This is a genomic window from Microbacterium imperiale (assembly GCF_017876655.1).
Taxonomy (GTDB): Bacteria; Actinomycetota; Actinomycetes; order Actinomycetales; family Microbacteriaceae; genus Microbacterium; species Microbacterium imperiale.
Genome location: NZ_JAGIOK010000001.1, coordinates 1863196 through 1918771 on the forward strand (window position 1 = coordinate 1863196; position 55576 = coordinate 1918771).

The window sequence follows — 55576 nt, forward strand, 5'->3', positions numbered from 1 at the left end:
GCGCTCTCGCCAGCGGGCACCACGGTGGGTGGTGCTCACGATTCGTCGAGGTCGTCTTCCTCGTGACCGATCGACTTCGCCTCGAGGAAGGCGCAGAGCTCGGCGGCAACCGTGAACTCGGCGGCGAGCGCGTGCATCTGGAAGCTGCTGAGGATGGTGAAGTCCGGCTGCGGCTCGATCGTGATACGCCACCGCGCATCGCCGATCTCGATCGGCTCCATGAAGACCGAGACGGAGGAATTCGCGAGCGGCACGACGACCAGACCGGTGTCGGAACCCGCGGAACCGTCCTGGATGAGAACTCTGATCAGGTCGCCCGATCCGCGCTGCGCATGGAACTCGTCCACCCAGTGCTCGAGCGTTTCTTTACTGCGGAACGGCATCGGGCTCCAGACAGGCCGAGGGCGGATGCGCGAAAACCGCGCACTGGATCATAACGGCCGACGGCTGACCGCTCAGTCCATCCCCACGGCCATGTCCGTGAAGCGTGAGAAGTGTCCCTGGAACGCCACCGTCACGGTGTCGGTGGGACCGTTACGGTGCTTCGCGACGATCAGGTCGGCTTCGCCCGCGCGGGGGCTGTCCTTCTCGTAGGCCGCCTCACGGTGCAGCAGGATGACGATGTCAGCATCCTGCTCGATCGAGCCCGATTCACGCAGGTCGCTGATCGCCGGCTTCTTGTCGGCGCGCTGCTCGGCGCCACGGTTCAGCTGCGACAGCGCGATGACGGGCACCTGCAGCTCCTTCGCGAGCAGCTTCAGGGCACGCGAGAACTCCGAGACCTCCTGCTGACGCGACTCGACCCGCTTGCCGCTCGTCATCAGCTGCAGGTAGTCGATGACGACCATCTTGAGCCCGACGCGCTGCTTCAGCCGCCGGCACTTCGCGCGGATCTCGACGAGCGTCATGTTCGGGCTGTCGTCGATGTAGAGCGGTGCATCGTTGATGCGGCCGCGCGTTGCGGCGACGGTGGTCCAGTCGCGTGAGTCGAGCGTTCCCTTGCGCATCGACTGCAGCGGCACGGCGCCCTCGGCGCTCATGAGGCGCATCGCGATCTCGCTGCGCCCCATCTCGAGGGAGAAGAAGATCGTCGGTGCGTCGTTCTTGATCGCGGCCGCACGCGCGAAGTCGAGCGCGAGCGTCGACTTACCCATCGCGGGTCGCGCCGCGACCACGATCATCTGACCGGGGTGCAGGCCGTTCGTCAGCTGGTCGAGACCCGAGAAGCCCGTCGGGATGCCGGTCATCTGACCGTCTCGCCCGCGCGCGGCCTCGATGTCGTCGATGGCGGCGGTGACGGCGACCTCGAGGGGGACGTAGTCTTCGGCCTTCTCGGCGCCGGTGACGGAGTAGATCTCGGCCTGCGCGTTGTTGACGAGGTCGACCGCGTCGCCCTGGCCGTTGTAGCCCATCTGCACGATGCGCGTGCCGGCCTCGACCAGACGACGCAGCAGCGCGCGCTCGTTGACGATCGACGCGTAGTAGCCGGCGTTCGCCGCGGTCGGCACGATCGAGGTCAGCGTGTGCAGGTAGTCCGCACCGCCGGCGCGCTGCAGCTCGCCGTTCTTGATCAGCTCGTCGGTGACGGCGACGACGTCGGTCGGCTCGCCGTGCGAGTACAGCGACAGCAGCGCCTCGTAGATGAGCTCGTGCTTGGGGACGTAGAAGTCGGTGCCGCGCAGCGTCTCGATGACGTCGGCGACGGCATCCTTCGACAGCAGCATTCCGCCCAGCGTGCTCTGCTCGGCGAGGAGGTCGTGCGGTGGGGTCCGGTCGGGCTCTCGTCGCCCGCCGAGCCTGTCGTCAGCGATATCCGCGATCGACATCCGCACCCCCGCATCCTGGCCTGCCTCCGAGCCGCAGTACACGGTATGGATGGCCACCGACAGCCGCAAACTTGCCTGTGGATAACTCTGTGGACAGGATGCGGGAAACGCCGCCCGCGTTGTGTACAAGTCCTGTGGAAAACGCCGGAATCTCTGCGAGGTTCACACTTTTTTTAGCCCTCTGATCGGCTATTTCAGTTTCCCCAGCCTGTGGATGAAGATCGTGTTTGAACCATCGCTTGAAGGTTGTTCATCTGGGGACTCACTTGTGTAAAACAGCGGTGTTGTCAAGTCGAGTCCGCAGCCTCTCGCGCGGCGGGAGATCCGATGCGCGAAGCACTGTGCCGAAGGCCCGTAGACAGCCCCGGGGGACGGGAGTATGGTTCTGCGCCAAGCAGTACCCGCAGGCACGGGACTCACTCCGTGCGAACGACGACGACGCTTTCGGGGAGGTGAACGTCGGTCATGAACAAGCGCACGCGAACGCGCCGTTGGGTGCCCGTTCTCGGCACCGGCGTCGGCCTCGCCTTCGCCTGGACCGCCCTCTCCCTCGCGCTCGCGCCGGCCAGTCACGCAGCCGAGGGCATCCCGGGGCCCCTCGACGGGATCGTCTCGCCCGTGACCGATACGGTCGAACACGTCGTCGAGGCCGTCGCCCCCACCGTGCAGACGACCGTTCAGCGGGCGGCACCGCCCGTCCAGCACGTGGCTGAGCCCGTCGTCCAGCACGTGGCCGAGCCCGTCGTCCAGCCGGCCGCGCCCGTCGCGGCCCCCGTGGTCGAACGGGTCGTCGAGCACGTCGCCGAGCCGGTCGTCCAGCACGTCGCCCCGGTGGCCGAAACCGTCGCCGAAGTCGCCGCTCCGCTCGCCACGCCCGCCGCGGAGGCGGTCGCTCCGGTCACGCAAGCGGTCGTCCCGCTCACTCGTGCGCTCACCCCCGCAACGGATGCCGCAGGGCCCGCTCTCGCTCCGGTTCTTGGCGTCATCGGCGGCGCCGTCGCCCCGATCGGCTCGGTGCTCACCCCGATCACCGACGCCCTGTCGCCCGTCATCGCCCCGATCACGGATGCCGTTGTCCCCGGCGTCACGGTTCCCGCGATCCCCGGCCTGCCGATCGAGCTGCCCGCCGCCGCCGGTATCACGCTTCCGGGAACCGCCGTCGTTGCGGACGGTGACGCCCTCGGATCCACCGCGGCGGGCCTCGCACGGCAGGCCACTGCTGCTCCTGTCGACGCGCTCGCACCCGTCTTCGCCGCCGCCAGCGCCAGCCTGCCCATTGCCGTGTTCTCCTCCCTCACCGAGGCACTCCCCTCGGTGGGGTCCGCGGTCGTGCAGAACGCGCTTCTGCCAGGCTCTGCCGCGTCCTCGGGACTGCCGGCATCGGGCGGCCCCGGATCGTCTTCCGCGGGCGCCGCTGGCGCAGCGGGCGGCATCGCCGGCGCGCTCTTCGCCCTCGCGGGTGGGGCGTTCCTGGTCGCCGGTCGCAGCGGCCGCCTGACGAACGCGACGGGCCCGATCTCGCCCGTCTTCCCCACCGACGTCTCTCCCGACTGACGGATGGTCGGCCGCGCACGCGCGGCATGACCCCCGGCGCTCAGCGCCATTCATTCGTCATTCTCAAGGAGAGAACAATCATGAACACCACCGTCTCGCGTGCCGTCTGGGGCACGCTCCTCGCCGGGGGGATCACGATCCTCGGCGCATCGGTCGCCCACGCGGCCGACACCACCGGAGAGGACGGGCTGCTCTCGGGCACCCAAGGCATCGTCTCCGTCGATGCTCCCGTCACCGTCGAGGGAACCTCGATCGCCGTGATCGGCGATGCCGACAGCTCGACCTCGGGCTCCAGCGCACCGGCTCCCGCGCCGGCGCAGAGCGGCTCCACCAGCGGCGCCGACGGCGTCGGTTCGGGCTCGCAAGCGATCATCGACGTGTCGGTGCCCGTCACCGTCTCGGGGACCTCGGTCTCGGTCATCGGCGACAGCAACTCGTCGACCGACAGCGCGCCCGCCCCGGCACCCGCGCAGCCTGCACCGGCACCGGCACACGCCGCTCCGGCGACGGACGGCTCGGACGGTGTCGTCTCGGGCACGCAGGTCGTCGCTCCGGTGACGGCACCGATCGACCTCGACGGCACCGCCGTCTCCGTGATGGGTGACGCCAACAGCGACACCACCATCGGCGGCAACACCAGCACCGACACCACGGGCGGCACCACCGCACCAACGACTAACGGCAACGACGGACTCCTGTCCGGCACGCAGGTCGTCGCTCCGGTGACGGCACCGATCGACCTCGACGGCACCGCCGTCTCGGTCATCGGCGACGCCAACAGCGACACCACCACCGGCGGCACCAGCACCGGCACCGGCAGCACGGGCAGCACCGGCGGCACCACCGCACCGACGACCGACGGCACCGATGGCATCAGCAGCGGGACCCAGGTCATCGCACCCGTGACGGCCCCGATCGACCTCAGCGGCACCGCCGTCTCCGTGATCGGTGACGCCAACAGCGACACCACCACCGGCGGCAACACCACCACCGGCACCACGGGCGGCACCACCGCACCGACGACCGACGGCACCGACGGCATCGGATCCGGCACCCAGGTCATCGCACCCATCACGGCACCGATCAACCTCGACGGCACCGCCGTATCGGTCATCGGCGACGCCAACAGCGACACCACCACCGGCGGCAACACCACCACCGGCAGCACGGGCGGCACCACCGCACCGACGACCGGCGGCGCCGACGGCATTGGCAGCGGGACCCAGGTCATCGCACCCGTGACGGCACCGATCGACCTCAGCGGCACCGCCGTCTCCGTGATCGGCGACGCCAACAGCGACACCACCACCGGGGGCAACACCACCACCGGCAGCACGGGCGGCACCACCGCACCGACGACCGACGGCACCGATGGCATTGGCAGCGGGACCCAGGTCATCGCACCGGTGACGGCCCCGATCGACGTGAGCGGCACCGCCGTCTCCGTGATCGGTGACGCCACCAGCGACACCACCACCGGCGGCAACACCGGCAGCACGGGCGGCAACACCGGCGCACCGACGACTGACGGCAACGACGGCATTGGCAGCGGGACCCAGGTCATCGCACCCGTGACCGCACCGATCGACCTCAGCGGCACCGCCGTCTCGGTCATCGGCGACGCCAACAGCGACACCACCACCGGCGGCAACACCACCACCGGCAGCACGGGCGGCACCACCGACGCACCGACCACCGACGGCACCGACGGCATCGGATCCGGCACCCAGGTCATCGCACCCATCACGGCACCGATCAACCTCGACGGCACCGCCGTCTCCATCATCGGCGACGCCACCAGCGACACCACCACCGCCGGCAACACCGGTAACACCGGCACCACGGGCGGCACCACGGCCCCGGTGACCGGCGGCTCGGGCGGTATCGGCAGCGGCACCCAGATCGTGCTCCCCATCACGGCGCCGATCTCGGTGGGCGGCACGGCCGTCACCGTCATCGGCGACGCCAACACCGGGACCACCCCCGGCACGACGCCCGGGACCAACCCCGGCACCACTCCGGGCACGAACCCCGGCACCAACCCCGGCACGAACCCCGGAACCAACCCGGGCACGAACCCCGGCACCACACCGGGCACCAACCCCGGCACCAACCCCGGCACCACGCCGGCGACGAGCACGCCGGGCACCACGCCGGCCGTCTCGACGGGCAACCCCGCAGCGACCGCCGTCCGCGGCGACATTGCGAGCGTCGTCGCGGCCCCGGCCGCCGGCTCGACGGACCGACCGCTGATGCTCGCCAAGACCGGCGGTGAGCTGTCGACGGCTCTCGGCCTCGGCGCGCTGGCCCTGGTGCTCAGCGGCATGGTCCTCGTGGCACTCCGCCGCCGCACGACGGTTTGAACCGAGGGGCATCGCCAACCGGAATCGCGGATGTCGCAGGCCCTCGGGTCTGCGGCATCCGCTCCGGCCTGCCCGCTGGTCACGCACCCGCACCACCCAGAAACGACGGATGCCGCGAACCCGAAGGTCCGCGGCATCCGTACTCGTGCGCCAGGTATTACTTGGCGGCGACCACCTGCAGGGTGATCACGGCGGTGAGGTCGTCACGCAGGCGAATGGTCGCCTCGTGCTCGCCCACGGCCTTGATCGGCGAGGTGATGTGGATCTTGCGCTTGTCGAGGTCGCCCAGACCAGCAGTCTTGACGGCGTCAGCCACGTCGGCGGGCTTGACCGCACCGAACAGACGGCCTTCGGCGCCGGCCTTGACCGACAGCTTGACCTTGTTCGACTCGAGGTTGTTCTTGAGCGCCACAGCCTCTTCGTGGTCGTGGATCGCGCGGGCGTCACGAGCGGCGCGGATGGACGCCACCTGCTTCTCGCCACCGCGGGTCCAGGCCACAGCGAAGCCCTGGGGGATGAGGTAGTTGCGGGCGTACCCGTTCTTGACCTCGATGACGTCACCGGCGCTTCCGAGCCCGGCGACCTCGTTCGTGAGAATCAGCTTTGCCATGTCGGTGCTCCTTACCGGCCAGCGCCGGCGTAAGGCAGGAGCGCCATTTCGCGCGCGTTCTTGATCGCCTTGGCGATCAGACGCTGCTCCTGCACCGAGACACCGGTGATACGACGGGCGCGGATCTTCCCACGCTCCGAGATGAACTTGCGGAGCGTCGAAACGTCCTTGTAGTCGATGACGCCGACGCGGATCGCCTTCGCGGGGGCCGCGTTCTTCGCGCCCTTCCGCGGCTTGCGGCGGTCGCCGGTTGCCTTTCCAGCCATTGTTTTTCCTTACGAGAGTGATGATCGGATGCCGCTGCGAGCAGCACCCGGAATCCGATTCAGAACGGGGTGTCGTCGCCGTAGGAGGCGCCGCCGGTTCCCGGTGCGCTCCACGCATCCGGTGCGGAAGAACCCGGGGTCGCCCACGGCTCCTCCTGCACCTGCTGCTGCGGGCGCGACTGCTGACCGCCGCCGAAGTTGCCGCCGCCACCGCCACCGGAGCCGGATGCCGCGCGCGTGACCTGTGCGGTCGCGTAGCGCAGCGAGGGGCCGATCTCGTCGACCTCCAGCTCGATCGCGGTGCGGTTCTGGCCCTCACGGTCCTGGTAGGAGCGCTGACGCAGGCGGCCGGTCGCGACGACCCGCATGCCCTTGGTCAGCGAACCCGCCACGTGCTCGGCGAAGTCGCGCCACACGGACGCGCGGAGGAACAGCGCTTCGCCGTCCTTCCACTCGTTCGCCTGGCGGTCGAAGGTGCGAGGAGTCGAGGCGATCGTGAAGTTCGCCACCGGCAGGCCGTTCTGCGTGTAACGCAGCTCGGGGTCTGCCGTGAGGTTGCCCACGACGGTGATGACGGTCTCGCCGGCCATGTGCCTTAGGCCTTCGCAGCCTTCGCGGGGGCAGCAGCCTTGCGGGCGGCCTTCGCCTCGGAGCGCGCCTTCTCGGCGGCGACCTGTGCGATGGCCTCCTCGGCGCGCAGGACCTTGGTGCGCATGATCGACTCGCTCAGCTTGAGCTGGCGGTCGAGCTCCTGCGTGGTCTCGCTCGTCGCGGTGAAGTTGACGACGGCGTAGATGCCTTCGTTCTTCTTCTGGATCTCGTACGCCAGGCGGCGACGGCCCCAGATGTCGACGTTCTCGATGGTTCCGCCGTCATTCGTGATGACCTTGAGGAACTTGTCAAGGTTGGGAGCAACCTGACGCTCATCGATCTCGGGCTGGAGAATCACCATGAGCTCGTACTGGTACGTGTGCGTCACTGACCCACCTCCTTCGGACTAGAACGGCTCCCGGGCATTTCCCGGAAGCAGGAGGGTGTGTAGCACGTGCCCGACCGAGGTCGGACAACCACAACAGCTTACCTGATCGCACGTCCCCCCGCCGACCCGTCCCCGATAGCGTGGGCGCATGGAGTGGACGGCGGACGTCTCGGTCGGCGATTGGCTGCGTGAACGGGTCGACGACCCCTGGCGCGGGACGTTCCATGACGTGGTGCCGCGGGGGTTCGAGTCGTACGCGCGGATCCTGCATCCGGCATCCGTCCAGTCCCGCACGAGCGGCGCGCCGCTTCCCCCGTCCGACGAGTGGGTCGGGATGTCGTGGCAGCAGTCGCAGGAGCTGACGGCCGACCTCGTCACCGATCCCGCCACGTGGGCCGAGACCGCCGCCGCGTTCGGGACGACGCTCCATCCGCTTGCGCAGTGGGACGCGCTCGTGCGCTCGCCCGAATACGGCGCTAACCAGATGACCTCGCCCGACGGCCGCTGGTTCGGCGCTCCCATGGCGGGCGAACTCGATCCGCAGCTGCTGCCCTCCCTCGTCCGCGTGCTGAGCGAGAACACCTCGGCACCCGATGACGTGGTCGCCGGCCTGTGGGAGGGCCGGGGCGGTCTGCTCGGCCATCTCGGACGCCATCCCTCGCGGACCTTCTTCCAGGCAGGTGACCCCGCGGACGCCGACCTGGCTCGACACAACCGGATGCTCGGATCGTCGCTTTCCGACCGCTTCAACAACGTCTTCCGCAAGCCCGCCTGGCAGGAGGGCATCCTCTCGCGCGAGGTCTCCGAGGGTCCCCGCCTCGACTTCCCCGAGCGCGCGTTCGTGCTCTTCCGCGGCGACGTGGCCGAGTTCGCCGTCGACGACTGGCGGATGCGGATGCCGTGGCGCGACCACCCCGCCGAGGCGATGGGCTTCGCCCCATCGGCGCAGAGCCCGAGCCTGCTCTGGCCCGCCGATCGCGCCTGGGTGATGGTCTCGGAGGTCGACTTCGACTCCACCATCGTCGGCGGCTCGCGGCAGCTCGTCGACGCGATCTGCCGCTCCCCTGAGCTCGAAGCCCTGCCCCTGCCGGCCGACGCATGCCTGTCCTGGGGCGCAGACGAGGTCAATCGATGAGTGTTCCGTTCGATCCCCGCCCCCTCCTCGAGCCGGTGTCGCCCGCCACCGCGCGTGCGTTCCGGAAGCAGCTGGCCGACAGCGGCCGGCTCCCCGGCGGGTCGGGCACCGCCGGGGTGGTCATCGCGATCGTCGTCATCGTCTTCGTGGTGCTGGTGTTCGGGGGTGTCCTCACCGCAGTGATCGGCGGGATCGTCCTCGCCGCGGGGACCCGATCCGGAACCGGCGCCGTGCTGTCGCTGACGACCGTCCTCCCCCTCGTCATCCTCATTGCACTCGCCGCGCTCATCCCGTTCTTCGTCCGCCGGCAGCGCGCTGCGCAAGCCGCCGTCTGGTACCGGCTCGACCGGTTCGCGCGGGCCAACGGCATGAGCTTCGAGCCCCAGCGTCCGCAGCCGCCGTTGCCCGGCATGATCTTCTCGCAAGGCTCGAGCCGGATGGCATCCAACCTCGTCCGGGGCGACCGACCGCGCTTCGTCGAGTTCGCGAACTACCGGTACACGACCGGGTCGGGCAAGAACCAGCAGACGCACACGTGGGGCTACGTCGCGGTGCACCTGTCGACGCCGCTGCCCCACATCGTGCTGGATGCCGTCGGCAACAACGGCCTGTTCGGCTCGAACCTGCCGGTGGCGTTCGACCGCGACCAGCACCTGAGCCTCGAGGGCGACTTCGACCGCTACTTCCGCCTGTACTGCCCGCGCGGGTACGAGCGCGACGCGCTGTACCTGTTCACGCCCGACATCATGGCGCGCTTCGTCGACAACGCCGCCGCACTGGATGTCGAGATCGTCGACGACTGGCTCTTCTTCTACGGCAAGCGCGATTTCTCGACGCTCGACCCCGCGACCTGGTCGTGGCTGTTCGGTGCGGTCGGGGCGATGATCGACAAGCTCGCGCAGTGGGAGCGCTGGCGTGACGACCGACTCGGGGCACCGGCATCCGTGAACGCCTCGGCGCCGGCGGCGCCCGCCGCGCCCACGAGCCCCTCACCCGCTCTCCCGGTCGCGCCCCCGTCCGGCCCGCTGCGACCCCCGCCCGGCGTCGCGGCTCCCGGTCAGCGGCTGCGGCGCGGCATCCCGTGGCCGGCGATCGTGGTTGTGGCCGTCATCATCGGCGCGACGCTCATCGGACCGATCGTCGCGTTCATCGGCGGCCTCGTCGCGGCGATGCGCTGACGGGAGACGGCACCCCGTCAGTGCAGGAGCCGGCTCACGCCGCGCTGCACGAGGCCGGTCAGAAACATGACGAACAGGCCGAGGTAGCCGATCGCAGGAACGGTGATCGCGATGACGAGGGCGAGCGCGAACAGGACGATCATCGACACGTCGATCGACATGCCGACGCGCAGATCGGCCCGCGACGACGTGTGCAGCTCCGGATGCCGGACGAGATGGATGCGCGTGGCGAGCAGCATCGCCGTGGTGGCGATGAGGCTGCCGATATAGAGCACCTTCTGCAGCGGGTCGTCGTCGACCTGACCGGTGAGGGCGGTCACGACCGGCATCCACACGATCGTGAGCATCCACGCCACGGTGATCCACAGCAGCGCGATCGAGATGCGTTCGATCGCGACGAACAGGCGGTGGTGCAGCATCCAGAACATCGCGATGAGCACGAAGCTGATGAGAAAGCTCTGCAGCTGATCGCGCTGACCCACCAGCCACTCGGCGGTGGTGTGGTCGCGTGCGGCGCTGTCGCCGACGCTGTCCATCAGCGGCAGCACCAGCAGCGTCATCGCGATCGCGACGACGGCGTCGACGAACGTCTTGGTCCGCTCCGCGTTGAGCCCGCGGAATGCCGGCGCGGCGCCGGCGTCCTCACTCATGCCGAGGATGCTAGCGGGTGGTCGTGACGACCGGAGTCCGTGTCAGCGCCGCGCGCGACGCAGCACGTACCCCTCGGCCTGCTTCGACTCGTGCGCCACGCGGACGCCGTAGCGGTATGCGAGCTTGCCGCCGAGCCATCCCGAGAGGCTGAGGACCAGCAGGCTCACGGCGCTGAAGATGACACCGGTGATCGGGATGTCGTCGGTCGAGGTGCGCAGGAAGAGCTGGAACAGGTAGGCGCCGCACACGACGAAGTTCAGGCCCATGTGCATGGTCGCGGTGCTCGACGACCGCGTGCGATCCGGGATCTTCATGTAGTCGAGGATGCCGAGGCCGATCGCGAGCACGCTGCCGACCAGGCCGATGCCGATGAGCACACGCGATCCGACCGCGTACGGCGTCGGATCGGCGACGATCAGGCCGATGATGTCGAACACGAAGCTGGCGATCCACGCCCCGATGGGGATGGTGACCGCGATCGGGTGGAAGGGGTGTCCGTACGGACCCGCCAGCGGGGTGAGCGGCCGCTTGTCCGGTCGCGTCTCCTGGTCGGTCATCGTGTCTCCTTCGCGAGTCGTCATGGGGTTCGTGCGGAGCGGCGCGCGCTCAGGGCAGGGGCTCGAGGCCCTCGGCCTGGGTCGTCTCGGTCGCGACGCGCACCCCGTAGGTGTGGGCGAGCTTGCCGCCGAGCCATCCCGACACCGACAGCAGCGCGAGCCCGACGAAGCTGGCGATCATCGCGAGCGTGGGCACCACGTCGGTGTCGAGGCGCAGCACCAAGCTCCCGGTGTAGATCGCCATCGCGATGAAGTTCAGCACCATGTGGGTCGACCCGGTCGCGCGCGCCGCGGTCCCCTTCGGGATCGAGCTCCAGTCGATGAGACCGAGGATGGCAGCCACGACCGCGCCGAGCAGGCCGACGGCGACGAGGATGCGCGCGCCGAGGGCGAAGGCCGAGCCGTCGTCCGCGGCGAGGAAGAGCACGTCGAACACCGACGCCGACACCCAGGCCCCGATGGGCAGGATGATCGCGATCGCGTGGAACGGATGCCCATAGGGTCCGGCGATCAGCGACCGGGGGTATTTGGCCTTCGTGAGCGGCGCAGTCGCGTCCATGGCGTCTCCTCTCGTCCGACCGTTCGACCGTAGGCGTGACCGGGGGGCCCGGCAGTAGCGGCTTGACAAGGCAGCCGAGGCCTGGATCGTGATACCGCGATCACTCCTCGCGGCGCAGGCTCCGCTCCACGGCGTCGACGAGTGAGCGGAACCGCGGCGACTTCGCGAGGTCGTCGAGCAGCACCGCGCGCCGGTCCGAGTCCGCGAGGGGCACCTGCCAGTTCGGGTACTCGTCATCCGTTCCGGGCTGGTTCTGCACGCGCTTCTCGCCCACGGCGTCGACGAGCGACACGCCGAGCAGGCGCGAGGGTGAGGCTGCCAGGAACACGTGCAGCGCTTCGATGACCTCCTGCTCGCTCGCGTCGTCGTCGATCAAGCCTCGCGACCGCAGCACCCCGAGCATGCGATCGCGCTCGGCCTCGAAGTCGGCCCACTCGTCCTCGACCGAGCGCGTGAGCAGCTGCAGGCGCGCCCGCAGCGCGACGTGCTCGCCGTCGAGGTATCCGGCCGTCGGCGGCAGGTCGTGCGTATTCACCGTCGCGAGCACGTCGGTACGGTACCTCTCGGGCGGCAGCGGCCCGCCGTCCTCGTCCCGCTCGAACCACAGCACCGACGTACCGAGGATGCCGCGTTCGCCCAGGTAGTCGCGCACCCACGGCTCGACCAGCCCCAGGTCTTCGCCGATGATCACCGCGCCCGCGCGCTCGGCCTCCAGGGCCAGGACGCCGATCATGGCCTCGTGGTCGTACCGCACGTACGTCCCCTCCCCCGGCCCGCTGCCCTCGGGGATCCACCACAGCCGGAAGAAGCCCAGGATGTGGTCGATACGCAGCGCCCCGGCATGTCGCAGCAGCCCGCGCACCATGTCGCGCAGCGGGGCGTAGGCGGTCTCGGCGAGCGCACTCGGAAGCCACGGCGGCTGGTTCCACGACTGGCCCTGCTGGTTGTACATGTCGGGCGGCGCGCCCACGACGACGCCGGGAGCGTAGAGAGCCCGCATCGACCAGGCATCCGATCCTTCGGTCGACACCCCGACCGCGAGGTCGTGCATGATGCCGATCCGCATGCCGGCGGCGGCCGCCGCCCGCGCGGCATCGGCGAGCTGGTCGTCCACGTTCCACTGCAGCCAGCTGTGGAACTCGATCCGGTCGGCGAGGCGCTCCCGCAGTTCGGTGACGGCGGGGTCGTCGATCGCCGTACCCGCCGGAAGCGGGTCGTTGCCCGCAGCCTCGTGCTCGCGCAGGGCGCACCAGAGGGCGAAGTCGGCGAGCGCGCGCCCCTCGCGACGGACGAAAGCGTCGAACCCGGCCCGCCGCGCGGGCGTCGCTTCGACGGCGAAGAGCATCTCCAGCGCTTCGCGCTTGGCGGCCCAGACCGCGTCGCGATCGAGTCGGGATGCATTCGTATTGGATGCCGCGACCTCGGCGTGCAGCTGCTCGAAGCGCGTGCGGTCGGGGTCGGTCAGGTATGCCGCTTCCGGAATGAGCTCCGGACGCACGTACAACGGTGCGAGGAAGCGACGCGACGACGGCAGATAGGGCGAGGGCTCGATCGGCTCGGTGACCTCGGCCGCGTGCACCGGGTTGATGAGGAGGTAGTCCGCCCCCGACTCGCCCGCCACGGCGGCGAGGTCGGCGAGGTCGGCGAAATCGCCGAGGCCCCACGACCGCCGCGACCGCACCGAGTAGAGCTGCGCCATCAGTCCCCACGAGCGCTCGCCCGTCCCCGCCGGTGGAGGGGTGAGCCGCTGCGGGGTGACGATGAGCGCGCCGGTCTCGATGACGTCGTCGGTGGGCCCGGACTGCCGCGCGTTGACGGTATGCCAGCCCAGGGGCACGTCGCTCGGCACCGGCACCCGCACACGCCAACGGGTCGCGCCGTCGACCGTGCGGGCCACGGGCTGCTGCGCGGGGATGGCGACCGGCCGGATCGACCCGTCCTCGAGCACGATCACGACCTCGACGTCGTGACCGTCGGCGACGTGCAGCGCCAGCTCCCCCGATCCCGCTCGCACGACGGTCGAGGGCGGCACGATTCGCCGCCAAGGCGCTGCTTCGACCTCGCCGAGCGCGGTTTCGACGCTCTCGGCGTCGCCGGCCGCCACACCCATCGCGCTGAGGATCGTGCGAAGGGTCGTCGCGGGCACCGTCACCTGTTCGCCGAAGAACGAGTCGTACTCGGTCGCGATGCCGTGCGCTCGGGCAAGCTCCGTCAACGCGGACGAGGGGATGTCGTCAGTGCCGTCAGTCATCTCGGTGACCTCCATCGTCGATCGGGGCTCGTCGGGCGGTCACGATCCGGTGACTCGCTCGAACAGGCCGGGGTAACTCAACACGAATCCGTCGTCATCGACGGTGAGGGTCCGGCGGAACCCGTCGTCGAGCGACTCGTAGCAATAGGCACGCGGGCCGACGCGCGTGTAACGCTGGGCGTCGAGCCGCACGTCGAGCTCCGGCACCCGCACCCATGCGGTCTGGATGTCGGCATGTCCGCCGACGGGCAACCCCAGACGGCGGATCGGCAGGGTGTTGGTCGCGGGGGTCGCGCTGATATCGAGGTCGATGGCGCCCTCCAGATCGGCTCGCTCCTCACCGTCGACGCGCCAGCCCTCCGGGGTCCGCTCGATGACGAGTTCGCGGTCACCAGCGGTGATCGCGGCGTGGTGGAACCGGCCGTCCGCATCGAGCCGCAGAGCGTAGCGGCACGGATGCTCGCCACCGTCGACCTCGCCGATGATCCGGATGCCGTCTTCGGAATGTTCCACGGTGCAGCGCTCCACGGTTTCCATCGCGCCGACGCTCGTCCACGAGATCCGTGCGGTTCTCATGCGCTGCCTCCCTCGGAATCGGGAGTTGCGGCGGCGATGGGTCATCGCGATGTTTCACGTGCAACATCCCGACGCCATCCTGTCAGCGGGTGCCCACGGGCGGAACGGTGGTTGTGGGGGGTTGCCGAGCGCCGCCCGGCGTGCGACCATGCCCGGCGCGTCTCAGCTGCGAGCCGCCCACCAGTCGCGCAGTCGCTGCTCAGCGGCATCCGGTCCGATCATGCCCTCGTCGAGCCGGATGTCGAGCAGGAACCGGTAGGCCTCGCCCACCTCGCGCCCCGGACCGATGCCCAGGATCTCCTGGATGCGGTTGCCGTCGAGTTCCGGACGCATGGCGCCCAGCTCTTCGGCGGCGGCGAGCTCGTCGATCCGGCGCTCGATGTCGTCGTACGCAGCCTTGAGGCGCGCCGCCTTGCGCTTGTTGCGGGTCGTGACGTCGGCGCGCGTGAGGATATGCAGCCGTTCGAGCTCGTCACCCGCGTCGCGGACGTAGCGACGGACGGCGGAATCGGTCCACGCACCCTCGGAGTACCCGAAGAACCGCAGGTGCAGCTCGACGAGCCGGCTCACCGAGGTGATCGTGTCGGAGTCGAACCGGAGCGCCTGCAGGCGCTTGCGCGTCATCCGCGCGCCCTTGATGTCGTGGTGATGGAAGCTCACGCCACCGCCGGGCTCGAGCTTGCGCGTGGCGGGCTTGCCGATGTCGTGCAGCAGCGCGGCCAAGCGCAGCACGACGTCGGGATCGGCTCCGGGATGCCGCTCGTGCTCGAGGTCGATCGCCTGACGCAGCACGGTCAGCGAGTGCTCGTAGACATCCTTGTGGTGGTGGTGCTCGTCGATCTCGAGACGCAGAGCCGGCACCTCGGGCAGCACGAGCTCCATGAGGCCGGTCTCGACGAGCAGACGGATGCCGCGAGCGGGATCGTCCGTGCGCAGCAGCTTGACGAGCTCCCCCTGCACCCGCTCGGGGCTCACGATCGCGAGGGTCTCGCGCAGCTCGCTCATCGCGCGCTCGGTCGCCGGGTCGAGCGAGAAGCCGAGCTGCGAGGCGAAGCGGGCCGCGCGCAGCATCCGCAGCGGGTCGTCGCCGAAGCTCACGCCCGGGTCGCTCGGGGTGCGCAGCGTCTCGGCCACGAGATCCTCGACGCCGCCGGTCGGGTCGACCAGCGCGGGACCGGGCACGCGCAGCGCCATCGCATTGACGGTGAAGTCCCGCCGGGCCAGGTCCTGGTCGAGCGTGTCGCCGAATTCGACGGTGGGCTTGCGGGTCACGCCGTCGTAGCTGTCGGCGCGGTAGGTCGTGATCTCGACCTGCTCGCCCCGCACCTTCGCCCCGATCGTCCCGAAGGCGCGGCCGATGTCCCACGTCGCCGTCGCGAGCGGCTCGACGACGCGGAGGATGTCGTCGGGACGGGCATCGGTCGTGAAGTCCAGGTCGTTCGTCACCCGCCCGAGCAGCGCATCGCGCACCGGCCCGCCGACGATCGCGAGTTCGAAGCCCGCCGCGGCGAAGGCGTCGGCGAGCACCGACACGACCGGGGATGCCGCCAGGGCGCCCAGGCGCGCGACACCCTCGGCCATGTTCAGCATGCCTCCGAGCCTACCTGCGCCCCGTCGAGAGCCCGAGTCGGCGCAGCCCGCCGCTGCCTCAGTCGGTGAAACCGAGGAATCCCGTGAACACCAGCTCGCGCACCCGCGGCAACAGGTCGGCGCGCAGCGCCGCGGCATCCACCTCGAGCAGGTCGGCGATGGCCCCGATCAGCACACCGTCCGGCAGATCGCCGTCGCACGCGCCGACGAGCGCGGCCAGAGCCGGATCGACGTCGAGCACCCGCGCGAAGCCGGCGCCCTGGCGCAGCTCGATGACCTGCGGTGCCTCGGCACCGGGCATGTGGTGGCGCGCCTCGGTGACGTCCGGCGCGACGCGGAGCACAGCGGCATCCACGTCGGCATCCGTCATCGGTGCCAGACGGCTCCAGGCGGCGAGCGCGGCGTCCACGTGCGGGCCGAGGGCGCCGGGAACGCTGCCCGTGACCCGCTCGTAGCGCGCGAGCGTAGGGATGAGGTGGGGGCGCTGCAGCGTGATGTATCCGAAGCCGACCGCCGTCACGCCGCGGTCGGCGAAGTCGTCGAGCCAGGCCTGCACGAGCGGCTCGTACGCGGGAGAGCCCGGAGCCGTGCCGCCGTCGCGCACCCACAGCTCGGCGTACGCGAGCGGGTCGAGCTGCTCGCGCTCGATCACCCACGCATCGAGGGGCACAGGCGAGGCCGCCACCCACGAGCGGACGCGGTCGAGTCCGTCCTCGCCGTCGCGGTACTCCCAGTTGCCGAGCAGCTGCGCCGTGCCGCCGGGTGCGAGCACCGCGCCCACACCGCGCACGAAGGCCGCGACGAGGTCGTCGCCCGCCATGCCGCCGTCGCGGTACTCATAGGCCGGAACTCCCTCGGTCCGCGGCGTGATGACGAACGGCGGGTTGGAGACGACCCGGTCGAACTCCTCGCCGGCCACGGGCTCGAAGAGACTGCCGGCACGCGTCTCGATGCCGTCGACGTCGTTGAGCAGCGCGTTCAACCGCGTGAAGGCGAGAGCCCGCTCGGAGACGTCGGTCGCCACGACGGCCTCCGCCGCGCGGCGCGCCCGAAGCGCCTGGATGCCGCAGCCCGTGCCGATGTCGAGCACGCGAGCCGCCGGCGTCGTCACCTGCAGACCCGCGAGCGTGAGCGACGCGCCGCCCACCCCCAGCACGTGCCCGGTCGGCAGGGGACCGCCGACGGCGGCCTCGTCGAGGTCGCTGGCGATCCACCAGTGCCCCTCCCCCGCCGCATCCGCGATGTCCTGCGGGCGCACGAGAGCGTCGGGCACGACGAGACCACCCTCGATGTGCGCGAGGCCCAGGTCGACGAGCCCGTCGACGCCGAGCGACGGCAGCGCCACCGCCACCGCGCTCTGCGGTGCGGGCGCGCCCAAGAAGAGCAGTCCCGCCACGACGGCCAGCGGATCGGTGCGCCCCGCGAGCACGCGTCGCGCCGGCTCGGTCAGACCGTGACCCACGGCACGGTCGACCATCCCGCCCCACAGCGCTCGTACGGCGTCGGCGCGGTAGCCGGCGGCATCCAGGTCGGCTCGGAGAGCCGCGCAACGGCCGGCGTCGGGATTCAAGGTCACCCGACCATTCAACCCCGTCGTCGGGCATCGGCGTCCCGCGAATAGCCGGCGGGCGCGGCCCGCCTCGGACGACGCACAGCAGCGCGCCCCTAGACTCTGTGCGACCCTGCGGTGGGTATCGCACCGGGTCGAGATTCCGCCATGACCGTGATTCCGCCTGCCCCCGCCCGCGCCCGTCGCGGCCGTCGTGGTGCGCGCGCCCTCGGGTGGATCGCCGCTCTCGCCATCGCGCTCGGACCGCTGCTGGCCCCCACCGCGGCCTCCGCGGACGAGCCGCCCACTCCGTCACCGACGCCCACCGCCGCGGGAACCACGGCGCTCATCGCCGCCCCCGCCGGCGCGGGACTCGTCGCCACAGGAGCGGATGCCGCCTTCTCGATCACCCAGCGCAACGACACCGAGCGCGCCGTCGCCGCGGGCACCGTCACGGTGTCGCTCTCGCGCAGCGCGCTGACCTCGCAGCAGGCCGTCGACGCCTGGCTGCAGCCCACCGACGCCACCGGCGACGTGCAGCAGCCGCCGCTCGACGAGGTCGCCCGCGCCGACGTTCCCGAGCTCGCGGCGGGCGCGGAGCAGAGCACAACCGTGACCGTGAGCGCCCCCGAGAACGACCTCGCCGGGCTCGCGCCCGGGGTGTACCCGGTCTCGGTCTCGGGTCCCGGCGGACGCTCGCACACCGTCATCACCGTGCCGCGTCAGGATGCCGGCCCCCGCCCCACCGCCGTGATTGTGCCGATCACCGCCGGGCCCCGCACCACCGGCATCATCCCCGCGAGCGAGCTCGCCGAGCTGACGGCCGAAGAAGGAGCTCTCACCGCGGCGCTCGAGGCCGTCACCGGCACGGCAGCGATCCTCGCCATCGACCCGGCCATCACGGCGTCGATCCGCGTCCTCGGTTCGCGTGCGCCCGCGTCGGCGACATCGTGGCTGACCGAGCTGACCGAGCTGCCGAACGAGCGGTTCGCGCTCCAGTTCGGCGATGCCGACCTCGCCACACAGGTACACGCCGGGGTGCCCGCTCCCCTGCAGCCGACCACACTCGACCCCTACGCCGACATCGACGACTTCACGGCATCCGGCCCCGCGACCTCGCCCACGATCCCCGACCTCACCGAGCTCACCGCCGTCGGCACCATGGGCAACACCGTGTCGCGCGTCCTCTGGCCCGCGAGCGGTACGGCGGGCGCGGATGTCGTCGCCGCCCTGGACGCCCAGGCCGAGGCGGATCCGACGGGCGGGGATGCCGCTGCCCTGACGCTCGTGCCGTCCGACACCGTCTCGGGGGCGCCGGGCGCCCCGCGGGCGGTCGCGGACGACGCGGATCTGCTGGTCTACGACGCGGCCTCGTCGTCCGAACTCGCCCGCGCCGCGGCATCCGACGACACGGCGGCACGGGCCGCGGCGATCGCCGGGGCTACGGCGAAGATGGCGCTCACGGGCGAGGGTCCGCTGGTCACGGCCATCGATCGCCCCGAGACCATCAGCCGCGCCAGCCTGCGCGCGGCGATCACGGCGGTGTCGGCACTGCCCGGGGCGACCCCGGTGTCACTCACCGATCTGATCGCCGCCGAGCCCGCCCCCGTGCAGGTCGCCGAGATCGCGGCATCCGACGACCGCGTCGCCGCGCTGCAGCGCTTCCTCGCCGACGAGGACCGGCTCGCGACCTTCGCGACCGCCCTCGTCGAGCCGGCGCAGCTCACCGCCCGCGAGCGCACGTCGATCCTGCAGCTGCTGGGCAACGCGTGGCTCGCCGACCCCGCGACATGGCAGACCGCTGTCGCCGCCCACGAGCAGGCGACGCTCGATACGTTCGACGCCGTCGGCATCGCCAACCCGGGCACCATCAACTTCCTCGCCACGAGTGCGCCCATCTCGGTGACGGTGCGCAACGACCTGCCCTGGCCCGTGTCGGTCGTGCTGTTCGCCGAGACCGGCGACCCCCGCCTGATCGTCCAGAAATCGACGCTCGTCGAGGCGGGCGCGCGGCAGAACACCCGGGTCGACGTTCCCGTCGAGGCTCGCGTCGGCAGCGGCGAGACGGCACTGAACCTGCAGTTGCGCAGTGCCTCGGCTGTGCCGATCGGGGCCCCCGAGACGATCGCGCTCACGGTCCGCGCCGAATGGGAGTCCGTCGGCATCACCGCGGTCATCGTGATCGTCGTGGTGCTGTTCGCCGGCGGCGTCGTGCGCACGGTGCTCAAGCTGCGCCGACGCCGTGACGGTGCCGACGAGCCCACGAAACAGGAGAACGAGTGAGCGGTATCGGCCGAGCCGGAGCAGTCGTCGCGGCGGGAACCCTCACTTCCCGCATCACCGGACTCGTCCGCAACATCGTGCTGGCGGCCGCGCTGCCCGTGATCGCGACGAGCGCCACCGGCGGAGCCGCAGACGCGTTCGCGATCGCAAACCAGCTGCCGAACAACATCTACGCGATCATCTCCTCCGGCCTGTTGGCCGGCGTGATCGTCCCGCAGATCATCCAGGCGGCGAAGCATCGCGACGGCGGCAGTGCCTTCGTCTCGAAGCTGCTGACGCTGGGAATCACGGCGCTGTTCGTCACCACCGTCATCGCGGTCGTGGCCGCGCCGCTGCTTGTCGTCGCGTTCGGCTCACGACTCGGACCCGAGGCGTCCGCGCTGACCCTCGCGTTCGCATACTGGTGCCTGCCCCAGCTGCTCTTCTACGGCATGTACGCGCTGCTCGGCGAGATCCTCAACGCTCGTGGCGTCTTCGGCCCGTTCGCCTGGTCGCCGATCGTCAACAACATCGTGTCGATCATCGGCTTCGTCGTCTTCATCTGGCTCTTCGGCGTTCAAGAGGATGTCGTCGGGTGGACGCCGACGATGGTGGCCGTCATCGCGGGCACAGCCACCGCCGGCATCATCGCGCAGGCGGGGGTGCTGCTGCTGTTCTGGCGCCGCGCCGGCCTGCACGTCCGACCCGACTTCCACTGGCGCGGCATCGGCCTGCGCCACATCGGGCGCCTGGCGGGATGGACCTTCCTGATGGTCGTGGTCGGCCAGCTTGCCGGGCTCGTGCAGACGACACTCGTCAGTGCGGCATCCAGCGCCGGCGCCTCCGTGGCCGCGATGTCGTACGCGTGGCTCGTTTTCATGCTGCCGTTCTCGGTCATCGTGCTGTCGATCGGGACGCCCTACTTCACCCGGCTGAGCGAACACGTCGCCACGGGCCGCCCCGACGCGCTCCGCGCCGACCTTGACGCCGCCACCCGAACCATCGGGATCTTCATGGTCGGCGCCCTGGCCGCGATCGTCGCTGCCATCCTGCCGATCTCACGCGTCTTCACGACCGGCCCGCAGACGGCCGCGACGTTCGCGTGGGTGCTCGCTGCGTACCTCGTCGCGCTGCTGCCCCTGTCGTTCCAGTTCGTGCTGCAGCGCACCTTCTACGCCCACCAGGACACCCGCACACCCTTCGTCTTCACCCTCGTGCAGGCGGTCCTCGTCGCGTCTACCGCCATCACGGCGTATCTCGTGCTTCCCGTCGAGTACCTCGCCGTCGGCATCGCGCTGGGCCAGTCCCTGGCGAACATCGTCCAGCTGATCCTCGCCGTCGTCCTTCTGCGGCGGAAGATCGGACCGCTCGGCCTGGGCGGGGCCGTCCGCGGCATCGTGCGCTTCGTGATCGCCGGCATCCCCGCCTGCGCCGCCGGCTGGGGCGTGTCCCTGCTCATGGCGCGTGTGTGGGGCTGGACCATCGAGACGGTCCCGGCAGCACTGCTCGGTGGCGCGATCATCGGTCTCGCGACGCTCGTCGTCTACGTCCTGCTCCTCGCGGTCCTGCGGGCCCCCGAGCTCGGCACGGCGGTCCGCGCCGTACGGCGCATTCTCGGCCGCTGACCACCGCCCGCGGGAATGCCCCGCGGCTAGCATGGGTTGGACGTGTCGGGGTCTCCGCGACGCGGATTCCAGACCCCAGAAAGGGATGTCGACGTGCGACAGGTCATCATCATCGGTTCCGGTCCGGCCGGCTACACGGCCGCGATCTACGCGGCCCGGGCCAACCTGAAGCCGCTCCTCATCGCGAGCTCCGTCGAGGCCGGCGGTGAGCTCATGAACACCACCGAGGTGGAGAACTTCCCCGGGTTCCCCGAGGGCATCATGGGCCCTGACCTCATGACGAAGATGCAGGAGCAGGCCGAGAAGTTCGGCACTGAGGTGCTCTACGACGACGTCGTCGAGCTCGACATCGCCGGCCCCGTCAAGAAGGTCACGCTCGGCAGCGGCGCGACGCACGAGGCCGACAGCCTGGTCTTCGCGACCGGCTCCGCTCCCCGCAAGATCGGCATCGAGGGCGAGAGCCGCCTGTCGGGCCGCGGTGTGTCGTACTGCGCCACCTGCGACGGCTTCTTCTTCCGCGAGCGCACGATCGCCGTCGTCGGCGGTGGCGACTCGGCCATGGAAGAGGCCACCTTCCTCACCAAGTTCGCGTCGAAGGTCTACGTGATCCACCGTCGCGACGAGCTGCGCGCGTCGAAGATCATGCAGAACCGCGCGATGAACAACGACAAGATCGAGTTCGTCTGGAACAGCGAGGTCGCCGACATCCTGGGTGAGGATGCCGTCACCGGCGTCGTCCTGCGTGACACGGTCGACGGGTCGACGCGTGAGCTCGCGCTCGACGGCATCTTCGTCGCGATCGGCTACGACCCGCGCACGCACCTCGTGCACGGCGCGCTCGATCTCACCGAGCACGGCACCGTGTGGGTGGACGGCCGCTCGTCGCGTACCTCGGTGCCCGGTGTCTTCGCCGCCGGCGACGTCATCGACCCCACGTACCGCCAGGCCGTCACGGCCGCCGGAAGCGGCACCGTCGCGGCGCTGGACGTCGAGCACTACCTCGCCGCTCTCGGCGAAGGCTCCGAGCCGGCGCCCGACGCGTCGCCCCTCCTCGGCCGCCCCGACGAGGGCCTCGAGTCGCTCGTCGCCGAGACCGAGACGGCGACCGGCGTCGCCTGAGCGGCGCACGGAACAATTTCCCCGCCCGCGTCGTTGACGTAGGCGACACCCTTTCGAAGGAGATCAACATGACCGCCAAGGCCACGACCGAGAGCACCTGGCAGCAGGACGTTCTCGACGCAGACGGACCCGTCCTCGTCGACTTCTGGGCCGCGTGGTGCGGTCCGTGTCGCATGGTCGGACCGATCCTCGACGAGATCGCGACCGAGCACCCCGAGAAGATCACGGTGCTGAAGCTCAACGTCGACGAGAACCCCAACCTCGCCATGCAGTACCAGATCACGTCGATCCCGGCGATGAAGGTCTTCAACAAGGGCGAGGTCGAGAAGACGATCATCGGCGCCAAGCCGAAGTTCGCGCTCGAGCAGGACCTCGCCAGCTACATCGGCTGACACACACGTCGGAAAGGCCCGATCGGATTCACCATCCGATCGGGCCTTTTCTTCCTTTGCAGGGGGCTGTCAGGACGCGTCGGCGCGCGTCGCGGCATCCCATCGGCGGTGCGGCTCGCTGCCCAGCAGACGCCACACCGCGCGCGTGAGTTCGGGGTGATCCATCGCGATCTGACGCAGCACACGGTAGTTCCGGGCCTCACTCGGACGCCCCCCGCCGTACGCCGCGATGTTCTCGGCGCGCAGCATCAGGACGACCAGCTCGTCGACGGAGGGAAGCTCCTCCATGAACTCCCAGGGGTCCTCCCCCGCGCGCACGCGCTCCTCGACGAGGACCGACAGTTCGTCGGCCGCCTCAGCGCGCAGCAGTTCGACGCTGGCCCGCTTCGGTGTCTGTTCCTCACTCACCGAACAAGCCTACGCCGCACCACCGACAGTGGCTCAGCGTGCGCCGTATGCGTCCTCACCGAGCTCCGCGAGAATGCGGTTGAGGTCCTGAATCGTGGCGAAGTCGACGACGATCTGCCCCTTGCGCGCGCCGAGCGAGATCTTGACCTTCGTGTCGAGGCGATCCCCCAGCCGACCGGCGACCTCATCGAGGTGCGCACGCACACCGCCCGCCTTCGGCGCCGGAGTGCGGGTGCCCGCCGTTTCGATCGTCTTCGCCGCGGCCTCCGCGGCACGCACCGAGAGATCCTCGTTGACGATCTTGTCGGCCAGGCGCTGCATGCCCTCGGGGCTCTCGACCGACAGAATGGCGCGCGCATGGCCGGCGCTCAACACACCGGCGGCGACACGCTGCTGCACGGGCACAGGCAGCCGCAGCAGACGGATGGTGTTGCTGATCTGCGGGCGCGACCGACCGATGCGCGTCGCGAGCTCCTCCTGCGTGATTCCGAAGTCCTCCAGCAGCTGCTGATAGGCCGAAGCCTCTTCCAGCGGGTTCAGCTGCGATCGGTGCAGGTTCTCGAGCAGCGCGTCGCGCAGGAGGTTCTCGTCGGACGTATCGCGCAGTACCGCGGGGATCGTCGCCAGGCCGGCCTCGCGGGCAGCGCGTGTCCGGCGCTCGCCCATGATCAGCTCGTACTTGCCGTCCTCGTTCGTCCGCACCACGACCGGCTGCAGCACGCCGAACTCACGGACACTGTGAACGAGCTCCGCGAGGTCATCGTTGTCGAAATGCGTGCGCGGCTGGCGAGGATTGGGGACGATGTCGTGAGGATCGACCTGAATGAGGGCCGTACCGGGCACGGCGACGAGGTCGGCGGCATCCGAAGCCGTGTCCGCGACCGCATCCTCGGCGCCGGCCGGCGTCGTGACCTTGGCTCCGGGGAAGAACACGTCGACAGGACGGGCCTCCGACTGCTCCGACGTGGGGATGAGTGCGCCGATGCCTCGGCCCAGTCCCGTGCGCTTGGCCATCAGGCTTCTCCCTTGTTCTCATGCGTCGCCGCGGACGCGCGCTGTGCGATCTCGACGGCAGCCTCGCGGTACGCGACCGCGCCGGCCGACTGACCATCGTATGCGATCACGGTCTGACCGAAGCTCGGCGCTTCCGACACGCGCACCGAGCGCGGGATGACGGTGCGGAGCACTTCGTTGGGAAAGTGCGAGCGCACCTCGTCCGCCACCTGCTGTGCGAGGCGCGTACGGCCGTCGTACATGGTGAGCAGGATCGTCGACAAGTGCAGGCGCTCGTTGAGGTGCTTCTGAATCATCGAGACGCTGCCGAGCAGCTGGCTCAGCCCCTCGAGCGCGTAGTACTCGCACTGGATCGGAATGAGCAGCTCATGCGCGGCGGTGAAGGCGTTGATGGTCAGCAATCCCAGCGAAGGGGGGCAGTCGATCAGCACGAAGTCGATGCGGTCGGCCGACGATGCCAGGTACTCCTCCACCGCCGTGCGAAGCCGGTGCTCCCGCGCGACCTGAGATACGAGCTCGATCTCCGCGCCCGCGAGGTGGATCGTGCTGGGTGCGCATAGGAGGTTCGGCGACTCAGGACTGACCTGCACGATATCGGCGAGTGGGAACTGATCGATCAGCACGTCGTAGACGCTCGGAATATCCGCGCTGTGAGGTACGCCGAGAGCTGTGGACGCATTTCCCTGCGGATCGAGGTCGATGACCAGAACGCGAGCTCCCAGCGATGCGAGCGATGCGGCGAGGTTCACCGTCGTGGTGGTCTTTCCGACTCCGCCCTTCTGGTTCGAGACCGTGAGCACGCGCGGCTCCCCGGTGAAGTCGACGCGAACAGTGTCGAGAGCACGGCGCCGTGACGAGAGATCCGCGAGCTCGCGCGCCAACGGAGAATCGAACGTCAGGGACGCTCGTCCCGATTCGGACTCTGCCATTCGTTCAACTCCTCGGTGTCGATCTCAACTCTACGGACGGGGTCAGACGTTCGTTTCACGTGAAACGGTGATCCCATGTCTCGGTGTTTCACGTGAAACGCCGCAGCGCTGGCGAGGGATGTTTCACGTGAAACGTCAACGGACGCGCGCGCGGATCACGCGGGTGGGCTCGGGGATAACGCCCTCCCCTACGACCTCGACGCGGACATCGCTCAGGCGGAAGCGACGAATCGGCTTCTCCGCCGCGTCGATCTCAGTCTGTGCGTTCGCGCCCTTGAGGAGGATGAGCTCTCCCCCGTCTCGGACGAGGGGAGCCGTAAGCGGAATCAGTGTACGAAAGGCGCTCACAGCACGTGCGGTCACAGCGTCGAGAGCGGGACCCTGGTTCCACTCTTCCGCCCGGGTGCGCACAACCTCAACGTTGTCGAGCCCGAGCTCCCGCACCTGCTCCGTGAGCCAGGTGACACGACGCTCCATCGTCTCGATCAGCACCCACTCCACGTCGGGGCGGGCGATCGCCAGAACCAGGCCGGGCAAACCGGCGCCAGATCCCACGTCGCCGACTCGCCCCGAGAACAACGGAGCCGCCGCCGCGCAGTTCAGGATATGGCGCGACCAGAGACGCGGAAGTTCCAGGGGACCGATCAACCCCCGCTCCTCGCCATGCTCCGCGAGCGCCCCGGTGTACTGCCGAGCGAGATCCGCCCGTGGCCCGAACACCGCCTCGACGACGTCGACAGGCTCTCGCTCGACTACCGGTGTTTCACGTGAAACATCAGCCATGGCGGATGACCGTGTGCCGGTCTGCGCCTTCGCCGTAGGACTCGGACACCACACCGCGCTCCGCAGCGATGTCGTGGACCAGCTTGCGCTCGTAGCTCGACATCGCCGGCAGCGACGCCTGCGACGCCCCCTCGGCCAGGCGTGCGACCGCGCGGTCGACAAGGCTCTCCAGCTCGCGGCGACGAGCGTCGCGCGATCCACCGATGTCCAGGATCAAGCGCGAGAAGCGACCGGTCTTCGTCTGAACGGCGATCCGCGTCAGCTCCTGCACCGCCTGCACGACGTCCGGCTGCGCGAGGACACGCAGCGCGCGTTCCTCGTCGGCCTCAACGGACACGTAGGCGCGACCGGCGCGGACGTCGAGGTTGAGGTCACCGTCGATGTCGGCGATGTCGAGCAGACCCTCGAGATAGTCGGCGGCGATATCGCCCTCGCGCTCCAGTTCTTCGACGGTCGCCTCGGCTCGCTCGGCGGCCGGGGAATCGGTGGGGTTGCTCATGGTGTCCTCGCGGTGGTCGGGTCGGTTGCGGTCGGGCGATCGCCGGGTCAGCCCTGCGAGCCACCCTTATTCGACTGCTTCTTCGCGCGCTGCTTGCCCATCGGCTGCTGTCGCTTGGGCTGTGCGGCGCGGGCACGCTCCGCCTCCTCGACCAGACGCTGCTGCTCGGCCTGGTACTTCTCCATCGAGATGACTCGGCCCTTCGCGTCGAGCGCCTTGCCCTTGCGCGCGAGGCGCTCCTCACGAGCCTTGGCCGCCTCGGAGCCCGGGGTCGGAAGGTTGCGGATGACGATGAACTGCTGCGCCATGGTCCAGATGTTCGAGGTGAACCAGTACATGACGACGCCGAGCGGGAAGAAGACACCCGAGAAGATGAACGCCAGCGGCAGGACGTAGAGCATGATCTTCTGCATCTGGTACGCCTGGCCGGTCTTGGCTTCGGGCGACAGGTTCTTCGAGATGATCTGCAGCTGCGTGATGAACTGCGACGCGATCATGAGCACGACGAGGATCACGAGGATGACGACGGTGGCCGTCTGACCGAGGTTGATCGCCTCGATCATGTTGGTGTGCAGCGGGGCGACATCGAACAGCTGTGCGTCGTAGAACTGCTTCGTCAGCTCTGTATTGAGCAGGCCCACACCGCCGACGCCCCATTCGGCGTGCTTCTTGACGTCACTGAGCGTGTAGAACATGCCCAGCAGGATGGGCATCTGCACCAGTAGCGGCAGACAGCTCGAAACCGGCGTCGTTCCGTGCTTCTTGTACAGCGCCATGGTCTCGCGGCTCATCGCCTCACGAGACAGCTGGTCGCGCTTGCCGCGGTACTTCTCCTGGATCTTGCGCATCTCCGGCGCGAGCTCCATCATCTTGCGCTGACTCTTGATCTGGCGCACGAAGAGCGGGATCAGCGCCGAGCGCACCACGATGACCAGGCCGATGATCGACAGCACCCAGGTCGCACCGGCGGCAGCCGGCAGGCCCGCAGCCGTGAAGATCCAGTGCCAGAACACGAGGATCGCCTCGACCAGGAACTTGAACGGCCACATGATCGTGCTGAAGAAGTCAGCACCGCCGGGAGGAGGAGTCGTCGGGGTCGGCACGACGGGAGTCGGCGTGGCGAGGAAGAGATCCAGCACGGATCAGTCCTTTCTCGGCGGCACGACGAAGCCGTGCCTGGTCAGGGTGTGGCGGAAGTCCCGGTGGGCGGGGACGTCATCGACGCCTCCGGCAGCCCAGGGGTGGCAGCGGGCGAGGCGCGCCGCCGCGAGGGCGGAGCCCTTCACGAGGCCGTGCTGCTGCACGGCGCCGACGGCGTAGGCCGAGCAGCTCGGGTAGTACTTGCACACGTCGCCGTACAGGGGCGACACGATCGATCGGTATGCGTGCAGCACAGCAATCCCCGCGTTGCGCGGCATCAACGGCACGGATCGGGCGAAGGATGCCGCCGTGATGCGGCCCTCGCCGGTGGACGCGGTCGGCAACGTGGACCAGCTCATGATGCTGCTCGTCGCCGTAGACACCGCGTCACCTCGTCTCGCAGTTGGGAGAAGTCCGACCCGGCGGCCGAGGGCAACGCGCGGATCACGATGTCGGCGCCGTCGCGCACGTCGGGCAGAGCCTGCGCGCAAACGGCCTTCAGCCGTCGGCGCACTGTGTTGCGCACGACGGCTGATCCGACTTGCTTGCTGACGATGAATCCGAACCGGGGCGATCGATTCGACCCGGTGGAAACCACGTAGGTCACGGTGTGCGCTCCGGCACACCGAGCACCCCCGCGGACGACGGCCTTGTAATCCGCCCCGCGCGTGATTCGGTTTCCGCGCGCCAGCACTGATGAGGCTGTGTCAGGCCGACAGCTCGGTGCGGCCCTTGCCGCGGCGAGCCGACAGGATGGCGCGGCCGGCGCGGGTGCGCATGCGGGCGCGGAAGCCGTGCTTCTTGGCGCGGCGGCGGTTGTTGGGCTGGAACGTGCGCTTGCTCATGAGGATCACTCCGGATCGGCGGTCACCCGAACGCTTGCAGACCGGGGACACTGGGTACAGGACTGCCCGTGCGGGCATAAGTCAACCGACTAAGGGTACGTCGCGATCCTCGGTAACTCAAACCGAGCCCATGGGAACCCGCAATTATCCACCGCTGTTCACAGGCCCTGGCGACGACACGCGGGCCGGAACTACAGTGGATTTGGCGCTGTCGTCACCCCATGACTAGCGTGTCACGGTCAGTTATCCACAGCTATCCCCAGATTTGGGGCCGCATGTGTGGACAAGTATCGAACATCGCGGGAGAAGACGTGGCTCAGCATGACCTCCCGGACGTCCCGGTGTGGACGGCGGTCCTCGACCTCCTCGCCGACGACGACCGGGTGACGCCGCAGATGCAGGGCTTCCTCAGCCTCGCGGTCGCGCAGGGCGTCATGGGTGGCACTCTCTACCTCGACGTCCCCAACGATCTGACTGCCGCGCAGCTGAACAAGCGGCTCCGTCAGCCGATCATGGAGGCCCTTGCGCACGTCCATGTCGAGCCGGGCGCATCGAGCTACCGCGTCGTGGTCAATCCCGAGCTCGCGGACGCGCACCTCACCGCACCGATTCCAGTGCAGTCCGCGTCCGCTCCGGCGCCGCTTCGTCCGGCCGGCGAGGAGTACGTCGAGACGCCGGTCTCCACCTCGCGCCACGACACTCGGCTGAACCCGAAGTACACGTTCGACAACTTCGTCATCGGTCAGTCCAACCGGTTCGCCCACGCGGCGGCGGTCGCGGTCGCCGAGGCGCCCGCGAAGGCGTACAACCCGCTCTTCATCTACGGCGACTCCGGCCTTGGCAAGACGCACCTCCTCCACGCCATCGGCGACTACGCGCTCAACCTCTACACGGGGATCCGCGTGCGGTACGTCTCGAGCGAGGAGTTCACGAACGACTTCATCAACTCGATCGCCAACAACCGCGGCTCCGCCTTCCAGGCGCGCTACCGCGAGGTCGACATCCTGCTCATCGACGACATCCAGTTCCTGCAGGGTCGTGCCGAGACACAGGAGGCGTTCTTCCACACGTTCAACACGCTGCACGACCACGACAAGCAGGTCGTGATCACCAGCGATGTGCCGCCGCGTCACCTCACCGGGTTCGAAGACCGCATGCGCAGTCGCTTCGAGTGGGGCCTCATCACCGATGTGCAGGCGCCCGACCTCGAGACCCGCATCGCGATCCTGCGCAAGAAGGCGCAGTCCGAGCGGCTCCTCGTCCCCGACGACGTGCTCGAGTACATCGCGACGAAGGTCTCGAGCAACATCCGTGAACTCGAGGGTGCGCTCATCCGCGTCTCGGCGTTCGCGAGCCTCAACCGGTCGAACCTCGACATCTCACTCGCGCAGACGGTGCTGCGCGACATCGTCGATCAGGATGACGCCAACGTCATCTCCCCCACCGACATCATCACCGCCACGGCGCAGTACTTCCGCCTGTCGGTGGACGACCTCTACGGCTCGAGCCGTTCGCAGGCCGTCGCGACGGCGCGTCAGATTGCGATGTACCTGTGCCGCGAGCGCACGAGTCTGTCGCTCCCGAAGATCGGGCAGCTGTTCGGCAACCGCGACCACACGACCGTGATGTACGCCTACAAGAAGATCAGCGAACTCATGAAGGAGCGTCGCTCGATCTACAACCAGGTCTCCGAGATCACCGCGCAGCTCGGTCGCCGCTGACGCCACGCCGGGGCGTCGGGCTCAGCTTGACACTCCGTGGCGAAGGTCTCATCATGCGGTTCTGCACAGTGTGGAAAACCTGTGGATAACTCGGATTCGCCGTCGAACAGTTGTGAACGAATGACATCCCCGCTGTGGAATCCGGCGTGAGCACCGGGATCGCACCTCGATCTCGTTTCCGGATCCATCCGCAGCGGACTCACAAGTTACACGCGTGTGGTTTCCGTCTCTCGACTGCGATCCACTGACTTATCCACAGTTTCCACAGCGGTGATGAAGAAGACAGAGATATCTAGAGAGAAATGGGATTCGATCACCTCGACGGCGGCGGAGCGCACTCGAGGCCTGCTTCGGGAACCGCTGCACGTGGGCACTAGCATGGGAGAGCTTTCAACCTCGACAAGGGAGCGCCAGTGAAGTTCCAGGTCAATCGCGACGTCTTCAGCGAGGCTGTGTCGTTCGTCGTGAAGCTCCTTCCGCAGCGGAATCCTCAGCCGATCCTCGCGGGTGTGCTCATCGAAGCCACCGACGCGGGTCTCTCGCTGTCGGCTTTCGACTACGAAGCGTCCGCACGCACGACGATCGAAGCGACGATCGACGAACCCGGCACGATCCTCGTGCACGGGCGTCTGCTGTCCGAGATCGCCAGCCGCCTTCCGAACGCGCCGATCCAGATCGCGGTCGATGACGACGGCATCCTGCTCACGTGCGGCTCGGCGCGGTTCACGCTTGCCTCCATGCCGGTGCAGGAATACCCCGCGATCCCCGAGGTCACCGGTGACTCCGGCGTCGTTCCCGCCGACGACTTCGCGACGGCGATCGCGCAGGTGGCGTTCGCGGCTTCGCGCGACGATGTCACCCCCGTGCTCACGGGTGTGCAGCTCGAGGTGACGGGCACGCAGCTCAGCCTCGTCGCGACCGACCGCTACCGCGTCGCTCTGCGCGACATCCCGTTCGACAGCGGCATCGCCGCCGACGAGAACACCACGACCGCGCTGGTTCCCGCCCGCACGCTGACCGAGGTCGGCAAGACATTCGCCCACTCCGGCGACATCACCGTGTCCTTCTCGGGCTCGGGCGACCGCGAGATCATCGCCTTCACGGCGGGCAACAAGACCGTGACGTCGCTGCTGATCAAGGGCAACTTCCCGCCGGTGCGACGCCTGTTCCCCGAGGCGACCGATCACCACGCGGTCGTGAACACGGGCGAGCTGATCGAGGCGGTGCGCCGTGTCGCTCTCGTGCTCGACCGTTCCGCGCCGCTGCGCTTCACGTTCGGCGCCGACGGCGTGTCGATGGACGCGTCGGGCACCGAGCAGGCACGCGCGACGGAATCGGTCGACGCGACCCTCACGGGCGACGAGGTCGTCATCGGTCTGAACCCGCAGTACCTGCTCGAGGCACTCGCGGCGGTCAAGAGCGAGTTCACGCGCGTCACATTCACGTCGAGCGAGAACGCGAACAAGCTCAGCCCGATCCTCATCACTCCGCAGACCTCGGGCGGCGTCGAGTCGTTCAAGTACCTGCTGCAGCCCAACCTCCTCCTGCGCTGAACCTCCGCGCCGGGCACGTCGCCGGCGCAGGGGCATGTCAGGACCGAGAACTAGGGTGATCCGATGATCGTGGAGCAGCTGAGTCTGGTGGACTTCCGCAACTACGCGGCCGCCGAACTCACCCTCGCTCCCGGAGCGAACGTGTTCGTCGGCCGCAACGGCCAGGGCAAGACGAATCTGGCCGAGGCGATCGGCTACTTCGCGACGCTCGGGTCGCATCGGGTGTCGCAGGACGCACCGATGGTGCGCGACGGCGCGGATGCCGCCTTTGTGCGGGCCCGGCTCGCGCACGGTGAACGCCGCGTGCAGCTCGAGGCGCAGGTCAATCGATCGGGATCCAACAAGGCCCGGGTCAACGGCTCGCCCGTCCGCACCGCGGAACTCCCCCGCTACGCGCAGGTCGTGCTGTTCGCGCCCGAAGACCTGCAGATCGTCCGCGGCGACCCGTCCGCTCGTCGCCGATTCGCCGACCAGCTCCTCATCCAGCGCGCGCCGCGCCTCGCCGGCGTGCTCGCCGACTACGACCGCGTGCTCAAGCAGCGCAACGCCCTGCTCAAGTCGGCGCGCTCCCGCGGCGTCCGTGGCGACTCGCTGTCGACGCTCGATGTCTGGGACGACAAGCTCGTGACCCTCGGCACCGACGTGATCCGGGCGCGGCTCCGCCTCGCCTCGGAACTCGCGCGGCCCGTCGCGACCGCCTACACCGCGATCGCCGGCGCCGACCATCGGCCGCAGCTCCAGTGGGCCCTGTCGGTGGGCGGCTCCGATCCCGAAGAGGACGACTCCCCCGCCGAGGCGGCGGTGGCGGATGCCGCTGCGATCGAGCAGCTCTTCCGCACGGCCCTCGCCGAGCGACGCAGCGCCGAGCTCGACCGCGGCATCACGCTCGTCGGGCCGCACCGCGACGACCTCGTCCTCCGCATCCGCGACCTGCCCGTGAAGGGTTACGCGTCGCACGGTGAGTCGTGGTCGGTCGCGCTGTCGTTGCGGCTCGCGTCGGCGCAGCTGCTGCGCGCCGAGTCGACACTGGGCGATCCCATCGTCATCCTCGACGACGTCTTCGCCGAGCTCGACGCCGACCGACGCGCGCGGCTCGCGGGCATCGTGGCCGACTATCAGCAGGTCATCGTTACGGCGGCGGTCGCCGAGGACGTGCCGATCGAACTGCGCGCGCGCACCGTGCGGGTCGAGGCCGGGACGCTGCACGAGGTCGACGATGCCGAATCCTGATCAGCTGCCCGAGACGATCGCCACCTACCTGCGGCTCCGCGGCCTCGAGCCGTCCGGGCGCTGGAAGAAGCGCCGGCGCACGCGTACCGACGACGACGAGAACCAGCCGTTCACCTCGGGTCGCGACCCGAAGGGGCTCGGTGACGTGATCGCCGACCTCACCCGTCAGGCCGGCTGGGACGCTCAGCTGTCCCGGGAGGACCTCGTGCTGCGCTGGGCCGAGGTCGCTGGCGAGGAGACCGCGCGGCACGCCTCACCGGTCGCGCTGTCCGACGGCGTGCTCACCGTCCAGTGCGACTCGACCGCCTGGGCGAAGAACCTGCATCTGATGCGTGCGGCGATCACGACGCAGCTGGTGAGAGCGTTCCCGCAGTCGGGCGTCGAGACGGTCCGTTTCGTGGGACCGGACGTCCCCTCCTGGAAATGGGGTCCCAGAGCCGTTCCAGGGCGCGGCCCTCGCGATACCTACGGTTGAGCCACGTCCCCAGTCGTCGAATCCGCGTTTCGTTCGCCATACGGGCGCTGAGCGCCGCGAGACGGAGGCAAAACCGGTAGACTGGGCGGGACCGACCGAACCGATGTGGAGCGCTCGAAACCTATGACGTCTCAGAATTCCGACAGCGTTCCCGAAGACCCTCAGATCCCCGCCGAGGCGACCGACGAGACTCCCGCCAAGGTCGCCAACGAGTACGGCGCGGATGAGATCCAGGTCCTCGAGGGCCTCGAGGCGGTTCGCAAGCGTCCGGGCATGTACATCGGATCCACCGGTGAGCGCGGCCTGCACCACCTCGTCTACGAGATCGTCGACAACTCCGTCGACGAGGCTCTCGCCGGCTACTGCGACACCATCCAGGTCTCGATCCTCGAAGACGGTGCGATCCGCGTGGTCGACAACGGCCGCGGCATCCCGGTCGACATGCACAAGACCGAGGGCAAGTCCACCGTCGAGGTGGTGCTGACCGTCCTCCACGCCGGCGGCAAGTTCGGCGGCGGCGGCTACGCGGTCTCGGGCGGCCTGCACGGCGTCGGCTCCTCGGTCGTGAACGCGCTGTCGACCCGGCTCGACGTCGAGGTGCGTCGTCAGGGTCACGTATGGCGCCAGTCGTTCCGTACCGGCGGCGTGCCGCAGGCTCCGCTCGAGAAGGGCGAAGCCACCGACGAGACCGGCACGACCATCACCTTCTGGCCGGACCCCGACATCTTCGAGACCGTCGAGTTCGACTACGACACGCTGCGCACGCGTTTCCAGCAGCAGGCCTTCCTCAACAAGGGCCTGCGCATCGCGCTCGACGACCAGCGTCCCGACTCGGCCTACGTCGTCGACCTCGAGGACGGCACCTCCGAGAACCGCCGTCCGCACGACGACTTCCTCTACGAGCGGGGTCTCGTCGACTACGTCGAGTACCTCAACAAGCTGCGCAAGACCGAGGTCGTCAACGACGAGATCATCGAGGTGGAGTCGGAGGACACCGTCCGCCACATCTCGCTCGAGCTCGCGATGCAGTGGACGACGAGCTACACCGAGAACGTCTTCACGTTCGCCAACACGATCAACACCCACGAGGGCGGCACGCACGAAGAGGGCTTCCGCGCCGCCCTGACGACGAAGGTCAACGCGTACGCACGTGAGAAGGGCCTGCTCAAGGAGAAGGACGACAACCTCACGGGTGACGACATCCGCGAGGGCTTGACCGCCGTCATCTCCGTCAAGCTCTCCGAGCCGCAGTTCGAGGGCCAGACCAAGACGAAGCTGGGCAACACCGAGGCGAAGGCCTTCGTCCAGAAGATCGTCGGCGATCAGCTGACCGACTGGCTCGACCGCAACCCCGCCCAGGCCAAGCGCGTCATCATGAAGGCCGTGGATGCCGCGACCGCGCGTCTCGCGGCGCGCAAGGCGCGCGAGACCGCACGCCGCAAGAGCGTGTTCGAGTCGGCGTCGATGCCCGACAAGCTGAAGGACTGCACGAGCAAGGACCCGTCGATCTCGGAGATCTTCCTCGTCGAGGGAGACTCGGCCGGCGGTTCGGCCGTGCGTGGTCGCGACCCCGAGACGCAGGCGATCCTGTCGCTGCGCGGCAAGGTGCTCAACGTCGAGAAGGCACGGCTCGACCGCGCGCTCGGCAACAACGAGATCCAGGCGATCATCTCGGCCTTCGGCACCGGCATCGGCGAGGACTTCTCGGTCGAGAAGGCCCGGTACCACAAGATCGTCCTGATGGCCGATGCCGACGTCGACGGCCAGCACATCACGACGCTGCTGCTCACGCTGCTCTTCCGCTACATGCGCGGGCTGATCGAGGCCGGCTTCGTGTACCTCGCGATGCCGCCCCTGTACCGCCTCAAGTGGACGAACGCCGAGCACGAGTACGTCTACAGCGACAAGGAGCGCGACGCGCTGCTCGCCGAAGGGCTCGCGAGCGGCAAGCGCATCCCCAAGGAGTCCGGCGTTCAGCGCTACAAGGGTCTCGGAGAGATGAACCCGAAGGAGCTGTGGGAGACCACGATGGACCACAACACCCGCACGCTCCGGCAGGTGACGATCGACGATGAGGCGGCGGCCGACGAGATCTTCTCGGTGCTCATGGGCGAGGACGTCGAGTCCCGTCGCACCTTCATCCAGCGCAACGCCAAGGACGTCCGCTTCCTCGACATCTGATCGAGCGAGCGACATCGAGAAACTGAGAACGCATGTCTGACGAAGAACGTCCCGACCTCACGCCTGCCCACAACCACGGCAACATCGACCAGGTCGACCTCCAGGTCGAGATGCAGCGGAGCTACCTCGACTACGCGATGAGCGTCATCGTGGGGCGCGCGCTGCCCCGCGTCGAGGACGGGCTCAAGCCCGTGCACCGCCGTGTGATCTATGGCATGTACGACGGCGGTTACCGTCCCGACAAGAGCTACTCGAAGTGCGCCCGCGTCGTCGGCGAGGTGATGGGTCAGTACCACCCGCACGGCGACAGCGCGATCTACGACGCCCTCGTCCGTCTCGTCCAGCCGTGGTCGTTGCGCTATCCGCTCGCGGACGGTCAGGGAAACTTCGGCTCCCCCGGCAACCAGGGTGCGGCCGCCCCCCGGTACACCGAGACCAAGATGGCCGCGCTGGCCATGGAGATGGTCCGCGACATCGACGAGGACACCGTCGATTTCGAGGACAACTACGACGGCAAGACGCAGGAACCGGTCGTCCTGCCCGCGCGCTTCCCGAACCTGCTGGTCAACGGCTCGGTCGGCATCGCCGTGGGCATGGCGACGAACATCCCGCCGCACAATCTGCGCGAGGTCGCCGACGGTGCGCTGTGGTCGCTCGAGAACCCGGATGCCTCGCGCGACGAGCTCCTCGAGGCGCTCATGTCGCGCATCCACGGCCCCGACTTCCCCACCGGCGCGCAGATCCTCGGCACCAAGGGCATCCGCGAGGCCTACCGCACCGGACGCGGCTCGATCACGATGCGGGCCGTCATCGAGGTCGAGGAGATCCAGGGCCGCACGTGCCTCGTGATCACCGAACTGCCGTACCAGGTCAACCCCGACAACGTCGCCCTGAAGATCCGCGACCTCGCCCGTGACGGCAAGATCACCGGCATCGCCGACATCCGCGACGAGACCAGTGACCGTACCGGCCAGCGCCTCGTGGTCGTGCTCAAGCGCGACGCCGTCGCGAAGGTCGTGCTGAACAACCTGTACAAGCACACGCAGCTGCAGGAGAACTTCGGCGCCAACATGCTGGCGATCGTCGACGGCGTACCGCGTACGCTCCCGCTGGACGGCTTCGTGTCGTACTGGATCGAGCACCAGATCGAGGTCATCGTCCGCCGCACGCGGTACCGCCTCAATGAGGCCGAGAAGCGCATGCACATCCTGCGCGGCTACCTCAAGGCGCTCGATGCCCTCGACGAGGTCATCGCGCTGATCCGCCGCTCCCCCACCGTCGACGAGGCGCGCGAGGGTCTGAAGAGCCTGCTCGACATCGACGACATCCAGGCCGACGCGATCCTGTCGATGCAGCTGCGTCGCCTCGCGGCCCTGGAGCGGCAGAAGATCATCGACGAGGCGACCGAGCTCGAGCTCAAGATCGCCGACCTCAACGACATCCTCGCCACGCCGAGCCGGCAGCGCACGATCATCGCCGAGGAGCTCACGGCGATCGTCGACAAGTACGGCGATGAGCGTCGCACGCACATCCTGCACGGCTTCGACGGCGACATGTCGATGGAAGACCTCATCCCGGAAGAGGAGATGGTCGTCACCGTCACGCGTGAGGGCTACATCAAGCGCACGCGCAGCGACAACTACCGATCGCAGCACCGCGGCGGCAAGGGCATCAAGGGCGCTCAACTGCGAGCCGATGACGTCGTCGAGCACTTCTTCGTCACGACGACCCATCACTGGCTGCTGTTCTTCACCACCAAGGGCCGCGTCTACCGGTCCAAGGCGTACGAGCTGCCCGAGGCGGGCCGCGATGCGAAGGGCCAGCACGTCGCCAACCTGCTCGCGCTGCAGCCGGGCGAGGAGATCGCGCAGATCCTCGATATCCGCGACTACTCCGCGGCCCAGTACCTGGTGCTCGCGACCCGCGACGGCAAGATCAAGAAGACGGCGCTGTCGGAGTACGACACGAACCGCCAGGGCGGCGTCATCGCGATCCGCTTGCGCGGTCAGGAGGACGAGACCGGCGGCGACGAGCTCGTCAGCGCCCTCCTGGTCGACGAGGGTGACGACATCCTCCTCATCACCCGCAAGGGGATGTCGCTGCGCTTCTCGGCCACCGACGACGCGCTGCGTCCGATGGGCCGATCCACCGAGGGTGTGAAGGGCATCTCGTTCCGCGAGGACGACAGCCTGCTCTCCGCATCGGTCGCCCGCGGGGACGGATACGTGTTCGTCGTGACCGACGGCGGCTACGCCAAGCGCACGGCTGTCGACCAGTACCGCACGCAGAGCCGGGGTGGTCTGGGCATCAAGGTGGCGAAACTGAACGACGACCGGGGGGTCCTCGCGGGCGGCCTGATCGTCTCCGAGAGCGATGAGGTCCTCGTGGTTCTTGCCAGCGGCAAGGTGGTACGCTCCTCCGTGGCCGAGGTCCCGGCCAAGGGTCGCGACACCATGGGCGTCGTTTTCGCCCGGCCCGGTGACGACGACCGGATCCTCGCGATCGCCCGGAACGGCGAGCGGGGCCTGACCGAAGAAGCGGCATCCGATGATGCCCCCGCCGTGGATGCACCCCCGTCCGCGGAAACCGAAGAGAGTGGTTCTGACGCATGAGCACGGTCGCCGACAAACTCGCCCGGAAGTCCACGAGCAAGACCAGCGCCAAGCAGGTGCGCCTGCGCCTGGTCTACGTCGACTTCTGGTCCGCGGTGAAGCTGTCGTTCCTGGCGTCGGTGGCGCTGGCGATCGTCACCGTCGTGGCGACGTTCCTCGTGTACATGGTGCTGAGCACGACCGGTCTGATCGACCGGGTCGACGAGCTCTTCGTGGCGTTCTCGAACGGCGACTTCTCGATCAAGCAGTTCCTGAACCTGCCGCAGGTCATGGCGTTCTCGGCCATCGTGGCCATCCTGAACCTCATCGTCATCACCGTGCTCGGCGCCGTCGTCGCCGGCATCTACAACGTGATGGTGAAGGTCACGGGCGGTCTGCTGGTCGGATTCACCTCCAATTAGTGAAATCCCGGTTCGTCCGGTAAAGTCTTGGAGGTTGCCGGCGCAGGAATGCGTCGGAACGGGGCTATAGCTCAGGCGGTTAGAGCGCTTCACTGATAATGAAGAGGTCCCAGGTTCAAGTCCTGGTAGCCCCACCCCGAACCCCCTCGGGGCCTTAGCTCAGCTGGTAGAGCGCCTGCTTTGCAAGCAGGATGTCAGGAGTTCGAATCTCCTAGGCTCCACACACATCGAACGCCGGAATCCTCGCGATTCCGGCGTTTCGTCGTTTGCGGGTGAGCGGCCGACGCGACGGGGGACTTAGCGCGAACGCTGCTCGGTGATGTCGGCCACGGTCGCGCCGTAGGCGGCGATGAGAGCGTCGGCGTCGACGAAGAGGCTGTAACCGTGGGCACCGGCGCCCATGGCGATGCGCCGACCGACGATCGACGCATCGGCGACGACGGGCCAGTCGGTCGTGCTGCCGATCGGCACGATCGTGCCGCGCTCGTATCCGGTGGCGGCGAGGGCGAGCTCGGGCTCGGGCAGCCGCAGCTTGTTCACGCCCACGACCGCTCGGAGCTTGGGCCACGAGATGACGCGGTCTCCGGGGACGAGCGCGAACAGGTAGGTGTCGTCACTGCGCTTGACGACGAGCGTCTTGACGATGTCGTCGGGCTCGAGGCCGAGCAGCGCGGCGGCCTCGTCGAGACTGCCGGCATCCGGGCGCTCGCGCACGACGACATCGAGCCCACGCTCGGCCGCCGCGAGGCGGACGCGAGACGTGGGCTCGAAGTCGTCGGTCATCCGATTCAGGCGTCGGGAGCGCGCAGCGGGTCGTCCGCCACCCACAGCTCGTCGTCGGCGCGGAGCGTCTGCCAGGCGGCGTAGAGCACGCCGGCGGCGGCAGCGACACCGAGGACCAGGGCGATCACGCCACCGGCGCCGCGCTTCTTCTTGGGCTCGGGCAGTGCGGCGCGCGACTGGAACGTCTTGGTCGCCTTCTTGCCGTACTTGGCGGCATTCTTCTTGACCGACGTCAGGTCGAGGTTCACGCCACGGCCGTGCGCGAGGCGTTCGCGGGTGTCGTTGGCGGCGTCCCAGACGGAGAGTGCTCCGCCGACGACGGCACCGGCCGCCGGGATCAGCGCGCCGTTGTACACCTTGCGGGTCGCGCGGACGCTCTTGTCGACGTACGGCGCGGCGTACTGCGCGTACGACTGCTGCACAGCCGGCTGGACGTGCTCGCGGCTGTAGTTGCCGAGCTGGTTGCCGGCTTCACGAGCCACCTTGGCGGCCTCGCCAACCAGGACCTGCTGCGACTCCCACAGGGTGTTCGCCTGCTTCTGGAGCTTGCGGAGTTGCTTCTTGCGCTTGCGGCTGAGGCTCACGTGGGCCCTCCCTGCATCGTGGGACGTTTTCCCTCATCTTGCCAGAGAGCGCCCACGCCAGCAGGGCATTGACAGGTGCGAGAATGGCAGACATGCCTCAGCACACTGCAGTAGCGACGATCCACACCAATCACGGCGACATCGTCGTCAACCTTTTCGGCGACCAGGCCCCCCGCACGGTGAAGAACTTCATCGGTCTCGCCGATGGCACCGGCGAGTGGACCGACCCCGCCACGGGCAAGCCCGGCCAGGGCCCGCTGTACACCGATGTCATCTTCCACCGCATCATCCCGAACTTCATGATCCAGGGCGGCGACCCGCTCGGTCAGGGCATCGGCGGTCCGGGATACAACTTCGACGACGAGATCAGCCCCGAGCTCGACTTCCAGAAGCCCTACATCCTCGCGATGGCGAACGCCGGACTGCGTCGCAACGCGATCACGGGCAAGGCCGAGGGCACCAACGGCTCGCAGTTCTTCATCACGACAGACCCGACTCCTTGGCTGCAGGGCAAGCACACGATCTTCGGCGAGGTCGCGGATGACGCTTCGCGTCAGGTCGTCGACGCGATCGCCGCGGTGAAGACCGGCGCGGGCGACCGGCCGATCGAGCCCGTCGTCATGTCGTCGATCGACGTCACCGCGGTCTGAGCGGTTCGTGAGCGCGTCCGAGCTTCGGAGCAATCCCGACAACTTCTGCTACCGGCATCCCGATCGGCAGAGCTTCGTGCTCTGCCAGCGCTGCCTGCGCACGATCTGCGCGGAATGCCAGACGCCGATGCCCGTCGGGGTGATCTGCCCCGAGTGCCTGCGTGAGCAGCAGAAGAGCTCGGGCGCGCCACGACCCCGCCGCGCGCCTCGCGTCCTGCGAGCGGTGCGCGCCGACGACTCCCGACCCCTGGTGACGTACGGCATCATCGGTCTGACGTTCTTCGTGTTCGTCGTCACGCTCATCCCGGGCGTCGGGCTCCTCGCCCGCCAGACGCTCGCGCTCATCCCACCGCTGCTCTATCCGTCATTCACGGGCTCGTTCGAGCCGTGGCGCCTGTTCACGGTGCTGCTCGTCCACAGCGGTTTCTGGCACGTGGGGCTCAACATGCTGGCCCTGTGGATGCTGGGCCGCAGCCTCGAGCCGATGCTCGGCCGGCTGCGCTTCCTGTGGCTCTATCTGCTGAGCGGCCTCGGCGGCTCCGTCGCCGCGGTGCTCCTCGGGTTCATGACGCCGGTCGTCGGCGCCTCGGGCGCGATCTTCGGCCTGTTCGGCGCTCTGCTCGTCATCGGTCGCCACATCGGCGCGAACATCACCGGGATCGCGGTGATCCTGGGCATCAACCTCGTGCTGTCGTTCCTGCCGCTGCTGACCGGCGCGCTGGGCGGCACGGGGATCCCGCAGGTGTCGTGGCAGGCCCACATCGGCGGTCTGATCGTCGGCGCCCTCGTCGGAACGATCTACGCGCGCACGCGCGCCATCCGCAAGCGGAAGCTGCAGTCGCTGCTGCTGGTCGCAACGGCCGTCGGCTTGATCGCGCTGCTGGCGGTGCCGCTCGCGATCTACGGGTGAGAGTTATCCACAGGTCTATCCCCAGGTGGGGATGGAATCACACCGGTGTAACTCACATGTGGACAGAGGGTCTCAGCGCCAGCGCGTCGTCATGAGGAACCCGATGAACGCGATGCCGAAGCCGATCACGAGGTTCCAGCCGCCGATACCGGGGACGGGCAGCGTGGAGTTGCTGAGGTAGAACACGAGCACCCACACGAGTCCGATGAGCATCAGACCCAGCATGATCGGCTTGAACCAGACCGGGTTAGGTGCGTCATCTGCGGGGCGTCGCTCCACGGTCGGGTCGTCGTGGTCGCTCGAAGATGCCATGGAATGAATCCTAACTGTCAGCCGCACGATAACCTGGGCGGCTAAACTTCCCGATCGTGGAGACCGAACCGCACACGCGTCGCTCGCGACGCTCCGCGCGACCACGACCGTCGCGTCCGCGTCGACGCACGAGCGTCGTCGGCGTGCTCGGGGAGCTCCTGCTCACCGCCGGCGTGGTGATGCTGCTCTTCGTCAGCTGGCAGATGTGGTTCGGCGACATGATCATCAGCTCGCAGAAGCAAGCCGAGGCCTCCGCTCTGGCGCAGCAGTGGGCGGATGCCGCACAGGCTGATACCCCGGCCGAGACGCCCGAACCGACGGAGACGTCCGAGGCTCCCGCTGAGCCCGCCCCGCCCGTCATCCCGGTGCTCGACGAGCCGGGCCACGGCGCCGAGTTCGGCATCATGTACATCCCGCGCTTCGGTCCCGACTGGCAGTTCAAGATCGCGAGCGGCACGGCGAAGAAGTCCATCCTGGATGCCGGCTACATCGGCCACTACGAGGGCTCGGCCATGCCGGGCGCCGAGGGCAACATGGCCGTGGCCGCGCACCGGTGGACGTCCGGCGCTCCGTTCGACCCCGTCGATCGCCTCGTCATCGGCGACGCCGTCGTCATCCAGACCCAGGACGGCTGGTACACCTACCGCTTCCGCAACGTCGAGTACGTGCAGGACACCGCCATCGAGGTGCTCAACCCCGTGCCGCAGCAGGTCGACCTCGCCGCGAACGGCCGCTACCTCACGCTCACCAGCTGCGCGCCGAAGCTGAACATGCTCGAGCGCATCATCTCGTACGCGGTCTTCGAGGAATTCACGCCGAACAGCGCCGGCCCGCCGGCATCCCTCTCCGAAGGAGTGAGCGCCTGATGTATGCCGCACTCTGGCGCGTCCTGCCCGGTCCGTGGTGGATCCGCGTGATCATCCTGCTGATCCTCGCCGCCGCCATCGTCTACGCACTGTTCTTCTACGCGTTCCCGGCGATCGCGCCGTTCTTCTCACCCGCCGAGGAGTCGACGGTCGGGTGACGACGGTCCTCGTCGTCGACAATCACGACAGCTTCGTCCACACGCTCGTCGGGTACCTGCGCGAGCTGGGTGCGACGACGGAGCTGGTGGAAGCCGACGCCGTGACCGATCCCCGCGGCGCGATCGCCGGATTCGACGGTGTGCTCGTATCGCCGGGGCCGGGGACTCCACAGGATGCCGGCGCCTCGATCCCGATCGTCGCGGCCGCGGCATCCGTTCGCACACCTCTGCTGGGGGTGTGTCTTGGTCATCAGGCGATCGCCGTCGCGTTCGGCGGTCGCGTGGGGGAGGCCCCGGAACTGATGCACGGGATGACATCGAACGTGCTGCATGATTCCTCGGCGCTGTACCGTGGGATGCGGCATCCGTTCGTCGCCGGCCGTTACCACTCGCTTGCGGTGGAGGCCGCGCACCTGCCGGATGTGCTGGCGGTGACGGCGCGCACCGCCGAAGGCACCGTGATGGGGATCGCCCACCGCTCGCTGCCAATCCAGGGCGTGCAGTTCCACCCCGAGTCGGTGCTCACCCAGGGGGGCTACCGGCTGCTCGGCAACTGGCTCGCCTCGATCGGGCTCGAGGGAGCGGACGAGACCGGCGCGGGTCTGCAGCCGCACCGCGCGGCCGCGGCGCAGCACTGAACCGAGCTGAATCGCGCCCAGCCGGGCGGGCGACGCGATTCGTTCAGGCGCCGGTGCAGACGGTGAGGGCGACGGTCGAGCCGATCGGCACCTCGCCCGGCGTCAGCGACTGGGCGGCGACCGTCTGACCGCCGGGGGAGGCGGGGCAAGCCGGGTCTTCGACGACCTCGGGGATCAGCTGCAGCGCGTCCTGCTGCAGCTCGCGCTGCGCAGCCTCGACGGTGTAGCCGGTGAGGTCGACGAGGGTGACGGTGCCGCTGGCGACGACGAGGTTGACCGTGCTGCCCATCGCCAGCTCGGAGCCGGCGGCAGCCGACGCCTCGATGACGGTGCCGGCGCCCAGGGTCGGGTGGTTGCGCGAGCGCACCGAACCGAGCTGCAGTCCGGCGTTCGTCAGCGCCGCGGTCGCCTCGTCGCGCGAGAGGTTCTCGAGCGTGGGGACGACCGCCATCTCCTGGCCGGTCGAGACGTAGACGGTGACGCGTTGGCCGGGGGAGACGGTCGTGCCCTCAGCCGGCTCGGTGCCGATGACGTCGCCCGCGGGAACGGTACCGTCGCTGCGATCCGAGCGCACCGGCGTGAGCTCGGCCTCGGTCAGCAGGTTCTCGGCGAGGTCCCACGACTTGCCCGAGACCTCGGGCACCACTCGCGAGGTCGGGGGGACGGTCTGCGTCGGCTGGAACGCGAGCACCCAGATCAACACCGCGATCAGCAGTGCCGCGAGCACGGCCACACCTGCCCAGATCCAGCTGGCGGGAGGTCCGGATTGCGTGCGGCGCATCGACGTGTCGGTGCTCAGCTGGCGCAGCGACCGGGCGGTCTCAGCGGCGTTACGCGGATCGGGCCCGTAGAGCTCGCTGCTGAGCGCACCCATCTGCCGCTTCGAGGGCTGCTTGCCGCCGATCGCCTGCTGCAGGGCGGTGCGGAACTCGGTGGCATCCTGGAATCGCTGGAACGGGCTCTTCGCGAGTGCGCGCAGCACGATGGCGTCGAGTGCGCGGGGCACGTCCTCGACCACCTCGGACGGGGGGAGCGGCGCTTCGCTGACGTGCTGGTACGCCACCGCGACCGGCGTCTCGCCGCGGAAGGGCGCGCGTCCGGTGAGCAGCTCGTAGAGCACGACGCCCGTGGAGTACAGGTCGGCGCGCGCGTCCACGGGCTCGCCCTTGGCCTGCTCGGGCGAGAAGTACGCGGCCGTGCCGATGATCGCGGTCGTCTCGGCCACCGTCGACGACGAGTCCGAAACCGCGCGGGCGATGCCGAAGTCCATGACCTTCACGGCGTCGCCGTCGGTGATCATGACGTTGCCGGGCTTGATGTCGCGGTGCACGACGCCGGCGCGGTGCGAATACTCGAGCGCCTCGAGGATGCCGTCGACGTAGCGAACCGCGTCGGCTTCCGCGAGCGGGCCAGCCTCGAGCATGTCCTTGAGCAGACGGCCCGAGACCAGCTCCATGACGATGTAGGGCACGGAGTGCCGGCTGCCGTCCGGGTCGGTCTCGACGTCCTCACCGGCGTCGAACACCCGCACGATCGAGGGGTGCGACATACGCGACGCCGACTGCGCCTCGAGGCGGAACCGGGTGCGGAAAGCGGGATCGTCCGCGAGCTCGCGCTTGAGGATCTTGATCGCGACCTCGCGGCCGAGCGTCAGGTCGTATCCCCGATACACACTCGCCATGCCGCCGCGGCCGATCGGCTCGTCGACGCGGTAGCGCTCTGACAGCACACGTTGCTCTGCCGACACGTCACTCCCTGCGTTCGATGGATTCTCCGATGGTGGCCGCATGATGCTCGCGGTGATCAGCCTTCGTCGTCGCCCGTGTTGCCACCGCCGTTGCCGCCACCGTTGCCATTGCCGTTCCCATTGCCGGTGGACGGCGCGGGCTGGATCGTGGCCGCGGCCTCGGACGAGGCGGGCGAGGTGCGGTCGCCGCCCTCGCCGGAGCACGTGACGGTGTAGGTCACCGACACGACGCCCGAGTCGCCGACCCGCAGGTTGGCGGGGCGCTGGTTGGCGCTGAAGCTCGCGGTCGACTGCGAGTTGGCTTCGAAGAGGCCGCCGCTCGCGGTGAGCGTGTACGACGACGCGGTCAGGCCGGCCGGGCAGGTGAAGCCCGACCACATGACCTGGACGGTCGATCCGGCCGTCACGCTCGACACCGTCTGGCCGTTCGACTGGATCGTCGGCGCTGCCGGGCGCTCGAGGGGGCTCAGGTCGGAGTACGCGGTGAGGGTCACCGTGTCGCCGGGCTGAACGTTGCCGAGCGGCACGACACTGTAGACGCGACCGACCTCGTCTTCGCTGGATGCCGGGTCACCGGGCGAGCACGTGACGTTCTCGAGACCGGCCTGCGCCGCTACCGCGAGGGCGTCCTCGCACGTGCGGCCGGTCAGCCCGAGGCCGTCGATGTTGATGGAGGACGGCGTCGACGGGGTCGGTTCCGCCGACGGCGTCTCGACCGGGGTCGACGGCGTCGAGGTCGGCGTGGTCGGTGCGGGGGCGGGGGTGTCGTCGCCGGTCAGCAGCGCGAACAGCGTGCCGCCCAGCACGATCAGCAGCAGCGCGATGAGCGCGACGAGCGGCCAGGTCCACCGGCTGCGCTTGCGCTTGCGTGCATCCGTCGGCTCGCCCTCGGCGGCCGCAGGGTCGGCGTCGAGAAGAGACGTCGCGCCCAGGCCTGCAGCACCGACACCGGCAGCAGCCGCGCCCGCGGGCATCAGCAGGGTGGCGGTGTCGCCGCCGTTCGAGGTGAGCAGCTGCGTGACATCGCTCGTTCCGGCGCCGGCGAAGACCGCCGGGACGGCGGCGTGCGCGGCCGCGAGGTCGCCCCGGCGCAGCGCGGAGGCGGCGCGGGCGACGGCACTGGCCGAGGCCGGCCGGTCTTCGGGCTTCTTCGCGATCATCGCGAGGATGAGCTTCTGCACCGGGTCCGAGACGGTCGCCGGCAGCGGCGGCGGCTGCTCGTTGATCTGCGCCATGGCGATCGCGACCTGCGACTCACCCGTGAACGGGCGCTTGCCCGCCACGGACTCGTAGGCGACGATTCCGAGCGAGTAGATGTCGGTGGCCGGGGATGCCGGGTGGCCCGAGGCCTGCTCGGGGGAGAGGTACTGCACCGTGCCCATGACCTGACCGGTCGCGGTCAGCGGAACCTGGTCGGCGATGCGCGCGATGCCGAAGTCGGTGATCTTCACGCGGCCGTCGGGCGTGATGAGCAGGTTTCCGGGCTTGATGTCGCGGTGGACGAGTCCGGCCGCGTGCGCGGCCTGCAGCGCCGAGGCGGTCTGCGCCACGATGTCGAGCGTCTTGTCGGACGACAGGGCGCCCTCGCGCTCGAGGATCGTCGACAGAGCCTCACCCGGGACGAGCTCCATCACGAGGAAGGCGCTGCCGTTCTCCTCGCCGTAGTCGAAGACGCTCGCGATGCCCTCGTGGTTCACGAGCGCGGCATGCCGAGCCTCGGCGCGGAAACGCTCGAGGAACCCGGGGTCGCCCATGTACTCGTCTTTGAGGATCTTGATCGCGACGGTGCGGCCGATGACGTGGTCGGTGGCCTCCCACACCTCGCCCATACCGCCGATCGCGATCCGCGAATCCAGTTCGTAACGCCCGCCGAAGCTCACGCCTTGCATCGGTCTCATCTGTTCAGCACCGCCTCGATAACCTTCTTCGCAATGGGGGCTGCGATCCCGCTGCTTGTTCCGGCCTGCCCCTGGCCGCCCCCGTTCTCGACCATCACCGTGACGGCGATCTGGGGGTCATCCGCCGGTGCGAAACCGGTGAACCACAACGTGTACGGATCGCCTGGACCGTGCTCCGCAGTGCCCGTCTTTCCGGCGACATCGACGCCGTCTATTCTTGCACCGCTCGCCGCACCGTCACGGACATTGGCGACCATGAGCGTCCGCATCTGCTCGGCGACATCCTCGGTCACGGCCCGGCCGAACTCGCTCGGTCCGAACGTCTCCTGCACCGTGAGGTCGGGCGCGACGACGGAGTCCAGCAGCTGCGGCTTCATGACCATGCCGCCGTTGGCGATGCCCGCCGACACCTGGTTGATCGCGAGCGGCGTGGCCGTGACATCGCCCTGGCCGAAGCCCGACAGTGCCGTGCGAGCGTCGTTGAGGCCGCGCGGGTACTCGGATGCCGACACCGACAGCGGCACCTCCATCTCGGTGTTGAAACCGAACTTCTCCGCCTCGGCGCGGATCGCGTCGTCGCCGAGCTCGACGGCCAGCTCGGCCATCGGGATGTTGCAGCTCAGCCGCAGGGCCGTGGCGAGCGTCGTGGTCTCTCCGGGTCCGCACGTGCCCAGGTCGAAGTTGTGCAGCGTGTTGCTCGTGCCCGGGATCGTCCACGTCGCGGGGTTGGGGAACGTCGACTCGGGCGTGTACTTGCCCGACGACAGCGCGGCCGAGACGACGACGAGCTTGAACGTCGATCCGGGCGGGTTCAGATCGCCGCCGATCGATCGGTTGAACAGGGGCTTGAGCGGGTCGGCCGCGAGCTCGTCGTATGCCGCGTTGACGGCGGCGGAGTCGTGCGAGGCGAGCCGGTTCGTATCGAAGCTCGGGCTCGACACCATCGCGAGGATGCGGCCGGTGGAGGGCTCGCTCGCGATGACCGCGCCCTCATACCCCTGCAGGGCGTCGTAGGCCGCCCGCTGGATGGCCGGGTCGACCGTGAGCAGGACGTTCGACCCGCGTGCGGGCGCACCCGAGATGATCTGCTCGAGGCGGGCGAGGAACTGGGTGTCGTCGGTGCCCGACAGCGACTGGTTCATGATCTGCTCGATACCCGACGACGACACCAGCACCGGGTTGATCCAGCCCGTGATGGGCGCCCACATGGCGGCATCCGTGTACTGGCGCTGCCACGAGTAGATGTCGTCGCTGGGAACGGATGCGGCTACGACCGACCCGCCCGCGATGATCGAGCCGCGCTGCACCTCGAACGAGTCGTAGAGCGTGCGCCGATTGCCAGGGTTCTCGTTCAGCGTCTGCGCCTGGATCACCTGGATCCAGCTGGTCGAGGCGAAGAGGGCGAGGAACATCGCGAGCATCACGAAGCTCAGTCGTCGCAGTTCCTTGGTCATCCGATCACCACCCGGGGTCGAGAGCGCACCGCATCCGAGATGCGCAGCAGCAGCGCGACGATGATCCAGTTCGCCACGAGCGACGAACCGCCCGCCGCGAGGAAGGGAGTCGTGAGTCCGGTCAGCGGGATGACGCGGGTCACACCGCCGACCATGATGAACACCTGCAGGGCGATCGTGAACGACAGGCCCGTCGCGAGCAGCTTGCCGAAATCGTCCTGGCCGGCGAGACCGATGCGGACGCCGCGGCTCGTGAAGACCATGTACAGGCACAGCAGCGCGAACACGCCGATGAGCCCGATCTCCTCGCCGAGGCTGGGGAAGATGTAGTCGCTCTGCGACAGCGGTGTCATCCAGGGGCGACCCTGGCCGAGGCCCGTGCCGATGAACCCGCCTTTGGCGAGGCCGTACAGGCCGTTCACGAGCTGGAAGCTGCCGCCGGCGGCGTCGATGTTCGACGGGTCGAACGGGTTCAGCCAGTTCTGGAAGCGTCCCTTGACGTACGGCAGCACCTGCGAGGCGATCGCGCCGCCGGCGACCACGAGGGTCAGACCGATCATCACCCAGCTCGTCTTGCCCGTCGCGACGTAGAGCATCGCGATGAACATGCCGAAGATGAGGGTGCCGGTGCCGAGGTCGCGCTGCAGCACGATGATGGCCAGCGAAACGCCCCAGATGACGAGGACCGGGCCGAGCTCACGGGGGCGAGGCCACGTGATGCCGAGGAACCGCGTGCCGACCGAGGCGAGCGACTCGCGTGTGCGCACGAGGTAGCCGGCGAAGAAGATCGCGAGGGCGAGCTTGGCGAGCTCACCGGGCTGGAACGAGACGATGCCGCCGATCGAGACCCAGACGTCGGCGCCGGCTTCGACGCCGAGGCCCGGGACGAACGGCAGCAGCAGCAGCCCGATGCCGACGAACCCGAAGATGTAGGTGTAGCGGAACAGCACGCGGTAGTTGCGCAGGCCGATGACCACGGCGAGGGCGGCCGCGAGCGCGATCGCGCACCAGACGAGCTGACGAACCGCCAGCATGTTCCAGCCCTGCGACGTGCCCTCGAGGTCGATGCGGTAGATCATCGCGATGCCGATGCCCGACAGCAGCGTCGCGATGGGCACGACGAAGGGGTCGGCGTCGCGCGCCCGCAGGCGCAGCACGACGTGGATCGCGAGCGCGAGGATGTCGAGCGCCGAGCAGTAGATCAGGAACGACGAGTCGATCGTGCCCTTCGTCCCGAGCTGCACGAGCGCGAGCGCGGCGGCGTTGATGACGAAAGCGAACAGCAGCAGGCCGAGCTCTCGGTTTCGCTGCGTCTGCGGCACGCGCAGCTTGCGCAGCGCCTTGATGACCGAGGTGTCGGCCGCGACGGGAGCACTGGTCATGACCCGCTTCCTCCGTCCACACGTAGGTTCTCGACGATGGCGCGGGCGTCGGCGAGCGAATCGGCCGCGATGGTCTGCTGCACCGCCTGCAGCTGGTACGCCGGCAGGTCGTCGAGCGGGATGCCGGTGTCCTCCTCGGGCGACGACAGCGAGATCGGCCCGATGCTCGGCGGGATGCCGCGGTAGATGACGACCGTGTCGGCGTCGACGCCCACGAAGTAGCGGGTCTGCGTCCAGCTGTACGCGGCGAACAGCACCACGCCGATCGCCGCGAGGATCACGACGAACCCGCCGAACCAGGTCACGCGACGTCGCCGCGCCCGGCGGCGATCCTCTTCGATGAGCTCTTCGAGGAACTCGGCCGCCGGCTCGAAGTGCGTCGGCTCGTTCGCCGCTTGACGGGCCGGATGCAGCCAGCTGCGCGGCTGCGGGCGTGCGGCGGGCACCTCGATCCCGAGGGGGTGCGAGGCCGAGCCGACGACGGTCGGGGGACCGCTGAACAGCGGATGCTGGCCGCCGACGTCGACGATGACGATCGTGACGTTGTCGGGAGCGCCGCCGTCGAGGGCCTGCTTGAGCAGATTGTCGGCGGTGCGGCCGGGCGCCCAGCCCTGGCCCAGAGCCTTGGCCGTGTGCGCGTCGTCGACGACGCCCGAGAGTCCGTCCGAGCACAGCAGCCAGCGGTCGCCGGGCTGGGTCGGCATGATGAACGTGTCGATCTCGGGATCGGGGTCCATGTCGCCGAGCACGCGCATGAGCACCGAGCGGCGCGGGTGATAACGCGCCTCTTCGGGAGTGATGCGGCCCGAGTCGACCAGTCGCTGGACGAACGTGTGGTCGGTGGTGATCTGCGTCAGCGTGTCGTCGCGGTACAGGTAGAGGCGCGAATCGCCGATGTGCGCGATGACGGCGTACTCGTCGACCATCACCAGCGCGCTGACGGTCGTTCCCATGCCCGCGAGCTCGGGGCGCACCTTCACGGTGCTGATGAGCTCGGCGGCGGTGTCGGCGAGGGCATCGCGCAGGGCCGCTTCCGCCTCGGTCGTCGTCGAGAACGCGTGATCGAGGCTCTCGAGCCGGCGCACCGCGAGGCTCGAGGCGACATCACCACCGGCGTGCCCGCCCATGCCGTCGGCGACGACGAAGAGGTTCGAGCCGCAGAAGCCCGAATCCTGGTTGTTGGAACGGACCTTCCCGGTGTGCGAGATGGCAGCGCTGGAGCCCTGGAAGACCATAGACGCGGACTACTTCCGCAGTTCGAACGTCGTCGCGCCGACCTTGATCGGCGCACCCACGATCACGGGCACCGGAGATGCCACGCGCGCGCCGTCGTGCCACGTGCCGTTGGTGGAATCGAGGTCCTGGATCATCCACTGGTTGCCCCACAGCACGAGGCGCGCGTGGTGGCTCGAGGTGTAGTCGTCGCGGATGACGAGGCCCGACTCGCTCGATCGGCCGATCGTCAGCGGCTCGGACCCCAGCGGCAGCTCGAGTCCGGCCTTGGGTCCGCTCGTGATCACGATGCGCGAGACCGCGTCGGTCGTGGCCTTGCCGCCCGCCACGGGGGGCCGGCCCACGGCGCCGACGGCCGCGGTCGCGGCATCCGGTCCGGACGTGGGCGCCCGCGTGACCGACGGCGCGGCGGGTGCGGCTCCGGCGGCGGCGGGCTCGGGGAGCTTGCGCACCTTCACGCCGAACAGGTCGGCGCGCAGCGAGTAGACGACGGCGAAGACGAAGAACCACAGCAGAACGAGGAAGCCAATCTGCAGCAGCAGCAGGGTGAGCGGACTCATCGCGCACCCCCTCGCGTGTCGAACATGCGCGTCGCCTCGTCCGCCGACATGCGGGGACGTGCCGGCGCCTGAGCCTGGGGGATCACGCGGAAGACGATGTCGGTGCGGCCGATGCGCACGACTCCGTCGACGGGGAGCGCCGCTTCGCCGACACGCGAGCCGTTGAGCTGCGTGCCGTTGGTCGAGCCGAGGTCGCGGACCATCGCGCGCTCGCCGTCCCACAGGATCTCGACGTGCTTACGGCTGGTGCCGGCGTCGGGGATGGTGATGTCGGCGTCGCTGCCGCGTCCGATGACGGTTCGCGAGGCGACGAGCGGATGCTGCTGCCCGTCGATCTCGAGCACGGCCTGCCACGACACGCGGGCACCGGCATCCGAGTTCGAGTCGACCCGCACCGTGCCGGTGGACAGCTGAGAGTCGGCGATGAGGGCGATGCTCACCGCGCCGGAGAACGAGTACCCCTGAGCCTTCGCGTGCTTCTCGACCAGGGTCCGCAGTTCATCGCGCAGAGCGCTGCCGAGGGCGTCCATCCGCTCGGCATCGCCGGGGGCGAGACGGACCGTCAGCGCGTTCGGCACCAGGATGCGATCACGGCTGACGACGGCGGCCTTCTTGTCGAGTTCGCTGCGGAGCGCGGATGCGATCTCCACCGGCTGGACACCGCTGCGGAAGGTCTTGGCGAAGGCGCCGTTGACGGCACGCTCGAGACCCTTCTCGAAGCTGTCAAGTAGTCCCACGGGGCTCCTCAGGCAGGCGGATGGTGGCTTCATCGTAGTCAGGGAGACTGAACGCGCGTTGCATTCGGGCTCGATGAGGCCGGGATCGTGGACTTTCGCGACCTCGAAGTCGTGATATCCTCGGGAAGTTGGGTTCGTGGAAACACGTTCTCGCGCGAGTGGCGGAATAGGCAGACGCGCTGGCTTCAGGTGCCAGTGCCCGAAAGGGCGTGGGGGTTCAACTCCCCCCTCGCGCACAGCAGGCCCTCTCACTACGGTGAGGGGGCCTTTTGCGTTCCCGGGGTCGTCACCAACCGAGGTGGCGGGCGGCGATGTCGACGACGCGATCGGCGGCCTCGTCGGGATGGATGCCGGGGGCGGCGGGTATCCGTCCGGCGCGCACTGCGTTCGCGAGGCGCTGCACGCTGTTTCGTTTGACGGCGCCGGGCTCGTCCTCGAGCACGACGCGCACAGCTTCCTCGGCCCGATGGACGTCGGCGAGCACGGCCGACATGCGGTCGACGAGGTCGGCGGCAGCGGCATCCTGCAGCAGCGGGGGAGTCGTCCCGGGTGCGCCGTGCCCCGGCGCGAGCCCGAGCGCACCGTCGACGACGAGGGCGAGGGCGGCGGCCGAGACCGTGAGGCCCTCGCTCGAGGGATGGGCGACTGCGCGCAGGTCGAGGGCGATGTCGAGCACCCGGTTGCGGACGCTCTCATCGACCGAGCGCAACAGGGGAGCGGGCACGACGCTCGACTCGCCGCACAGCCGCATCAGGGCGATCCGCGGGTCGATGCCGTCGGCGATGCGCGCGCGGTATCGGGCGACCGCGTCGCGGGGATCGGCCTCGTAGAGGGACCGTCCGTCGACCAGATCAGCTGTCTGCGACACCTCGGCCAGCGGACCGCGCAGCTCGACGGTGACGGTGGCCTCGCTGGGGTCGATCGCGTTCTCGATCGGAAGGGCGAAGGGGCCCCGGTAGCTCGGCAGGCGGTGCTCCGGCAGGTATCCGGTCAGCTCGGCGCGGGCCCACGACCGGAGCTCGGGCGAGCCGAGATCCTGCGCGAGCGTCTGCACGAGGCGCAGCAGGTCGGGGGTCGACACCGTTCGCGAGGAGGCGCCGGACACGACGTCGTCGAGCATGTCCATGTGAGAAGTATGCGCCTGTGTCGCGGCGGCTTCGGGACGCGGCGTGTCAGATGCCGTCGAGCGTGGGCGGCAGCGCGAAGACGAGCTCTTCGATCTCAGTGCCGCGTGCGGGGGCGTATGCCGGCCCGTGCTCGATCTCGCTGAAGCCGGTGCTGCGCAGCACCTCGATCGCGGCGGTGTTGTCGGCGGCGACGCGCGCGTACAGCGGTCGCTCGGCCTCATGGGCGATCAGCAGACGCAGTGCGGCGGAGGCGACGCCGCGGTCGCGGGCGTTGCGCGTGATCCACACCGTTACCTCACGGTCGTCGTCGACGGTGAACGCGGCCGCGATGCCTGCGAAGCCGCCGTCGTCGGTCACGACGCGCAGGTTGACGCGGTCGTCGGCGCGGTGGCGCTCGAGCCACGCGTCGAACGCCGCGCGGTCGGACGGGTCATCCGCGGTGAAGGCCGCTTGGGTGACGGCATCCGGGTCTTGCAGCATCTCGAAGACGGCGTCGGCGTCGTCATCCTCGAACGGGCGCAGGTCTACGTGGCTCACACCGGCACGGTACCTGGATGAAATGCGTCTCATCTGCGGGTATCGGTCGCGACCGAAGATCAGTACAGTTGACCCCGTCACGCACTGCGTGACGTATCCGGGGGGATCCGTCGACGCCCGGGCGCTGCATTTCTGGCACGCAGCCCGGGCGTCGAATGGGGAGGTCGACTCGGTCGGCCGCCGTCTGACGCCGTCTTTACGTGCCGCTTGGCAGGGTGTCACTCATGCACAACGCGGCGGACACGCTTCGGACGGCAGGGGACGACGATGAGCCTCGCCGGTGACCTCGTCGCGCGGATCGCTGCGCGCCTGGACGAGCGCGAACACCGACCCCGGCCGTGCCGGTACTGCGACGCCACCGTGACCCTCGCGATGTCGACCGTGCGCGGACACCGCGGATTCTGCTGCGCTCGCCACGCGGCCCTCGAGCAGGAGGAGCGCCCGTGGTGACGGCGCCCCGCCCGGGCGTCGGACCGTGACGGATGCTTACGTTGACGCAACATCCGCCCGGGCACGGTGGGCAGATGGACACCGTGACGACGACTTCCCCTGCTGCCGAGCAGCTCATCCGATCCGCCTGCTTCCGCGTGGCCGAATTCATGGCCAGCGCCGAAGACGAACGACAGCGCGCCGCTCGTCGCGCTCGCGAGGCGGTGCAGACAGCGCTCCTCGGCGGCGTGCCGCTGGACGTCCTCAGCGCAGCGCTCGAGGCGAGCCCGCAAGCGGTGCAGCGCATCGTCGACGCGGAGTTCGACCTGCCGCAGCTGCATCCCGGGGCGGCACGCGGTCGCTGATCAGCCGTTGGGCAGCAGCAGCGCTCGCAGCTGGTCGATGTCGTCCGCGACGCCGATGGAACCCTCGGCCTCGTCGGGCGTGCTGAAGCCCCACGACACGAAGATGACGGGCACGTCGTGCTCGGCGGCGCCCTCGACATCGTGGTGGCGGTCGCCGATGAGGACGGGGCGCGACAGGTCGACGCCGTCGGCCGTCAGGCGGCGCAGCGCCTCGCCGACGACATCCGCCTTCGAGCTCAGCGTCTTCTCGTCGCTCGTCGCGCCCACGATCTCGCGCAGCCGCGGGGCGAGAGCGAAGTGCTCCATGAGCGCGCGCACCTGCACCTCGGGCTTCGAACTCGCCGTCGACTGCGGCACACCCGCCTCGTCGAGC

The 55576-nt window shown here is 69.0% G+C and carries 58 protein-coding genes and 3 tRNA genes (2 of these 61 running past the window's edge); 25 read left to right on the plus strand and 36 right to left on the minus strand.

Annotated elements, in window-relative coordinates; genetic code table 11:
• The 3 genes from JOF37_RS09200 to dnaB form a co-directional block, all read right to left on the minus strand.
• Window positions 1–39, minus strand: the 5' portion of a protein-coding gene (locus JOF37_RS09200; RefSeq protein WP_271175017.1) for an ATP-grasp fold amidoligase family protein. It extends 864 nt beyond the left edge of the window; 39 of the gene's 903 nt are visible here — the first part of the coding sequence; the start codon lies at window positions 37–39; the stop codon falls past the left edge of the window.
• Entirely contained in the window at window positions 36–347 is a 312-nt protein-coding gene (locus tag JOF37_RS09205; protein ID WP_307803458.1) for a hypothetical protein, read from the minus strand. Before JOF37_RS09205 ends, JOF37_RS09200 begins: the two co-directional genes overlap by 4 nt.
• A gap of 108 nt (window positions 348–455) precedes the next feature.
• A complete protein-coding gene (gene dnaB, locus JOF37_RS09210; RefSeq protein WP_210007746.1) occupies window positions 456–1826 on the minus strand; it encodes a replicative DNA helicase in 1371 nt (456 codons plus the stop codon).
• 465 nt (window positions 1827–2291) lie between these two features.
• Between dnaB and JOF37_RS09215 the strand changes: the two genes are divergently transcribed.
• On the plus strand, window positions 2292–3380 hold the full coding sequence (locus JOF37_RS09215; RefSeq protein WP_210006546.1) for a hypothetical protein: 1089 nt from the start codon (window positions 2292–2294) through the stop codon (window positions 3378–3380).
• 80 nt (window positions 3381–3460) lie between these two features.
• Entirely contained in the window at window positions 3461–5743 is a 2283-nt protein-coding gene (locus JOF37_RS09220) for a beta strand repeat-containing protein (RefSeq protein ID WP_210006547.1), read from the plus strand.
• Between the two features lie 157 nt (window positions 5744–5900).
• Here the strand turns inward: JOF37_RS09220 and rplI are convergent, their stop codons facing one another.
• From rplI to rpsF, 4 genes are read right to left on the minus strand one after another with little or no spacing between them, the layout of a single operon-like run.
• Complete coding sequence (rplI, locus tag JOF37_RS09225) at window positions 5901–6353, minus strand: 50S ribosomal protein L9 (protein ID WP_023953547.1); 453 nt, start codon at window positions 6351–6353, stop codon at window positions 5901–5903.
• An 11-nt stretch (window positions 6354–6364) separates the two neighbouring features.
• A complete protein-coding gene (rpsR, locus tag JOF37_RS09230; RefSeq protein ID WP_023953545.1) occupies window positions 6365–6619 on the minus strand; it encodes a 30S ribosomal protein S18 in 255 nt (84 codons plus the stop codon).
• A gap of 59 nt (window positions 6620–6678) precedes the next feature.
• Entirely contained in the window at window positions 6679–7209 is a 531-nt protein-coding gene (locus JOF37_RS09235) for a single-stranded DNA-binding protein (protein ID WP_210006548.1), read from the minus strand.
• A 5-nt stretch (window positions 7210–7214) separates the two neighbouring features.
• The gene (gene rpsF, locus JOF37_RS09240; RefSeq protein WP_210007747.1) at window positions 7215–7571 is read right to left on the minus strand and encodes a 30S ribosomal protein S6; all 357 of its coding nucleotides are present in this window, start codon (window positions 7569–7571) and stop codon (window positions 7215–7217) included.
• A 175-nt stretch (window positions 7572–7746) separates the two neighbouring features.
• On the opposite strand from rpsF, the gene JOF37_RS09245 reads away from it, so the two are divergent.
• Both JOF37_RS09245 and JOF37_RS09250 read left to right on the plus strand, forming a co-directional pair.
• Entirely contained in the window at window positions 7747–8733 is a 987-nt protein-coding gene (locus JOF37_RS09245) for a hypothetical protein (protein ID WP_210006549.1), read from the plus strand.
• The gene (locus tag JOF37_RS09250; RefSeq protein ID WP_245338139.1) at window positions 8730–9911 is read left to right on the plus strand and encodes a hypothetical protein; all 1182 of its coding nucleotides are present in this window, start codon (window positions 8730–8732) and stop codon (window positions 9909–9911) included. The genes JOF37_RS09245 and JOF37_RS09250 overlap by 4 nt, the downstream gene beginning before the upstream one ends.
• A gap of 17 nt (window positions 9912–9928) precedes the next feature.
• Here the strand turns inward: JOF37_RS09250 and JOF37_RS09255 are convergent, their stop codons facing one another.
• From JOF37_RS09255 to JOF37_RS09285, 7 genes are all read right to left on the minus strand, one after another.
• On the minus strand, window positions 9929–10561 hold the full coding sequence (locus tag JOF37_RS09255) for a TMEM175 family protein (RefSeq protein ID WP_210006551.1): 633 nt from the start codon (window positions 10559–10561) through the stop codon (window positions 9929–9931).
• A gap of 42 nt (window positions 10562–10603) precedes the next feature.
• On the minus strand, window positions 10604–11119 hold the full coding sequence (locus JOF37_RS09260) for a DUF2231 domain-containing protein (protein WP_210006552.1): 516 nt from the start codon (window positions 11117–11119) through the stop codon (window positions 10604–10606).
• Window positions 11120–11168: 49 nt separating this feature from the next.
• Complete coding sequence (locus tag JOF37_RS09265; RefSeq protein ID WP_210006553.1) at window positions 11169–11678, minus strand: DUF2231 domain-containing protein; 510 nt, start codon at window positions 11676–11678, stop codon at window positions 11169–11171.
• Window positions 11679–11778: 100 nt separating this feature from the next.
• Complete coding sequence (malQ, locus tag JOF37_RS09270) at window positions 11779–13929, minus strand: 4-alpha-glucanotransferase (RefSeq protein ID WP_210006554.1); 2151 nt, start codon at window positions 13927–13929, stop codon at window positions 11779–11781.
• Between the two features lie 39 nt (window positions 13930–13968).
• Window positions 13969–14550, minus strand: a complete 582-nt coding sequence (locus tag JOF37_RS09275; RefSeq protein ID WP_307803459.1) for a putative glycolipid-binding domain-containing protein — start codon at window positions 14548–14550, stop codon at window positions 13969–13971.
• A gap of 117 nt (window positions 14551–14667) precedes the next feature.
• Entirely contained in the window at window positions 14668–16095 is a 1428-nt protein-coding gene (locus JOF37_RS09280; RefSeq protein WP_210006556.1) for a CCA tRNA nucleotidyltransferase, read from the minus strand.
• Window positions 16096–16153: 58 nt separating this feature from the next.
• Window positions 16154–17671, minus strand: a complete 1518-nt coding sequence (locus JOF37_RS09285) for a DUF7059 domain-containing protein (RefSeq protein ID WP_271175018.1) — start codon at window positions 17669–17671, stop codon at window positions 16154–16156.
• 141 nt (window positions 17672–17812) lie between these two features.
• On the opposite strand from JOF37_RS09285, the gene JOF37_RS09290 reads away from it, so the two are divergent.
• From JOF37_RS09290 to trxA, 4 genes are all read left to right on the plus strand, one after another.
• On the plus strand, window positions 17813–19927 hold the full coding sequence (locus JOF37_RS09290; protein ID WP_210006557.1) for a DUF6049 family protein: 2115 nt from the start codon (window positions 17813–17815) through the stop codon (window positions 19925–19927).
• Entirely contained in the window at window positions 19924–21531 is a 1608-nt protein-coding gene (gene murJ, locus JOF37_RS09295) for a murein biosynthesis integral membrane protein MurJ (protein ID WP_210006558.1), read from the plus strand. Before JOF37_RS09290 ends, murJ begins: the two co-directional genes overlap by 4 nt.
• A 93-nt stretch (window positions 21532–21624) precedes the next feature.
• Entirely contained in the window at window positions 21625–22650 is a 1026-nt protein-coding gene (gene trxB, locus JOF37_RS09300; RefSeq protein WP_210006559.1) for a thioredoxin-disulfide reductase, read from the plus strand.
• Between the two features lie 68 nt (window positions 22651–22718).
• On the plus strand, window positions 22719–23042 hold the full coding sequence (trxA, locus tag JOF37_RS09305; protein WP_023953450.1) for a thioredoxin: 324 nt from the start codon (window positions 22719–22721) through the stop codon (window positions 23040–23042).
• Window positions 23043–23111: 69 nt separating this feature from the next.
• Here trxA and JOF37_RS09310 read toward each other — a convergent pair whose 3' ends face one another.
• From JOF37_RS09310 to rpmH, 9 genes are all read right to left on the minus strand, one after another.
• The gene (locus JOF37_RS09310) at window positions 23112–23450 is read right to left on the minus strand and encodes a tryptophan synthase subunit alpha (RefSeq protein ID WP_210006560.1); all 339 of its coding nucleotides are present in this window, start codon (window positions 23448–23450) and stop codon (window positions 23112–23114) included.
• 33 nt (window positions 23451–23483) lie between these two features.
• Complete coding sequence (locus tag JOF37_RS09315) at window positions 23484–24464, minus strand: ParB/RepB/Spo0J family partition protein (RefSeq protein ID WP_210006561.1); 981 nt, start codon at window positions 24462–24464, stop codon at window positions 23484–23486.
• On the minus strand, window positions 24464–25393 hold the full coding sequence (locus JOF37_RS09320; protein WP_210006562.1) for a ParA family protein: 930 nt from the start codon (window positions 25391–25393) through the stop codon (window positions 24464–24466). Before JOF37_RS09320 ends, JOF37_RS09315 begins: the two co-directional genes overlap by 1 nt.
• A gap of 135 nt (window positions 25394–25528) precedes the next feature.
• Window positions 25529–26176 carry a 16S rRNA (guanine(527)-N(7))-methyltransferase RsmG gene (rsmG, locus tag JOF37_RS09325; protein ID WP_210006563.1) on the minus strand — a complete coding sequence of 216 codons (648 nt, stop codon included), beginning with the start codon at window positions 26174–26176 and terminating at the stop codon, window positions 25529–25531.
• Entirely contained in the window at window positions 26169–26675 is a 507-nt protein-coding gene (locus JOF37_RS09330) for a Jag family protein (RefSeq protein ID WP_210006564.1), read from the minus strand. The genes rsmG and JOF37_RS09330 overlap by 8 nt, the downstream gene beginning before the upstream one ends.
• Before the next feature lie 47 nt (window positions 26676–26722).
• Window positions 26723–27811 (minus strand): membrane protein insertase YidC, encoded by a 1089-nt coding sequence (gene yidC, locus JOF37_RS09335; RefSeq protein ID WP_210007749.1) that lies wholly within the window; start codon window positions 27809–27811, stop codon window positions 26723–26725.
• Between the two features lie 6 nt (window positions 27812–27817).
• A complete protein-coding gene (gene yidD, locus JOF37_RS09340; protein WP_210006565.1) occupies window positions 27818–28174 on the minus strand; it encodes a membrane protein insertion efficiency factor YidD in 357 nt (118 codons plus the stop codon).
• Window positions 28171–28509, minus strand: a complete 339-nt coding sequence (gene rnpA, locus JOF37_RS09345) for a ribonuclease P protein component (protein WP_210006566.1) — start codon at window positions 28507–28509, stop codon at window positions 28171–28173. The genes yidD and rnpA overlap by 4 nt, the downstream gene beginning before the upstream one ends.
• Before the next feature lie 13 nt (window positions 28510–28522).
• Complete coding sequence (gene rpmH, locus JOF37_RS09350) at window positions 28523–28660, minus strand: 50S ribosomal protein L34 (RefSeq protein ID WP_036304730.1); 138 nt, start codon at window positions 28658–28660, stop codon at window positions 28523–28525.
• 434 nt (window positions 28661–29094) lie between these two features.
• Between rpmH and dnaA the strand changes: the two genes are divergently transcribed.
• From dnaA to JOF37_RS09395, 9 genes are all read left to right on the plus strand, one after another.
• Window positions 29095–30381, plus strand: coding sequence for a chromosomal replication initiator protein DnaA (gene dnaA, locus JOF37_RS09355; RefSeq protein WP_372445486.1), 1287 nt, complete (start codon window positions 29095–29097; stop codon window positions 30379–30381).
• A 413-nt stretch (window positions 30382–30794) separates the two neighbouring features.
• Window positions 30795–31934 carry a DNA polymerase III subunit beta gene (gene dnaN / locus JOF37_RS09360; RefSeq protein WP_210006568.1) on the plus strand — a complete coding sequence of 380 codons (1140 nt, stop codon included), beginning with the start codon at window positions 30795–30797 and terminating at the stop codon, window positions 31932–31934.
• Window positions 31935–31997: 63 nt separating this feature from the next.
• Window positions 31998–33164, plus strand: a complete 1167-nt coding sequence (gene recF / locus JOF37_RS09365) for a DNA replication/repair protein RecF (protein ID WP_210006569.1) — start codon at window positions 31998–32000, stop codon at window positions 33162–33164.
• Window positions 33151–33639 carry a DciA family protein gene (locus JOF37_RS09370; protein WP_210006570.1) on the plus strand — a complete coding sequence of 163 codons (489 nt, stop codon included), beginning with the start codon at window positions 33151–33153 and terminating at the stop codon, window positions 33637–33639. The genes recF and JOF37_RS09370 overlap by 14 nt, the downstream gene beginning before the upstream one ends.
• A 123-nt stretch (window positions 33640–33762) precedes the next feature.
• The gene (gyrB, locus tag JOF37_RS09375) at window positions 33763–35820 is read left to right on the plus strand and encodes a DNA topoisomerase (ATP-hydrolyzing) subunit B (protein WP_210006571.1); all 2058 of its coding nucleotides are present in this window, start codon (window positions 33763–33765) and stop codon (window positions 35818–35820) included.
• A gap of 32 nt (window positions 35821–35852) precedes the next feature.
• Entirely contained in the window at window positions 35853–38432 is a 2580-nt protein-coding gene (gene gyrA, locus JOF37_RS09380) for a DNA gyrase subunit A (RefSeq protein ID WP_210006572.1), read from the plus strand.
• A complete protein-coding gene (locus tag JOF37_RS09385) occupies window positions 38429–38833 on the plus strand; it encodes a DUF3566 domain-containing protein (protein WP_210006573.1) in 405 nt (134 codons plus the stop codon). The genes gyrA and JOF37_RS09385 overlap by 4 nt, the downstream gene beginning before the upstream one ends.
• Window positions 38834–38893: 60 nt before the next feature.
• Window positions 38894–38967, plus strand: a tRNA-Ile gene (locus JOF37_RS09390).
• A 14-nt stretch (window positions 38968–38981) separates the two neighbouring features.
• Window positions 38982–39054, plus strand: a tRNA-Ala gene (locus JOF37_RS09395).
• A gap of 76 nt (window positions 39055–39130) precedes the next feature.
• On the opposite strand, the gene JOF37_RS09400 is transcribed toward JOF37_RS09395, so the two are convergent.
• Together JOF37_RS09400 and JOF37_RS09405 are read right to left on the minus strand one after the other, a co-directional pair.
• A complete protein-coding gene (locus JOF37_RS09400; RefSeq protein WP_210006574.1) occupies window positions 39131–39616 on the minus strand; it encodes an aminoacyl-tRNA deacylase in 486 nt (161 codons plus the stop codon).
• A gap of 5 nt (window positions 39617–39621) precedes the next feature.
• Entirely contained in the window at window positions 39622–40200 is a 579-nt protein-coding gene (locus tag JOF37_RS09405; protein ID WP_210006575.1) for a DNA helicase, read from the minus strand.
• A gap of 92 nt (window positions 40201–40292) precedes the next feature.
• On the opposite strand from JOF37_RS09405, the gene JOF37_RS09410 reads away from it, so the two are divergent.
• Together JOF37_RS09410 and JOF37_RS09415 are read left to right on the plus strand one after the other, a co-directional pair.
• A complete protein-coding gene (locus JOF37_RS09410) occupies window positions 40293–40850 on the plus strand; it encodes a peptidylprolyl isomerase (protein WP_210006576.1) in 558 nt (185 codons plus the stop codon).
• 7 nt (window positions 40851–40857) lie between these two features.
• Window positions 40858–41760, plus strand: coding sequence for a rhomboid family intramembrane serine protease (locus JOF37_RS09415; protein ID WP_210006577.1), 903 nt, complete (start codon window positions 40858–40860; stop codon window positions 41758–41760).
• Window positions 41761–41832: 72 nt separating this feature from the next.
• Here JOF37_RS09415 and JOF37_RS09420 read toward each other — a convergent pair whose 3' ends face one another.
• The gene (locus JOF37_RS09420) at window positions 41833–42072 is read right to left on the minus strand and encodes a cell division protein CrgA (RefSeq protein ID WP_210006578.1); all 240 of its coding nucleotides are present in this window, start codon (window positions 42070–42072) and stop codon (window positions 41833–41835) included.
• Window positions 42073–42128: 56 nt separating this feature from the next.
• Between JOF37_RS09420 and JOF37_RS09425 the strand changes: the two genes are divergently transcribed.
• Genes JOF37_RS09425 through JOF37_RS09435 form a run of 3 tightly spaced genes read left to right on the plus strand, consistent with a single transcriptional unit; the run spans window position 42129 to window position 43734 of the window.
• Entirely contained in the window at window positions 42129–42938 is an 810-nt protein-coding gene (locus JOF37_RS09425) for a class E sortase (protein ID WP_271175019.1), read from the plus strand.
• Entirely contained in the window at window positions 42938–43096 is a 159-nt protein-coding gene (locus JOF37_RS09430; RefSeq protein WP_210006579.1) for a hypothetical protein, read from the plus strand. The genes JOF37_RS09425 and JOF37_RS09430 overlap by 1 nt, the downstream gene beginning before the upstream one ends.
• Window positions 43093–43734, plus strand: a complete 642-nt coding sequence (locus JOF37_RS09435; RefSeq protein ID WP_210006580.1) for an anthranilate synthase component II — start codon at window positions 43093–43095, stop codon at window positions 43732–43734. Before JOF37_RS09430 ends, JOF37_RS09435 begins: the two co-directional genes overlap by 4 nt.
• A 43-nt stretch (window positions 43735–43777) precedes the next feature.
• Here the strand turns inward: JOF37_RS09435 and pknB are convergent, their stop codons facing one another.
• From pknB to JOF37_RS09470, 7 genes are read right to left on the minus strand one after another with little or no spacing between them, the layout of a single operon-like run.
• Window positions 43778–45481 carry a Stk1 family PASTA domain-containing Ser/Thr kinase gene (pknB, locus tag JOF37_RS09440; protein WP_271175020.1) on the minus strand — a complete coding sequence of 568 codons (1704 nt, stop codon included), beginning with the start codon at window positions 45479–45481 and terminating at the stop codon, window positions 43778–43780.
• A 56-nt stretch (window positions 45482–45537) separates the two neighbouring features.
• Window positions 45538–47379 (minus strand): serine/threonine-protein kinase, encoded by a 1842-nt coding sequence (locus JOF37_RS09445; RefSeq protein WP_210006582.1) that lies wholly within the window; start codon window positions 47377–47379, stop codon window positions 45538–45540.
• Window positions 47376–48833, minus strand: coding sequence for a peptidoglycan D,D-transpeptidase FtsI family protein (locus JOF37_RS09450; protein ID WP_210006583.1), 1458 nt, complete (start codon window positions 48831–48833; stop codon window positions 47376–47378). Before JOF37_RS09450 ends, JOF37_RS09445 begins: the two co-directional genes overlap by 4 nt.
• The gene (locus JOF37_RS09455; protein ID WP_210006584.1) at window positions 48830–50215 is read right to left on the minus strand and encodes an FtsW/RodA/SpoVE family cell cycle protein; all 1386 of its coding nucleotides are present in this window, start codon (window positions 50213–50215) and stop codon (window positions 48830–48832) included. The genes JOF37_RS09450 and JOF37_RS09455 overlap by 4 nt, the downstream gene beginning before the upstream one ends.
• Window positions 50212–51450, minus strand: coding sequence for a PP2C family protein-serine/threonine phosphatase (locus tag JOF37_RS09460; protein WP_210006585.1), 1239 nt, complete (start codon window positions 51448–51450; stop codon window positions 50212–50214). The genes JOF37_RS09455 and JOF37_RS09460 overlap by 4 nt, the downstream gene beginning before the upstream one ends.
• A 9-nt stretch (window positions 51451–51459) precedes the next feature.
• A complete protein-coding gene (locus tag JOF37_RS09465; protein WP_210006586.1) occupies window positions 51460–52008 on the minus strand; it encodes an FHA domain-containing protein FhaB/FipA in 549 nt (182 codons plus the stop codon).
• On the minus strand, window positions 52005–52745 hold the full coding sequence (locus JOF37_RS09470; RefSeq protein ID WP_210006587.1) for an FHA domain-containing protein: 741 nt from the start codon (window positions 52743–52745) through the stop codon (window positions 52005–52007). The genes JOF37_RS09465 and JOF37_RS09470 overlap by 4 nt, the downstream gene beginning before the upstream one ends.
• A gap of 152 nt (window positions 52746–52897) precedes the next feature.
• On the opposite strand from JOF37_RS09470, the gene JOF37_RS09475 reads away from it, so the two are divergent.
• A tRNA-Leu gene (locus tag JOF37_RS09475) sits at window positions 52898–52981 on the plus strand.
• A gap of 50 nt (window positions 52982–53031) precedes the next feature.
• Here JOF37_RS09475 and JOF37_RS09480 read toward each other — a convergent pair.
• Together JOF37_RS09480 and JOF37_RS09485 are read right to left on the minus strand one after the other, a co-directional pair.
• Complete coding sequence (locus JOF37_RS09480; RefSeq protein ID WP_210006588.1) at window positions 53032–53871, minus strand: AbiTii domain-containing protein; 840 nt, start codon at window positions 53869–53871, stop codon at window positions 53032–53034.
• A gap of 46 nt (window positions 53872–53917) precedes the next feature.
• Window positions 53918–54409 (minus strand): GNAT family N-acetyltransferase, encoded by a 492-nt coding sequence (locus tag JOF37_RS09485; RefSeq protein WP_210006589.1) that lies wholly within the window; start codon window positions 54407–54409, stop codon window positions 53918–53920.
• A 267-nt stretch (window positions 54410–54676) separates the two neighbouring features.
• Here JOF37_RS09485 and JOF37_RS09490 point away from each other — a divergent pair, with 267 nt between their 5' ends.
• Together JOF37_RS09490 and JOF37_RS09495 are read left to right on the plus strand one after the other, a co-directional pair.
• Window positions 54677–54859 (plus strand): hypothetical protein, encoded by a 183-nt coding sequence (locus JOF37_RS09490; protein ID WP_210006590.1) that lies wholly within the window; start codon window positions 54677–54679, stop codon window positions 54857–54859.
• 74 nt (window positions 54860–54933) lie between these two features.
• Window positions 54934–55203, plus strand: coding sequence for a hypothetical protein (locus JOF37_RS09495; protein WP_210006591.1), 270 nt, complete (start codon window positions 54934–54936; stop codon window positions 55201–55203).
• Here the strand turns inward: JOF37_RS09495 and JOF37_RS09500 are convergent, their stop codons facing one another.
• Window positions 55204–55576, minus strand: the 3' portion of a protein-coding gene (locus tag JOF37_RS09500; protein ID WP_210006592.1) for an HAD hydrolase-like protein. It continues 299 nt past the right edge of the window; only the last 373 of its 672 coding nucleotides appear in the window; the start codon falls outside the window, past its right edge — the gene reads right to left on this strand; it ends in the stop codon at window positions 55204–55206. It lies immediately after the preceding gene.

Coding starts and splice junctions, on each gene's coding strand:
- dnaB (WP_210007746.1), bottom strand. CDS start 1,826: ATGTCGATCGCGGATATCGCTGACGACAGGCTCGGCGGGCGACGAGAG.
- JOF37_RS09215 (WP_210006546.1), top strand. CDS start 2,292: ATGAACAAGCGCACGCGAACGCGCCGTTGGGTGCCCGTTCTCGGCACC.
- JOF37_RS09220 (WP_210006547.1), top strand. CDS start 3,461: ATGAACACCACCGTCTCGCGTGCCGTCTGGGGCACGCTCCTCGCCGGG.
- rplI (WP_023953547.1), bottom strand. CDS start 6,353: ATGGCAAAGCTGATTCTCACGAACGAGGTCGCCGGGCTCGGAAGCGCC.
- rpsR (WP_023953545.1), bottom strand. CDS start 6,619: ATGGCTGGAAAGGCAACCGGCGACCGCCGCAAGCCGCGGAAGGGCGCG.
- JOF37_RS09235 (WP_210006548.1), bottom strand. CDS start 7,209: ATGGCCGGCGAGACCGTCATCACCGTCGTGGGCAACCTCACGGCAGAC.
- rpsF (WP_210007747.1), bottom strand. CDS start 7,571: ATGGTGATTCTCCAGCCCGAGATCGATGAGCGTCAGGTTGCTCCCAAC.
- JOF37_RS09245 (WP_210006549.1), top strand. CDS start 7,747: ATGGAGTGGACGGCGGACGTCTCGGTCGGCGATTGGCTGCGTGAACGG.
- JOF37_RS09250 (WP_245338139.1), top strand. CDS start 8,730: ATGAGTGTTCCGTTCGATCCCCGCCCCCTCCTCGAGCCGGTGTCGCCC.
- JOF37_RS09255 (WP_210006551.1), bottom strand. CDS start 10,561: ATGAGTGAGGACGCCGGCGCCGCGCCGGCATTCCGCGGGCTCAACGCG.
- JOF37_RS09260 (WP_210006552.1), bottom strand. CDS start 11,119: ATGACCGACCAGGAGACGCGACCGGACAAGCGGCCGCTCACCCCGCTG.
- JOF37_RS09265 (WP_210006553.1), bottom strand. CDS start 11,678: ATGGACGCGACTGCGCCGCTCACGAAGGCCAAATACCCCCGGTCGCTG.
- malQ (WP_210006554.1), bottom strand. CDS start 13,929: ATGACTGACGGCACTGACGACATCCCCTCGTCCGCGTTGACGGAGCTT.
- JOF37_RS09275 (WP_307803459.1), bottom strand. CDS start 14,550: ATGACCCATCGCCGCCGCAACTCCCGATTCCGAGGGAGGCAGCGCATG.
- JOF37_RS09280 (WP_210006556.1), bottom strand. CDS start 16,095: ATGCTGAACATGGCCGAGGGTGTCGCGCGCCTGGGCGCCCTGGCGGCA.
- JOF37_RS09290 (WP_210006557.1), top strand. CDS start 17,813: ATGACCGTGATTCCGCCTGCCCCCGCCCGCGCCCGTCGCGGCCGTCGT.
- trxA (WP_023953450.1), top strand. CDS start 22,719: ATGACCGCCAAGGCCACGACCGAGAGCACCTGGCAGCAGGACGTTCTC.
- JOF37_RS09315 (WP_210006561.1), bottom strand. CDS start 24,464: ATGGCCAAGCGCACGGGACTGGGCCGAGGCATCGGCGCACTCATCCCC.
- JOF37_RS09320 (WP_210006562.1), bottom strand. CDS start 25,393: ATGGCAGAGTCCGAATCGGGACGAGCGTCCCTGACGTTCGATTCTCCG.
- rsmG (WP_210006563.1), bottom strand. CDS start 26,176: ATGGCTGATGTTTCACGTGAAACACCGGTAGTCGAGCGAGAGCCTGTC.
- JOF37_RS09330 (WP_210006564.1), bottom strand. CDS start 26,675: ATGAGCAACCCCACCGATTCCCCGGCCGCCGAGCGAGCCGAGGCGACC.
- yidD (WP_210006565.1), bottom strand. CDS start 28,174: ATGAGCTGGTCCACGTTGCCGACCGCGTCCACCGGCGAGGGCCGCATC.
- rpmH (WP_036304730.1), bottom strand. CDS start 28,660: ATGAGCAAGCGCACGTTCCAGCCCAACAACCGCCGCCGCGCCAAGAAG.
- dnaA (WP_372445486.1), top strand. CDS start 29,095: ATGGGTGGCACTCTCTACCTCGACGTCCCCAACGATCTGACTGCCGCG.
- recF (WP_210006569.1), top strand. CDS start 31,998: ATGATCGTGGAGCAGCTGAGTCTGGTGGACTTCCGCAACTACGCGGCC.
- JOF37_RS09370 (WP_210006570.1), top strand. CDS start 33,151: ATGCCGAATCCTGATCAGCTGCCCGAGACGATCGCCACCTACCTGCGG.
- gyrB (WP_210006571.1), top strand. CDS start 33,763: ATGACGTCTCAGAATTCCGACAGCGTTCCCGAAGACCCTCAGATCCCC.
- gyrA (WP_210006572.1), top strand. CDS start 35,853: ATGTCTGACGAAGAACGTCCCGACCTCACGCCTGCCCACAACCACGGC.
- JOF37_RS09385 (WP_210006573.1), top strand. CDS start 38,429: ATGAGCACGGTCGCCGACAAACTCGCCCGGAAGTCCACGAGCAAGACC.
- JOF37_RS09400 (WP_210006574.1), bottom strand. CDS start 39,616: ATGACCGACGACTTCGAGCCCACGTCTCGCGTCCGCCTCGCGGCGGCC.
- JOF37_RS09410 (WP_210006576.1), top strand. CDS start 40,293: ATGCCTCAGCACACTGCAGTAGCGACGATCCACACCAATCACGGCGAC.
- JOF37_RS09420 (WP_210006578.1), bottom strand. CDS start 42,072: ATGGCATCTTCGAGCGACCACGACGACCCGACCGTGGAGCGACGCCCC.
- JOF37_RS09430 (WP_210006579.1), top strand. CDS start 42,938: ATGTATGCCGCACTCTGGCGCGTCCTGCCCGGTCCGTGGTGGATCCGC.
- JOF37_RS09445 (WP_210006582.1), bottom strand. CDS start 47,379: ATGAGACCGATGCAAGGCGTGAGCTTCGGCGGGCGTTACGAACTGGAT.
- JOF37_RS09450 (WP_210006583.1), bottom strand. CDS start 48,833: ATGACCAAGGAACTGCGACGACTGAGCTTCGTGATGCTCGCGATGTTC.
- JOF37_RS09455 (WP_210006584.1), bottom strand. CDS start 50,215: ATGACCAGTGCTCCCGTCGCGGCCGACACCTCGGTCATCAAGGCGCTG.
- JOF37_RS09460 (WP_210006585.1), bottom strand. CDS start 51,450: ATGGTCTTCCAGGGCTCCAGCGCTGCCATCTCGCACACCGGGAAGGTC.
- JOF37_RS09465 (WP_210006586.1), bottom strand. CDS start 52,008: ATGAGTCCGCTCACCCTGCTGCTGCTGCAGATTGGCTTCCTCGTTCTG.
- JOF37_RS09480 (WP_210006588.1), bottom strand. CDS start 53,871: ATGGACATGCTCGACGACGTCGTGTCCGGCGCCTCCTCGCGAACGGTG.
- JOF37_RS09490 (WP_210006590.1), top strand. CDS start 54,677: ATGAGCCTCGCCGGTGACCTCGTCGCGCGGATCGCTGCGCGCCTGGAC.
- JOF37_RS09495 (WP_210006591.1), top strand. CDS start 54,934: ATGGACACCGTGACGACGACTTCCCCTGCTGCCGAGCAGCTCATCCGA.